Below are 57,671 nucleotides of genomic sequence, written 5' to 3' on the forward strand. Positions count from 1 at the left end.
GTGGGCGAGCAGGTCCACCGGATGCACCCCGGCCAGGGCGCCGCCGGGCTTGCCTTTGCCGATCGGGGTGCGTACGGCCTCCACGATGACGGCGCGGCCGGGCGCTGGAAGCCCCCGTTCGTGTCGGGGCCTTCCAGCTCGCGTTCTCGTACGCCCCGGCCCGGTCAGCAGTCCGTGCGGGGCAGCGTGGCGTCGCGGCGGACCTGGGTGTGCGGCAGCAGGCGTACGTCGAACGAGGCCGTCCTGTGGCCGTCGGCGCTCACCTGGACCTCCTGCTTCAGCAGGCCGTCCGGCAGCCACAGGCGGTAACGGCCCTGCGCGTCGGTGGTCGCCGTCCACGAGTCGCGGCCCCGCCGCAGCGTCACCGTCGCGCCCGGCAGCGGGCTCACCTTGCCGTCGCACGCCTTCGAGCCCACCTCGCCGGACAGCCGGGCCCAGTGCCAGGGCGCCTCCGCCTTGAGGGTCACGCCGATGGCCGGCGCGGGATACGGGGTGTCCTCGTTGACCGTCAGCCGTGCCTCGTACGTTCCCGGCTCGGCGAGCTCGCGGGCGTCGAGAGTGAGGGTGACGCGGACGCTGCGACCGGGCGCGAGGGTGCCGTGCCCGGGTCCGCGCTCAGCCAGGGCGCGGCCGTGCCCGCCGGATCGCAGTCGTCCAGAGTGGGCAGGACCTCGCCGAACGGAGTCACGCGCGGGCCGTTCGCACCACCGATCTTGTACAGGCCGCAGGCGGCGGCGCCGCGGTAGAGGGCGTTGCGGGAGTTCGGCAGCCTGGTCCAGGCGTCGGTGTCCGGGGCGTAGACGAGGGTACGGGCGGCGGGCGTGCCGTCCTGGCCCCAGCCGGTGACCACGTAGAACTTGCCGTCCACGAACGCCGAGGCGGGCTTCTGCCTGGCGTCCGGCATGTCGGCCAGCCGGGTCCAGGTCTTGGCGGCCGGGTCGTAGACGTAGGAGGCGGGGGTGCCGCCCTCGCCGCGCAGGGAGCCGCCGAAGGAGTAGACGCGGCCGTCGTGGTACCCAACGGCGTTGTCCCTGATCGTGGTCGGATAATCCGATATATCCACCCAAGGCGCCGCCGCCGGCACTCCACCTTCGGTTGCCTGCGTCCCGCCGTCCGGCGCGGATGTGGTGTCGTCCGCAGTGGCGGCGGGCTCGGGCCTCGTGCCGGCCGTCGCGGCGGTGGTCGATGCGGGTGCTGCGCCGTCGCCGGGCCGCTGAACACCTCGCGCTCGCCCTCCCGCTACGCCACCACCCGCCCCGAGCCCGTCGCGGTCTCTTGACCCGCCTCCGAGCGTCCGCCCCGGTCCCGTAGTCCGAGCCCGTCCCGAGCCCGTCCCGAGCCCGTCCCGAGCCCCGTCCCGAGCCCCGTCCCGGCCCCGTGGCCCGGTCTCGGCAGGCACGCCTCCCTGTGTCGTATATTTCCTACATTGTCTGTAGGATTACCATTCAATTGCTGCGTGGACGCTCCGAAAGGGACCTGCCGTGACATCCACAACGACGGTCGCCACCCCGCGCGACGACCCGGCCCCCGACGGCCCGCTGCTGCTCGTCGACCAGGTGGCGATCGGCTACCAGCGGCAGGGCCGCCACGTGCCCGCCGTCGAGGAGGCGACCTTCGAGGTGGCGTACGGGGAGAAGGTCATGCTGCTCGGCCCGTCGGGGTCGGGCAAGTCGACCATCCTCAAGGCCGTCGGCGGGTTCCTGCGTCCCACGTCCGGCCGCGTCGTCGTCGGGGGCAGGGAGGCGCCGGAGCCGGGCCCCGACCGGGCGTTCGTGTTCCAGGAGTTCGACCAGCTGTTCCCGTGGCGCACCATCCTGGGCAACGTCAGCTACCCGCTCAAGGTGACCGGCGCCGACCGGGCCGGGGCGCGGCGCCGGGCCATCGAACACCTGGAGCTCATGGGCCTGCACGACGTCCTCGACAGCTATCCGCACCAGCTGTCCGGCGGGATGAAGCAGCGGGTCGCCATCGCGCGGGCGCTCGCGATCGACCCGCTCATGCTGCTCATGGACGAGCCCTTCGGCGCCCTGGACGCCCAGACGCGCGGACGGCTCCAGCGCGAGCTGGCCGACATCGTCGCGCGCACCCGGGTGGCGCTGCTGTTCGTCACCCACAGCATCGACGAGGCGGTGCTCCTCGGGGACAAGGTGGTCGTGCTCGGCGGCCGTCCCTCGCGGGTCAGGGAGATCGTGGACGTGTCCGGCCTGGACGGCCCCGACGCGCCCGGCTTCGCCGACGCCCGGCACCGGCTCCGCGCCCTGCTCGCCGAGGAAGGGGAGGACCTCGACGGTGCCGTCTTCGAATAGCGCATCCCCTCCAGCTTCCGCAGTCGCGCGTGTGGCGGGGCCCGCCGCAGCCGGCCGGCCGTCCGGCTCGTGGACGCGCCTGCCCACCTGGTCGCGGCGCGCGATCATCCTCGTCGTCCTGATCGGGATCTGGCAGGCGTACGCGTCCCTGTCCGGGGTGAGCCCGTTCGTCTTCGCCGGCCCCTGGGACGTGGCCGTGGCCTGGGCCGGCGGCTGGGCCGACGGCGAGATGGCCGTCTCCACCCTGACCACCCTGCGCCTGCTGGGCACCGGCATGGCCATCGGCATCGTGCTCACGGTGGTGCTCACCGTGCTGGCCGCCACCACCACGATCGGGAACGACGCCCTGCAGCTGGTGTCGTCCATGATCAACCCGCTGCCGTCGGTGGCCATCCTGCCCCTCGCGATGCTCTGGTTCGGGCTCACCGACACGGCGCTGATCTTCGTCACGGCCAACGCCGTCCTGTGGCCGATGACCGTCAACGTCAGCATGGGCCTGCGCACCACGCCGGCCACCCTCGTCATGGTCGGCCGCAACCTGGGCCTGCGCGGCTGGCGGCTGACCCGTGACGTGATGATGCCCGCCGCGCTGCCGCACGCCATCTCCGGGCTGAAGACCGGCTGGGCGTTCGGCTGGCGCACGATCATCGCCGCCGAGCTGGTCTTCGGCACCGCCGGGACCGACGGCGGGCTCGGCTTCTTCATCAACAACGCCCGCTACTACGCGCGCACGCCCGACGTGTTCGCCGGCCTGGTGACGATCGCTCTCATCGGCATCGCGCTCGACCTGGTCTTCGGCCTGGTCGAACGACACACGGTGACGCGGTGGGGCATGAAGGAAGGAACCTGATGACATTCTCCCGCGCCGCCGGTGACCGCCGGGCCGCCGCCGGTGACCGGCTGAGCGCCGCCGTGGGGCGGAGCTCGTACAGCCGCAGGGACGCGCTGCGCCTCGGCGTCACCGGCGCCGGCCTGCTGGCGCTGACCGCCGCGTGCGGCGGAGGCGGGTCCGGTGGCTCAGGCGGTACGGGTGGCTCCGGTGGCTCCGGTGGGGAGATCAACATCTCCCAGGGGTCGGGCATCAGCTACGCCGCGCTCATCATCATCCAGGCCAAGGGCTGGCTGGAACAGGACCTGCCCGGCCGTACGATCAACTGGAAGACCGTCAGCGGCGGCGCCGCGACCAGGGACGGGATCGTCTCGGGCAGCCTCCAGCTCGGGGTCAGCGGCTACGGCCCCTACCTCATCGGCTGGGACGCCGGCGTTCCCTGGAAGATCGTCTGCTCGCTCAACGACATGCCGCTGTGGCTGGTGGCCAAGGACCCGAAGTTCCGCAGCCTGAAGGACTTCGGCCCGGCCGACCAGATCGCCGCCGTCTCGCCCGGCTCGATCCAGTCGGTGATGTTGCAGCGGGCGGCCCAGCAGCAGCTCGGCGACGCGCACGCGCTCGACAGGAACATCGTGGCCATGGCCCACCCCGAGGCGCTGCAGGCCCTGGTCGCCGGGCAGCTCGCGGGCGCCTACACCTCGCCGCCGTTCCAGTTCCAGGCCGTGGAGCAGGGGGCGCGCAAGCTGGTCGACAGCTACGAGCTCTTCGGCCCGCACGGCTTCAACGCGGTGGTGACCAGCGAGGAGTACGCGGCCGCCAACCCCGACGTGCTCGCCTCCTTCTACAAGAACATCACCCGCGCCAACGAGCTCATCACCAAGTCGCCCGCCGAGGCCGCGAAGATCCTCTCGGAGGCGGAGAAGGGGAAGATCTCGCCGGAGAAGTACCAGGAGTACCTGACCTACAGCGGCATCGAGTTCACCACGGCCCCGCACGGCGTGCTCAAGCTCAGCGCCTTCATGAAGGAGGTCGGCGTCATCAAGAAGACCCCGGCCGACTGGCGCGACATCGTCTTCGACCAGGCCAAGAAGGAGAACGGCTCGTAGGCCCGCACGCCGGCGGAGGACAGGCCCACGCGACCCTGCGGTGGTTCACCGCGACGTCGTTGTCGGCGGCGTCGTTCACCCCGCGCCGGAGTTGAGCTTGTCGGCGACGGCCTTGGCCACCTCCAGCGCGCCCCGGGTCAGCCTGCCCTCCGGGTCCTCGGTGACGCGGCGGTCGTACGTCACCTCGATCACCGCGTTGCTCACGCGGACCCCCACGACCGCCGTCGTCGGCCCCTTGCCGGTGTCGCCCGGCAGGGTCCAGCCGGTGACGAAGGAGTCGTCCCCGATGACCGGGTCGGGCTTGGTGTAACCCTTGGGGATCAGCGCGGACTCGGCCCTGCGGGCGACGAACTGCTCATGCGCCTCGGCCACGCCGCCGGTGAACACCTTCGTGTAGACCTTGAGCTTGTGGTACATGTTGTCGGGAATCCCGGGGCCGAACTTGGGCAGGGTCCCCCACTCGCACTCCTCCTTGTAGATCTTCGTCTCCTTGGGGAAGAGCACGAGCTTGACCCGCAGGTCCTCACCGACGAGCTTGCACGGGTCGACCTCCTTGGTGAACTTCGCCTCCCCCGTCGGCACCGGCTCGCTGGTCGAGGGCTGCGCGCTGGGCTCACTGGTGGGTTCGGTCGTGGGCCCGGTCGTAGGCTCAGTGCCCTCGGACGTCCGCGCGGCGACGGGCGTGGTGACGGGCGCGGGCGGCGGCTGCCTCGTGGCCAGGAAGACGATGGTGAAGACCATCAGCACGAGCACCGCCATCGCCCCGCTGAGCAGGCCTGGCGTCATCCGAAGACCGGGTCGCTTGACGGGGGCCGTGTTCGGGTAGTCGTTCATCTCGTTCGTGGCGGGGCGGCCGCCACGTCTCCTCTCCGCGAGTCTGGGGGAACTGCTGCCCGCATCAGCCGGTGTCCTGGGGCGAGGTGTTCCTGAGGGTGTCCGCCGCCGCGCCGGCGAGCTTGCGCGCCCAGTTCTGGTGCTTGGCCTGGGGCTTGGCCACGTCGAACGTGGCCGCGTCGATCTGGACGACGACGTTGCTGACCCGCAGCCACACGATGCTGTGGGTCTGGGTGAACGTCGTCGCCCACCAGTTCTGGCCGAACGCGCCGTCCCCGACGCCGGGGAGATCGCGTACGGCCTCGTACGTCGAACCGCCGCTGCTGCCCGCCTTGGAGGCCTGGGCGTCCTTCCTGCCGCCGAAGACCTTGCGTGCCGCCGCCACCGTGGCCGAGCGCGTGACCTTGACCGTGATCACGTCCTCCCCGCCGGTCCAGGTGCACTCGGCGGGGTCCATCCCGCCCTGCCGCCTGCCCAGACCGGGAATGATCTTCGCGGCCTGGTCCTCTGACACCAGGCCGCAGGCGTTGGGTGGGGTGGCGAACTTGCCGTCGCCCGGTGGACGCGGGGACGCGGTCGTGGTGGCCGCCGGGCTCGGCGGAGGGCTGGAGGGCGGCTCACCGGACGGCCCGTTCGACGGCCCGTCGGACGGCTGGGCGATCGTACGGGTTTCCGGGGGCGGCGTCGTCCCGGTGGAGGCGTTGACCAGGAGCACCGCGCTGACCGTGAGGGCCGTGGCGGCCGTCAGGCCGGCCAGCACCAAGGGCAGCCTGCTCTTGTCGCGGGGCATCGGCATCGTGGCGATACCGCTAGAGGGGCCGCTGGACGGGCCGGTGGCGGGATCCGTGGGGTGGCGCGCGGGGGCGGCGGGACCCGTGACCGGGCGGCGGGCGGGCAGGGGGGCCGCGATCGGGCCGAGCACGTCCTTGATCACGGAGAGCGGCGGGCGCGCGGCCGGGTTCTTGTCCAGCAGCGCCATGAGCAGGCCGCCGATCGGCCCCGCGTGGGCGGCGGGCAACGGAGGCTGGGTGAGCACCGCCGCCACCATCGCCATGGGGGTGTCGCGCCGGAACGGGCTCTGCCCCTCCACCGCCGTGTAGAGGGTGGCGGCCAGTGACCAGTGGTCGGAGGCCGGGCCCGTGGGCTCGCCGCGCAGCCGCTCCGGCGCGACGTAGCCGGGCGTGCCCGACTGCTCGGCCGCCGCGAGCGCCGAGGCGGCGCCTGGGCCGCCGCCGGTCCACGCGCCGCTGCGCGGATCGGCCTGCGCGCCGTATCCTGGCCCGTTCTGCGGCCCCGGCCCGCTCTGAGGCCCGCTCTGAGGCCCGCTCTGAGGCCCGCTCTGCGGCCCGCTCTGCGGCCCGTTCTGCGGGTCGATCTGGGCGGCGATGCCGAAGTCGGTGAGGATGGCCTCACCCGCGTCCGTGATGATCACGTTGCCCGGCTTCACGTCACGGTGCAGGATCCCGCGCCGGTGGGCCGCGTCGAGCGCGTCGAGCACCCGCAGCCCGATGGTGGCCACCTGACCTGGCGGAAGCCGTCCGGATTCCTTGATCAGATCGGCCAGCGACCGCCCCGCGAGCAGGTCCATGACGATCCACGGCTGGCCCTGCTCGGCGATGACGTCGTGCACGGTGATGATCGCGGGATGGTTCAGCGCGGCGGCGGCGCGGGCCTCGCGCAGGGTGTCCTCGAGTGCCTTGTCCCTGCGGGCCGGGTCGGACGGCAGGCGTACCTGCTTGACCGCGACCTCGCGGCGCAGCACCGCGTCCTGCGCCCGCCAGACCGTGCCGGCGCCGCCCGCCCCCAGCGGTGCGACCAGGTGATATCGCCCGGCGACTACGTGCATGCGTCAGCCCTTGGCGTCGAGGTTCTCGGCGAGGTACTTGATCGCCTTCGGGATCTTCTGCCGCAGCGTGGGGTCCTCCTTGACGTCACGGGTGTAGCGGACCTCGCCCACGATGTTGCCGGTCTTGAACACCGAGTAGACCGTGACCTTCTTGGTGCTGAACGTCGTCTCCTTCACCTCCCAGGCGACCGCCTGGTCACCGGCGCCGGGGATCTCGAAGACCTCGCCGTGCTCGCCGCCGCTGCCGCCCCTGCCGGCCTCCGACTCGGCCTTCGCCTTGGCGCCCTGCACGTGCTCCTCGGCGAGCTTGGTCTCGTAACCGTCGCCCTGCTGGGTGTAGAGGTAGAACGTGGCGTAGATGGCGAGGTCCGCGCTGTCGCCCAGCGAGCCCCAGCCGCACCTGACGGTGGGCTCGGTGCTGGAGGTCACGAATCGGCCCACCAGCTCGGTGGCCTGCTGCCGGGTGAGCAGCTGGCACGGCCTGGGGACGGCGGTGAACTTGCCGGGGGTGCGCGCGACCGGCGAGCCGGTGGGCGCCGCGGTGGTGGAGGGCTCGGGGGTGCCGGCCGGCGTGGTGGTGTCGGGGGTTGGAGCAGGCCGGTCGGTGCTCGACGTGGTCTTCGGGGCGGCGACCGGGGTGGTGACCGGGGCGGCGGGCGCGGACGAGGTGGCCAGGATGAGCACGACCGCCGCGACGAAGGCGACCGCCACGGCCGCCGCGGAGCCGTACACGGGGATCCGGGGGAGCGTCCAGGACGCCGGTTGCGCCGACGCGACGGTCGCGGCGGTGTGGCCGGTCAGGTGCTGCAGCGACTCTCTGAGCGCCACCGTGTCGGGGCGCTGCGCCGGGTTCTTCTCCAGCAGCCGCATGAGCACGGGCGTGAGGGCGCCGGCCCGCTGCGGCGGCCTGGGCGGCTCGGTCATCACCGCGCCGTGCGTGGCCATGGCGGTCGGACGCGAGAACGGCGGTACGCCCTCGACGGCCGTGTAGAGCGTCGCCCCGAGCGACCACAGGTCGGCGGCGGGCCCGGCGGCCCGGCCAGGCTCCTCGGTGAGCGTCTCGGGAGCGGTGAACCCGGGCGTGCCCATGGGCGCCCCGCCCGGCTGCCCGCCGCCGGTCCGCGTGGCGATGCCGAAGTCGGACAGCAGGATGCGGCCGTCGTCGGCCAGCAGCACGTTGCCCGGCTTGACGTCACGGTGCAGCAGGCCGCGCGCGTGCGCGGCGGCCAGCGCCGACAGCACGAACAGGCCGATCGAGGCGGCCCATTCCGGCGCCATCGGCCCGCCCGACTTCACGACCTGGTCGAGGGAGCGCCCGTTGACCAGCTCCATGACGATCCACGGCTCGCCCCCGTCCTCGACCACGTCGTGGATCGCGACCACGGCGGGGTGTCTGACCTCGGCGGCGGTCCGCGCCTCGTGCAGGGTCCGCATGCGCAGCCGCGCCTGGTCGTCCGGGGACAGGTTGGGCGGCAGGTGCACCTGCTTGATCGCCACCTCGCGCCCGATCCCGGTGTCGAGGGCCCGCCACACGACACCCATACCGCCGCGGCCGATGGGCGCGAGCAACTGGTAACGCCCGCCCACGAGTCGTGGCTGGTTCATTGCATCACTCCTGGCGTCCTAGCGCCGCCGCGATCCATCGGGCGGCGTCACGCGCGCCTTTGCGCATGGCCTCATCGTCGCCGATCTTCCCGGCGTCGATGTACTTGATCTCCATCACGACATTGCTCACCCTGAAGACGACGTCGTGCCGCTCCACCTGGCCCTTCGGGTTGACCAGCTCGTAGCTGAACGCCTCGTCCCCGATCCCGTTGACCTCCTCGTACGACCTGCGCTTCTGGGTGATCAGCTTGTCCAGGCCGATGCCCGGCCAGTTCCAGGAGAGCTCGGCTCCCGACTCGGCGACGTTGAGCGTGTTGACGAACTTCTCCGACGCCTCGTCCACGCTGCGGCCCCAGGCGCTCTCCAGCTGTACAGGGCGCAGCGGGACCACCGCGACGCCCTTGCCGCGGGTCACCCACTCGCAGCCCTCGTCCTGCTGCTTGCCCTTGGCGGGTGCCGCCGGGACCAGCCGCCGCACCTGGGCCGGCGTCAGGAGCGTACACGGGCTCACCGGGACGTCGAACTTCGCCTCCGCCACGGAGGGCTTCGCGGTGACCGGCTCGGACGGCTCGGGGGTGGAAGACGCAGACGTGGCGGGCGGCGCGGCGGTGCCCGGGGTGGACGGACGAGGGGTCGGCTCCGGCTTGAGCAGCGTGGCGCCGGCCACGGCCGCCACCGTGACGACCGCGGCCGCCGCGGTCGCCGCCGCCCCGATGAGGAGCGGCCGCCGCCCGCTCTTGCGCGGGGGCGCGGGCAGCGGCGCCATCGGCTCCTGGCCCTCCGCCACCCGCTGCAGCAGGTACGCCGCCGAACGCGGATCGGGACGTTCGTGCGGCTCGCGGGCCAGCATGCGCATGAGCACCGGCCCCAGGCTCCCGGCACGGACCGGCGGCCGGGGCGGCAGGGTCAGCGCGTCACGCAGCACGGCCATGGGGGAGGTGCCGACGTAGGGGGCCTGGCCCTCGACGGCGGAGTACAGGGTGGCGGCCAGCGACCACAGGTCGGAGGCCGGGCCGCCGCGCTCGCCGCGCAGCCGTTCGGGAGCGATGTAGCCGGGAGAGCCGATGAGCAGGCCCGACTCGGTGATCGTGGCCAGATCCTCCAGCCGGGCGATGCCGAAGTCGGTCAGCACCACCCTGCCGTCGTCGGACAGGAACACGTTGGCCGGCTTCACGTCGCGGTGCTGGATGCCGTGGGCGTGCGCGGTGGACAGCGCGTCCAGCACCCGTAGCCCGAGCGCCGCCACCCGCTCCGGCGCCCAGGGGCCCTCGGCGGCCACCGCGTCCTTCAGGTCGCGGCCCTTCAGCAGCTCCATGACGATCCAGGGCATGCCGTCGTGGGTGAGCACGTCGTGGATCTTGATGATCTCCGGATGGCGCAGCTGGGCGGCGGCCTGGGCCTCGCGGGTCGAGCGTTGCAGCGCCTCCTCGCGCTCGGCGGGGGAGAGCGAGTCGGGGAGCCGTACTTCCTTGATCGCGACCTCGCGGTCGAGGAGTTCGTCGTGGGCGTGCCAGATGGTCCCCATGCCTCCTTGACCGAGCGCTCCGAGCACGCGGTAGCGGGAGGCGATTCTCTCTTCCGGAAGTCCAGGCACAATGGCAACAGTATTGAGACCCCCTTTCGCTTCGCTATATTTCGCCCCAATCCCTGTGACGACCGACCCACGGAGCGAATATGACCACAGGACCTCCCGTGCCTCCCGCGTCGTACTGGCCGGACGGGGGCAGCACGCGGCCGGCGACGTCGAAGCCGCCGGGCTGGGCGGTGGGCATCATGTCCGCGTCCGCGGTGGTGGCGCTGATCGGCGGCGTGGTCCTCGCCACGCGCGACGCGGGTACCGGCACGCCCATCGCGGAGCCTCCCGCCAAGGTGGACCTTCCCGTCACCCCGCCCACCGACCGGCCGTCCCCTGGGCCTTCGCTGGATCCCCCGTCCTCCGCCCCGGAGCAGACCGCCGAGGCATCCCCCTCCGCGACCGCCACCTCCACCTTCGCGCCGGTCGCGGACGTGCCCGAGGTGTGCGACCTGCTGCCGGAGAGCCTGACGTCGCGGCTGGCGCCCAAGAGCGCGTCGGCGCCCGGCGTCGCCAAGGACGGCTACGGCGCCAAGCGGAAGGACTGCCGGTGGGACCAGAAGGGGTACCACATGGTAGGCGGCTACAACCTGTCGCGGTCGATCAACGTCAAGGTCAACGCCTTCCAGGATCATGACAACGCCCTGGAGGACGCCGACTTCATGTGGGACTCGATGCGCGACTTCTCCGGGCAGACGCGCGAAGATCCGTACAACACGAAATATGGGGAGATCAAGGAAGTCTCCGGGCTGGGCGACAAGGCGTACATGATCTACAGCGAGCACACCGTCCGGCGCACCGCGAACGCCTGGATCTACGTCGTCCGGGGGAACGCCACGCTCGACATCAGGTTCACCGGCGTCGACAACAAGGGCCGCGAGATCCTCTCCAACGAGAACAGCCGGCCGGTGCCCGAGGAGGAGATGCTCAAAGGCGTGGAGGAGATCGCCAAGGAGGTCCTCAAGGGCCTGTCCTGACCGAACCCCCTGGCCGATCGGGCCGCTTCTCACGACCGGTGCACGGTACGTCGCCGGGCGGCGGGATAGCATGACATTGCCTTCCTGATCCACCGCACGATCGCGGGGATGTGTTCATGCCCTCAGGAGCACACGACGGCCCCGAGACGGTCCGTCCTACGCCCGAGTCCGACCTGGGTGTGTTGTTACGCGCCTGGCGGGAGCGGGCGCTGCTGACCCAGGATCAGCTTGCCGCGCGGGCGGGGCTCAACGTCCGCACGGTGCGCCGGCTGGAGACCGGCGAGCTGCGCCGCCCGCGTAGCGCCTCGGTGCGCCTGCTGGCGGAGGCGCTCGACCTGGGCGAGGCGGACCTGGCGACACTGAAACGCCTCGCGACCGGCGATCCGCGCACCCCGCGCGGGGCCTGGACGCCGCCGCACCAACTGCCCGCCGACGCGGCCGCCTTCGTCGGCCGCACCCGCGAACTGGCCCTCGTCAGCGCGACGCATCACCCCACAGATCGTGCGGAGACGGCGGGCACGGCTGACCACGCGGCCATGGCGGGCGCGGCGGACCCCGCGCATCCTGCGGACCCTGTGGGCGTCGGGAACCCTGTGGGCAGGGTGGGGATGGCGATGGTCGTCGCCATCGACGGCATGGCGGGCGTCGGGAAGACCGCGCTCGCCGTGCACGCCGCCCACCGCGTGGCCGCTCACTTCCCCGACGGTGACCTGTTCATGGACCTGCACGGTCACACCCAGGGTGTGCCGGCGGCCGATCCGGCGCAGACGCTGGCCCGTTTGCTGGAGGCGCTGGGCGTCCCGGGGGAGGCGATCCCGCAGGACGCCGGCGACCGGGCCGCCCTCTACCGCAGCATCCTGGCCGACAGGAAGATGCTGATCGTGCTGGACAACGCCGCCGACGAGGCCCAGGTCCGGCCGCTGCTGCCGGGCGCGGGGGGCTCGCTGGTGCTGATCACGAGCAGGCGGCGGCTGGTCGGCCTGGACGAGGCCCGTACGATCTCGGTGGACGTCCTGCCGGTCACGGAGGCGATCGCGCTGTTCACCGGCACCGCGGGCGAGGAACGGGTGGCGGGCGCGTCGCGGGAGGTGCTGGCCGAGGTCGTACGGCGGTGCGGCCTGCTGCCGCTGGCGATCCGGCTGGCCGCGGCCCGGCTGAAGGCCCATCCCGCCTGGAGCGTGCGGCATCTGCTCGAACGCCTGGAGGAGCACCAGCGGCTGCTGAGCGAGCTGCACGCGGGCCGGCGCAGCATCGCCGCCGCGCTCGACCTGTCGTACCGGGAGCTCAGCGGCGCCGAGCAGCGCGCGTACCGGCTGCTGGCCCTGCACCCTGGCGCCGACATCGCGGCCGAAGCCGCCGCCGCGCTGCTGGCCGTCCCCGCCGCCCGCGCCACCGCGACCCTCGACCGGCTGCTGGAGGCGCACCTCCTGCAAGAGCCCAATCCCGGCCGCCACCGCTTCCACGACCTGGTCCGCGCCCACGGCGCCGAGCGGGTGGCCGGCGAGCCGGAGACCGATCGGCGCGCCGCCATGACCAGGCTGCTCGACCACTACGGCCGGGCCGCGTCGGCCGCGATGGACCTGCTCTACCCCTACGACCCCGCCCCGCCCCCGCCCCGTCCCTCCGCCACGACGCAGTCAGGCGCGGCCATGCCCGACGCGGGCGCGGCCACCGCGTGGCTGGACGCCGAGCTGCCCAATCTGCTCGCCCTAGCCCAGCACGCCGCCGACCACGACTTCCCCGGCCACCTCCAGCATCTGTCGGCCACCCTGCACCGGTGCCTGCGCGGCCGGGGCCGTAACGCCGAGGCCGAGTCCCTGCACGCGCGGGCCCTGTCCGCCGCTCGCGACCTGGGCGACAGCGCGGGGGAGATGGAGGCACTCCTGCGGCTGGGCGAGATCAGGAGCGTGTCCAGCCGGTACGAGGCCGCCGTCGCCGACACCACGGACGCCCTGCGGATCGCCCGCGCCATCGGCGACGAGGCCGGCGAGCTGCGGGCCCTGTACGGCCTGGGCGTCAGCACCGGCTCCCGGGGCCGGTTCCCCGAGGCCGTGGCGTACTACACCCGTGCCCTGGAGATCGCCCGGACCATCGGGCACCGTACCGGCGAGCTGGACGCGCTGATCGGCTTCGGCAACGCGCACCGGGCGATGGGGGAGCCCGAGCAGGCGGCCCGCGCGCTGACCCTGGCGCTGGAGATCGCCCGCGTCACCGGCCACCGCATCGGCGAGCTGCGCGCGCTGAACGGTCTCGGCCGCATCCACCTCGCGGCCGGCGACCACGGGGCCGCAGCCGCCTGCCTGGGCCGGGCCCTCGACCTGGCCCGCGCCACCGGCCACCGGCTGGGCGAGCTGAGCGGCCTGACGGCGCTCGGCCTCCTGCACCGCGGCCAGGGACGGCTTGAGGCGGCCGTGGACTGCTACCGGCGGGTCCTTGAGATCGCGCGTGAGATCGGCAATCGCAACTGGCAGTTCGAGGCCATCCACGGCCTCGGCCGGCTGCACCACGACCTCGGTCGCCCGGGTGAGGCGCTGGAGAGCCACCGTACGGCCCTGGCGCTGGCCTCCGACCTGGGCCAGCGTGGCGACCAGGCCCGCGCCCACGACGGCCTGGCCTGCGCCGGCGCCGCGCTCGGCCGCCCCGACCTGGCCCGCCACCACTGGTCCCAGGCCCTGGCCATCCTGACCGGCCTCGGCGCCGACCGCGCCGAGGAGAGCGGCGTCGACGCGGAGAGCATCCGCGCCCGCCTGGCCGAAGTGGCGCCGAAGGTCACTCCACGTACTGGAAGATGAACGGTGCCACCAGCCCGATGAGGGCGAGCGCCTCGGTGAGGACCCCGGCCCTATCGCGGCCAAGCCGTGACCGATGGCTGTGACGTTGCCGGAGGAAGTGAAATGCGCTTGATGACAGTCGATCTCGGGGAGGCGTCGGCGGCGTCACCGAGTACTGCGGAAAGGCAGTCCCTAGGGGTGATTCCCGAGGCCTGGGGTGGTACGCGCGACCCCCGGCGTACATGCGAGGACGTAGGCCGACTGTCTCCCTCAGCCTGACGTTTCCCGGCGCCGGTTTCGCGACGCTGAACGCAGACGAAATCGACGACCTCGACGAAGGAGCCCGGGATGAACGCCGCCATCGACACCATGATCTCCAAGCTGGCCGCCTGGCTGAGCCGGCACAGCATCGACGTCCTGCGCGTCAGCCTCGGGCTGGTCTTCGTGGCCTTCGGCACGCTCAAGTTCTTCCCAGGAGTCAGCCCGGCGGAGGCGCTGTCCGTGGCCACGCTGGAGAAGTTGTCCCTGGGCCTGCTGACGGGCTACGCGGCGCAGGCCGTGATCGCCGCCATGGAGGTCTTCATCGGCCTCACGCTGGTGACCGGCAAGCTGCTCAAGACCGGCCTCGTGGTGCTGACCGGCGCGCTGGCGGGGTTCTTCGCCCCGTACGCGCTGTTCTTCACCGACCTGTTCCCCGGCGCCCCGACGCTGGAGGCGCAGTACATCTTCAAGGACATCGTCCTGGCCGCTGCGGCGATGGTGATCGCGGCCCGCGCGCTGGGCGCCCGCCTGGTCCCGGTCCGCGAGCCCCAGGAGCGGGTTCACGACCTGCGCCGGCGGGCAGCGGCCTAGGCGACAGGACGCGGCGGTGCCTTCCGGACCTGGTCCGGGGAGCGCCGCCGCGTTCTCATGGGGTCAGCACGACCTTGCCGGCCACGGTGCCGGACTCCGCCATCCGCATGGCCTCGGCGACGTGGGTGAGCGGGAACCGCGCGGCGATCTGGGGGGTCACGTCGCCACGCCGCAGTGCCGCGAAGACCTGGGTGAGGTCGGCGCGCAGCCGGGCGCGGAACCGGTCCTTCGACAGAGCCCGCCCGGCCCAGATGTTGTAGAAGCAGGCGCGGCGGCGGTTGGGCAGCGCGTTCCACAGCCACACCCGCAGCAGCAGCTTGACCACGGGCCACTGCTTGGAGCCCTGATCGTCCCTGGTGGAGGCGGTGCCGTAGGCGACGAGCGTGCCGCCGGGCGCCAGCAGCCGCCAGGAGTCCACGATGCCGGGCCCGCCGACGTGGTCGAAGACGGCGTCCACGCCGCCCGGAGCCACCTCGCGGACGCGTGCGGCGACGTCGCCCGCGCGGTAGTCGATCGGGACGACGCCGCGCTCGCGCAGCGTGTCGTGATGGCGGGCGGACGCGGTGCCGATCACCTTCACGCCGGCGGCCTGGGCCAGTTGGACCAGGACCGAGCCGACGCCGCCGTTGGCGCCGTGCACCAAAATGGTCTGGCCCGCGCGGACGCGCGCCTCGCGGTGCAGCATCTGCCAGGCGGTGATGCCGTTGACCACGACGGTCTCCGCCTCCGCCGCGCCGATCCCCTCGGGGACGGCCACCACGTCCGCCGCGTCCACGACGACGTGACTGGCCCAGCCGCCGACCTTGACCAGCGCGGCCACGAGGGTGCCGGCCAGGCCGGGCGGCACGCCCGCGCCGGTCGCGACGACGGTGCCGACCAGGTCGTAGCCGGGCACGAAGGGGAACGGCGGCTGGTCGTAGTAGCGGCCCCGGCGCATCTGCTGCTCGGCGAACGAGACGCCGGTCGCCTCCATCCTGATCACGACCTGGCCGGGGCCGGCGCCGGGGACCGCTCCGCGCCGGACCTGTAGCTCCTCCGGCTCCACCTTGCCCGGCAGGACGACCTCGACGAGCTCTTCGGTGTTCATGACGACCCTCCTGAGTTACTAATACTTGCTTCAGTTATAGGCTATAACTCATGAATGAGACTGTCAATCACGCCAGTGATAGGCTCTAACCAATGTGAGGAGCTGATGAGATGGCCGAGCCGGCGACTCCGCGCGGGCGCTACCGCGCCCAGGTGCGGGCCGAGATCAAGGAATGCGCGTGGGAGCAGATCGCCACGGCCGGGGCCTCGGCGCTCTCACTGAACGCGATCGCCAGGCAGGTGGGCTTGAGCGGCCCCGCGCTCTACCGGTACTTCGCCGGCCGCGACGAGCTCATCACCGAGCTGGTCAAGGACGCGTACCGGAGCCTGGGCGCCGCCTTCGGAGCGGCGGGCCCGGGGGCGGGGGTGGCCGAGCTGGCGCACGTCCTGCGCGGTTGGGCGCTCGACGATCCGCAGCGGTATTTCCTCGTCTTCGGCACCCCCGTGCCCGGCTACCACGCGCCGGGCGACGTCACCACGATCGCGTCCGAGATCATGACGACCCTGCTCGACGCCTGCACCGCCCCACTTCCCGACGGCCCCGAACCATCGCACGCCGCCCCACTTCCCGGCGGCCCGGCGCCACCGCACGCCGCCCCGCCGGCCGCCCTGCGCCGGGCGCTGACGTTCTGGACCCGGCTGCACGGGGTCCTGTCGCTGGAGCTCGCCGGGCACTTCACCGGGATGGACTTCGACCCCGCGCTGCTCTACGCCGCCGAGCTGGACGCCTTGACCTGCGCGGATGACGGGCGCGACGAGCCCTTGACCCACAGGTAGCTGCCGGGACGGCGACGCTCCAGCCGCAGCGACCCCACCGTGAACCGGCACACCAGCTCCTTCACCCAGGCGGCCACCTGGCCGCTCAGGATCCACTCCACCGGCGAGTCGTCGGCCCTGACGAACTGGATCAGGCCGTCGCGCCGCCCCAGGCTGACGCACTGGATCAGGTACCGGAACCGGAACGGCCGCGCGGCCCGACCGGCGGCCCTGGCGTTGACGACGTCGGCCGCGTGGGCCGCGATCGGCATCCCGGCCGCGCACGACATCCGGGACGTCCCGCCGGGCACACGCACGGCCGCCGCGTCGCCGACCACGTACACCTCGGGATGCGACACCGACCGGAGCGTCTCGTCCACCAGCGCCCGCCCGCGCGAATCCACGGCCAGCCCCGCCTCGGCGGCCAGCGGCGGCACCACGAACGACGCCGCCCAGACCACCACGTCGGCCGCCACGTCGCCCCGATCCGTCCTGACCACGCCGGGGCCGGCTCCCGTCGCCCGCGTCCCCGCGTGCGTGCGGACGCCGAGCCGGGTCAGGGTGCGGGCCAGGTGCCGCCTGCCCTTCCCCGACAGCCCGGCACCCGGCTCGCCGCCGGTGACCAGCGCCACCTGCCACGACGGATAACTCTCGGCCAGCTCCGCGGCCATCTCGACGCCGGTCAGCCCGCCGCCGACCACGGCCACCCGGCCGCCGCTCCCTTCGAGCCGGGTGCGCAGCTCGGCGGCCGTCTCGGCGGTATAGGCGTGCTCGGCGACGCCGGGGGCGCTCACGTCGGTCCCGCTGCCCAGGGCGTACACGAGCGTGTCGTACGGGAAGACGCGCCCGTCGTCGGTGCGCACCCGCCGCGCCTGAAGATCGATGCCGCTCACCCGCGCCTGGACCGTGGCGATGCCGGTGCCTCTGGTCAGCTCGGCCAGCGGGATCGTCACGCCGGGCCGTCCCGCCGCCAGCTCGTGCATCCTGATCCGCTGCCTGAACGACGAGTCCGCGCTGATCAGGGTGATCCGGTGGGTGCGGTCCAGCCGCAGCGCCGTCGTGAGACCCGCGTAGCCCGCTCCGATGACCAGGATGTCCATGTCCGCCTCCTTGAGAATCTCAGCTGCGGGACAGACGGCACGGCGGAGCGGAACGTGAGCGTGAGACGCGTCACACCCAGTGAGGAGGCCAGGTCACAACCCAGGGAGCCGGCCGGGTCACACCCCGGCCAGCTTGGCCGGGTTCCGCACGTGGCACACCTCGGTGATGCGCCCGTCGGCGACGGTGAAGGCCAGCACGGAGTCCACCGTGCCGTCCGCGTTCCTGACCACCACGCCGGGAGCGCCGTTGACCTCGACCAGCTCGGAGGTCATGCCCGCGTACCAGCGCTCGATCACGCCCTGCACCAGCCTGGCCACCCGCCGCGCCCCCACCACCGGCACCAGCGCCGCGCCGACCACGCCGCCGCCGTCGGCCCGCCACACCACGTCGGGGTCGAGCACCGCGACCAGCCCGCGCAGGTCGCCGGTGACCGCGGCGGCGGTGAACGCCGCCACCGCCTTGCGGTGGGTCACCCGGTCGCCGGAGCGGCGCGGCGCGTACTCGCGCACCCGGCCGCGCGCCCGCGAGGCGAGCTGCCGCACCGCCTCGTCACTGCGCCCGAGCACACGGGCGATCTCGTCGAACGGCACCGCGAACACGTCGTGCAGCACGAACGCGACCCGCTCGGCCGCCGACAGCCGCTCCAGCACGGCCAGCAGGGCCAGGCTGACCGATTCGTCCATGGTGGCCCGGTCTTCCGGACCCGGCTCCCGCACCACCGGCTCGGGCAGCCACTCCCCGACGTACGACTCGCGCCGTGCCCGGGCGGAGGTGAGCGCGTCGTAGCAGATCCGGCTCACAATCGTGGTCAGATAGGCGCGCACGTCCTCGACGACGCCGGGATCCGCCCGCTGCCAGCGCAGCCACGCCTCCTGGAGCGCGTCGTCGGCGTCGGTGCGGGTGCCCATGATCCGGTACGCCACTCCCCACAGGTGGGAGCGGTGGGCCTCGAACGCCGCCAGCCGTGCGGCTTCACCATCCTGCACGAGGCCCACCCTGCGTCCGGACACCGGAGCACGTCAACTCGCGCCTCATGAGCCGAAGGCACGCCGGTAGGCGGCGGGGCTGACGCCGGTCGTCTTCTTGAACCGGTCGCGGAAGGCGGTCGGCGAGCCGAAGCCGACCTGGGCGCCGATGCGCTCGACGGGATGGCGGGTGCTCTCCAGCAGGTGCTGGGCCTGCCTGATGCGGGCGCGGTGCAGCCACTGCAGCGGGGTCGTGCCGGTCTGCTCGCGGAAGCGGCGGATCAGCGTGCGGGTGCTCATCCGGGCCTCGGCGGAGATGTCGTCCAGCGTGAGGGGGCGGGCGAGGTTGTCCTGGAGCCAGGTGAGCAGCGGCTCCAGCTCGGCGCCCCGGGGCGTGACCTGGTGGTCGTGCGCGATGAACTGGGCCTGCCCGCCCTCGCGTTCCAGCGGCATGACCGACAGCCGGGCGGCGTCGGCGGCCACGGCCGAGCCGTAGTCGCGGCGGATCAGGTGCAGGCACAGGTCCAGCCCGGCGGCGGCGCCGGCCGAGGTGAGGAACTGGCCGTGGTCGACGTACAGGACGTCGGGGGCGACCTCAAGCCGCGGGTGGTCGGCGGCCAGCCGGTCGGCCAGGATCCAGTGGGTGGTCACCCGCAGGCCGTCCAGGAGCCCGGTCGAGGCCAGGGGGAACGCGCCGGAGCAGATGGAGGCCATGCGGGTGCCGTCCGCGGCGGCCGCGCGCAGCGCGTCGCGGACGGCGCCGGGCAGCGGATCGAACGGCGTCGCCGTGCCCGGCACGATGATCGTGTCCGCGGCCTTGAGCCCGTCCAGGCCCCAGGGCGCGCGCAGCGTGAACGCCCCGGCGTCGATCTCCGGCCGCTGCGCGCACACCCGGATCCGGTAGCCGGGCCGGCCGTCGGGCAGCCGCGCCCGGCTGAAGGTCTCGATCGGGGTGGACAGGTCGAACGGGATCACCTGGTCGAGCGCGAGGACCGCGACGGTGTGCATGGCGCGAACCTACCTCCGCGCACCGCCGGTCCCGCGCCCGCCCCAGACGGTGACCTGGCCGGAAGGGCCTGGCGCTTTTCCGTCGACAGCCCTCGTTGATGCCGGGGCCGGTCGAGGCGTCAAGCGCCTCCAGCGCCAGGCTCGGTGCTCAGCGGCCGATCGGGTGCCAGACCGTCTTGATCTCCAGGAACGGGCGGATCCGCGACAGCCCGGGATCGGCGTCGGCCCAGTCGTCCCGGCCCGGCCGCAGCACCCGCTTGAGCGTGCCGGCCGCCAGCTCCTCCAGCTCGGCCGCGAGAGCGCCGGCGCCGGTCAGGTCCAGGGCGTTCACGTCGGCGTGCCCGGCCAGCGGCGGGGCCAGCTCGGCGACCCGGCCGGTCAGGATGTTCGCCACGCCGGGCGGCAGGTCGGAGGTGGCCAGCGCCTCGGCCAGCGTCACGGCCGGCAGCGGGACGCGTTCGCCCGCCACCAGGACGGCCGTGTTGCCCGAGGTGATCACCGGCGCGAGCACCGACACGAGCCCGAGCAGCGAGGAGGAGGCGGGGGCGAGCACGCCCACGACGCCGGTCGGCTCGGGATCCGAGACGTTGAAGTAGGGGCCGGACACCGGGTTCGCGCCGCCGAGCACCTGACCGATCTTGTCGGCCCACCCGGCGTAGTAGACCCAGCGGTCCACCGCCGCAGACACCAGCGTCTGCGCCCGCCCCGCCTTCACGCCCTCGGCCGCGGCCACCTCGGCGGCGAACTGGTCGCGCCGCCCCTCCATCATCTCGGCGATCCGGTAGAGGATCTGCCCCCGGTTGTACGCGGTCCGCCCCGACCAGCCCGGGAACGCCTTCCGCGCCGCCACCACGGCGTCCCGCACGTCCTTGCGTGAGGCCAGGGCCGCGTTGGCGAGGTGATCTCCGGCCGCGGACGTCACGGGATACGACCTCCCTGATTCCGAGCGCGGGAACGCGCCACCGATGTAGAGCTTGTACGTCCTGCGCACGCCGACCCGCGCCGCCGCCGTCGTCTCACCCACGGAGATACGCCTCCAACCCGATCAGTCCGCCCTCGCGGCCGTATCCCGACTCCTTGTAGCCGCCGAACGGGCTGGCCGGGTCGAACACGTTGAACGTGTTGGACCACACCACCCCGGCCCGCAGCCGGGCCGCGGTCCACAACATCAGCGAGCCCTTCTCCGTCCACACCCCCGCCGACAGCCCGTACGGCGTGTTGTTCGCCTTGGCCACGGCCTCCTCCGGCGTGCGGAAGGTGAGCACCGACAGCACCGGCCCGAAGATCTCCTCGCGGGCGATCCGGTGCGCCTGCGTGACGCCGGTGAACACGGTGGGCGGGAACCAGTAGCCCCGCTCGGGCAGCGAGCAGGCCGGCGACCAGCTCGTGGCGCCCTCGGCCTCCCCCGCGGCGGACAGCTCGCGGATCCTGGCGAGCTGGGCGGCCGAGTTGATCGCCCCGATGTCGGTGTTCTTGTCCAGCGGGTCGCCGAGCCGCAGCTGCCCGATCCTGGCGCGCAGCCGGGCCAGCAGCTCCTCGGCGATCGACTCCTGCACCAGCAGCCGCGAGCCCGCGCAGCACACGTGGCCCTGGTTGAAGAAGATGCCGGTGACGATGCCCTCGACGGCCTGGTCGAGTGCGGCGTCGTCGTAGACGATGTTGGCGCCCTTGCCGCCCAGTTCGAGGGTGAGCCGCTTGTCCGTGCCCGCCACGGCGCGGGCGATCTGCCGGCCCACCTCGGTCGAGCCGGTGAAGGCCACCTTGTCGGCGTCCGGGTGGGAGACCACGGCCCGGCCGGTGTCGCCGGCGCCGGTCACGATGTTGACCACGCCGGGCGGCAGCTCCGCCTCCTGGCAGATCTCGGCGAAGGCCAGCGCCGTCAGTGGCGTGGTCTCGGCCGGTTTGAGCACGACCGTGTTCCCGGTGGCCAGCGCGGGCGCGACCTTCCACGCCAGCATCAGCAGCGGGAAGTTCCACGGGATGACCTGCGCGGCCACGCCCAGCGGCCGGGCGCCGCCGAGCCCCGCGTGGGCCAGCTTGTCCGCCCAGCCGGCGTAGTAGAAGAAGTGGGCCGCGACCAGGGGCAGGTCGACGTCCCTGGTCTCCTTGATCGGTTTGCCGTTGTCCAGCGACTCCAGCACGGCCAGCTCGCGGGCACGTTCCTGGATGATGCGGGCGATGCGGAACAGATACTTGCCGCGCTCGGCGCCCGGCAGCTGCGACCACACGCGCTCGTACGCCCGCCGCGCCGCGGCGAACGCCCGCTCCACGTCGGCCTCGCCGGCGGCGGCCACCTCGGAGAGCGGCTCCTCGTCGGCCGGGTTGACGGTGACGATGCGCTCGTCGCTCTTGGCCTCGACGAACTCCCCGTCGATGAACAGGTCGTACGACGGCCGGACGGACACGATGGAACGTGACTCCGGCGCGGGCGCGTACTCGAAGATCTCCACGCCTCTCCCTAGTCGATGGTGTAGTAGTCGGGCCCGGAGTAGTGCCCGGTGGCGAGCTTGGTGCGCTGCATGAGCAGGTCGTTCAGCAGCGTGGACGCGCCGAGCCGGAACCAGGCGGGGTCCAGCCAGTCGTCCCCGGCGATCTCCTTGACCAGCACCAGGTAGCGGGTCGCGTCCTTGGTGGTACGGATGCCGCCGGCCGGCTTCACCCCGGCCTGCCGTCCGGTCGCGGCCCGGTAGTCCCTGACCGCCTCCAGCATGATCAGCGTGACCGGCAGCGTGGCGGCGGGGGAGACCTTGCCCGTCGAGGTCTTGATGAAGTCGGCCCCGGCGTGCAGCGCCAGCCAGGACGCCCGGCGCACGTTGTCGTAGGTGACCAGCTCGCCGGTCTCCAGGATGACCTTCAGATGCGCCTGGCCGCACTGCTCCTTGACGGCGGTGATCTCGTCGAAGACCTTGCCGTAGTCGCCCGCCAGGAACGCCCCGCGGTCGATGACCATGTCGATCTCGGTGGCTCCCGCGGCCACCGCCGCGCGGGTGTCGGCCAGCTTGACCTCCAGCGACGTACGCCCGGCGGGGAAACCGGTGGCGACCGAGGCGAGCCCGACGCCGGTGCCCGCCAGCGCCTGCGCGGCCGTGGCGATCATGTCGGGGTAGACGCAGAGCGCGGCCACCGAGGGCGCGGTGGGGTCGGCGGGATCGGGCCGCACGGCCTTGGCCGCCAGCGCGCGTACCTTGCCGGGGGTGTCCGAGCCTTCCAGCGTGGTCAGGTCGACCATCCGGATGGCCAGGTCGATCGCCTGCCGCTTCGCGGTCGTCTTGATCGACCGGGTGGACAGGTCGGCGGCTCTGCGGGCCACTCCGACCTCGTCCACACCGGGCAGTCCGTGCAGATAACCCCGAAGCGAGCCGGGCAGGGTGTCAGGCACGGGCGCCACGCCTTTCGATGAGCAGGTTGAGCACGAGGGCGACCAGCAGGATGAGACCGGTCACCACCATCTGGAAGAAGGAGCCGAGGCCGAGCAGGTTGCACAGGTTCCGCAGCACCGACAGCAGCAGCACCGCCACGAACGTGCCGAACACGCCGCCCCGCCCGCCGAACAGGTTCGTGCCGCCGAGCACCACGGCCGCGATGGCGTCCAGTTCCAGCCCGTTGAACGCGGTGGGCTGGCCCACCGTCAGGCGGGAGGTGAGCAGCACCCCGGCCAGCGCGGCCAGCCCGCCCGACACGGCGAACACGGTCGTGATCACCCCGCGCACCGGCAGCCCGGACAGCCGGGCCGCCTCCTTGTTGCTGCCGACCGCGTAGACGTACTCGCCGAACGTGGTGCCGCGCAGGATCCCGGCGGCGAGCAGGGTGACCACCACGAAGATGATCCCGACGATCGGGACGTAGCCGATGAACCCGCCGCCGAGCAGCTGGAACGCCTCAGACCCGCCGGCCTCGGCAGGCTTGCCGTCGGTCAGCAGGAACGTGAGCCCGCGCACGGCGGTGAGCCCGGCCAGCGTGGTCATGAACGACGGCAGCGTCAGGTACGCCGACATCCCGCCCATGAACGCGCCGAACGCCGCCCCGGCGACCACGCTGAGCAGGATCGCCGGCAGGACCGGCACGCCCGAGGTCATGAGCAGCGCGACCGTCATCCCGCCGAAGGCCGCCACGCTGCCCACGGACAGGTCGATGCCCGCCGTCAGCACCACCATGGTCATGCCGATGGCGACGATCCCGGTCAGCGACGACTGCTGCAGCAGGTTGGCGATGTTGCGGCCGGTGAGGAACTGCGGCGCCAGCAGCGAGGCGACCACGCACAGCCCGAGGAAGACCAGCAGCAGATTGGACTTGACGATCAGGTCGGCGCCGCGGCGCGAGCGCGTGCCGCGTTCCCCCGTGGCCGTGGTCACCGAGGATCCGATGGATGCGGTCATGGTGTCGCTCCTGTGATGACGGTGTGCGCGATGACGTTCTCGGCGCTGACCCGGGGATCGAAGCGCGCGACGTTGCGGCCCTCGTACAGGACCTGGATCCGGTCGGCGTTGGCGGTCAGCTCGTTGAGCTCGCTGCTGGCGAGCAGGACGGCCACGCCCTGGTCGGCCAGGTGGCGCACCTGGCGGTAGAGGTCGGCCTTGGCGCCCACGTCGAGCCCGCGCGTGGGCTCGTCAAGCAGCAGGACCCTGATCCCGCCGCGGGTGATCCACTTGGCCAGCACCACCTTCTGCTGGTTGCCGCCGGAGAGCTGGCCGACGAGCTGCCCCGGCCCCGCTGACCTGACGCCGAGGTCGGCCAGGGCGGGCGCGGTCAGGCGCCGCCCGAGCCGGCCGGGCAGCAGCCACGGCGCCTTGCCGAGCGCGCCGACGGCGGCGTTGCGGCTCACCGACAGGCCCAGCATCAGCCCCTGCTCCTTGCGGCTCTCCGGCACCAGCGCGAGCCCGGCCCGCACGGCCGCGGCCGGGCTGCCCACCTTGAGCGGACGGCCGTCCAGGCGGGCCGAGACCTGGGCCTTGACGTCGCCGAACAGCGCCCGCAGGAGCGTCGTGCGGCCGGCGCCGCCGAGCCCGGCGAGCCCGACGACCTCGCCCGGCCGCACCTCGATGCCGCGCACGTCGAGCAGGCCCGGTACGTGCACGCGTTCGACGCTCAGCAGCGGCTCGCCCTCGGGCGCGGGCCTGTCGGTGGCGCCCACGAGCTCCCCGGCCTCGCCGATCATGGCCGCGACGATCTCGTCCGCGCCGGTGACGGCCAGGTCGTAGACGCCGACCGCGCGGCCGTCACGCAGCACGGTCGCGCGGTCGCCGATCTCCATCACCTCGTCCATCCGGTGCGAGATGAAGATCACCGACCGTCCCTCCGCGACGAGGGACCTGATGACCTCGAACACGGCGAGCAGTTCGCTCTCGCCGAGCGTGGCGGACGGCTCGTCCATGACGATCACCCGCGCGTCCGCGGTCAGGGCCTTGGCGATGGCCGTGAGCTGCTGGGACGCGATCGGCAGGTCCCTGACCCGCGCGGTCACCGGGAAGCGGGCGCCGACCCGGTCCAGCGCCAGGCGGGCCAGCCGCGCCCGTTCTCCCCTGCGGACGAAGGGCCCCAGCCTGGGCGTGCGGCCCAGCAGCAGGTTCTGCGCCACGGTGAGGTCCGGCAGCAGGTCCAGCTCCTGGTAGATCACCGCGACGCCGGCGGCCAGTCCCGCGTGCGGGGTGGCGGGCGTGTACGGCTCCCCGTCCAGCAGGATCGACCCCTCGTCCGGCCGGTACGAGCCCGACAGGATCTTCATCAGCGTGCTCTTGCCCGCCCCGTTCTCGCCCAGCAGGCAGTGCACCTCGCCGGGACGCACGCCCAGCTCGACGCCGTCCAGGGCGACGGTGCCGGGGAAACGTTTGACGATCCCGGTCATGCGCAGGCGTTCCGTGCTCATGCGGCCTCCAGGAGATGGCGGGCGTTGTGGTCGTCGGTGATCAGCACGTCGCACAGGCCACTGGAGACGACGGCCCGGCACACGGCGCGCTTGGCCGCGCCGCTGACCAGCGCGACGGAGGTGGTGGCCGAGCGCAGCACGTCCAGGGAGAGCCCGAGCGTGCGCCCGTCCAGGGCGGGATCGACGATCCTGCCCTCGGCGTCGATGAAGCGCCCCAGCACGTCGCCGACCGCGCCCGCCCCGGCCAGCCTGGCCAGGTGGGCGGCGTCGATCTGGCCCGAGTCCACCAGCACCGAGTCGCTGTCCATGCCGCCTGGGCTGAACAGGAACAGGTCGGCCCGGGCGGCCAGGGCCAGCACGTCGGCGATGGCCCGGTCGCTCTCCAGCACCGCGCGGGTGCTCTCCTGCTCCAGGATCGCCGGGGCGGCCAGCAGCGTCGCGGTGCCGCCGCCGTGGTGGGCCATCAGGCTGGCCATGCTGTGCGCGCTGGTGGGGTGGCGCGACCGGCTGAGCGCGCCGTTGATCTGCACCACGTTGACGCCGGTGGCCCAGCCGGGGGTCAGCCCGCCGGCCAGCCGGTCGAGTGTGCGGCCCCAGGAGACGCCGATCAGGCTCGGCGCGGGCCGCATCTCCATCAGGTGCTCGGCGCCCGCCGCGGCCACGCGGTCGCGCATCTGCTCGGCGTCGTCGCCGCCGACCGCGGCGACCACGACGGCGTCCCGCAGGCCGAAGCGCTCCCTGAGCGAACGTTCCAGCGTGCGGACGCGGGAGCGCGGGTGCAGCACCTCGATGCGGACGATGCCGACCTCGCGTGCCTCGGCCAGCATGCGTCCCACCTTCCAGCGGGTGAGGTGCAGCGCGGTGGCGATCTGCTCCTGGGTCTCGCCGGCCTCGTAGTAGCGGACGGCCACCTGGTAGAGCTGGTCGTCGTCGCTCATCCGGTCACCCTCCTGCGATCGTCGCGGCTCATGCGCCCGGCCTCCTCCCACTGAGGCGGTGGGAGATGCCGGTCGTGGCGGCGGTGGCGGCGCGGTAGTCGGCGTAGCCGTGCCGGTAGGCCGCCACGTTCCCGGCGACCGGCTCGACCGTGCGCACCTTGGGCGCGTAATGCGCCGCCGCCTCCGCCAGCGAGCCGTGCCGGCCCGAGCCGGCCGCGGCCAGCACCGAGCAGGCCCGCAGCGTGAGGTTGTCGCCGCTGACCAGGTGGACCGGCCTCCCGAGCACGTCGGCGGTGGTCTGCAGCCACAGCTCGTTGTGCTGGATGCCGCCCGACAGGAAGATCTCGTCCACCGCGATCCCGCCGTCGGTGAAGGAGTCGACGACCTGGCGGGTGCCGTACGCGACGCCTTCCACCGCCGCCCGGTAGACCTGCTCGGGCGTGCTGGCCAGGGTCAGGCCGAGCACCGCGCCGCGCAGGTGCGGGTCGCGCAGCGGCGTGCGGTTGCCCATGAAGTAGTCCAGGACGATCAGCCCGTGCTCCACCGGCGGCAGCTCCGCCGCCGCCTTGATCAGCCCGCCGATCTCCGCGCGTGGCCGGCCGATGAGCCCCTCGCCCGTCCACGCCAGGACGGAGCCCGCGCTCACCTGGCCGCCCTCGACGAGCCAGCGGCCCGTGCGCAGCGCGTCCGGGTACGGCCCCCACACGGTGGCGGGGAAGACCGGCTCGGCGACCTCCGTGACGAAGGCGTTGGACGTGCCGCACACGATCGACACCTGCCCTTCGTGCCCGCCGCCGACGGCCAGCAGTGACAGGTGCGCGTCGATCCCGCCGGACACGACGGTGGCCGGCCCCGTGATGCCGAGCTCCGCGCGGGCCCGCGCGCCCAACGGCCCCACAGGGTCGCCTACGGGCACGATCTCGTCGGGCAGCTTGGCGGCCAGGTCGCCGATGCCGAGCGCCTCGTACAGATCGTGCGGATGACCGGCGCCGCGCGGGTCGTAGTTGCTCTTGCAGACCGCGTTCATCCGCGAGCCCGCCCACCGCCCGGTGAGCCGCCAGACCATGTAGTCCACCGCCTCGACGATGCGGGCGGCGGCACGGTAGGTGGCGGGCTCGTGCCGTGCCAGCCACATGGCCTTGGGCACCAGCCACTCGACCGCGTCGCGGCCGCCGGAGTAGCGCAGGACCGGATGGTCGGTGCCGGCGGTGAGCTCGGACTCCTCACCGGCCCTGCCGTCCATCCAGAGCAGGGCCGGCCGCAGCGGGCGGCCGTCCCGGTCGAGCACGGCCACCGTCGAGGCCGTGGTCGCCACCGCGACCCCGTCGATCTCCGGGCCGCCGGCCTCGGCGAGCGCCTGCCTGACGGCGTGCGCGCCCGCCCGCCACCAGTCGTCCGGATCCTGCTCGGCCCAGCCGGGCCGGGGGAACCGGGTCGGGTACGAATCCGCGCCCGACCCCATGAGCGTGCCGTCGACGCCGTAGACCGCCGCGCGGGCGCCTTCGGTCCCCAGGTCGAGGGCGAGGAAGGCAGCCATCGTCACTCCTCGTTCGGCAGGAAGAGGACCTTGGAGCTGAAGATCGAGCGGTCGCCGAGGCTCGCGATCGTCTCGGGCAGCGCGTCCAGCCCCAGTTCGTGCGTGATCATGAACTTCCAGGCCAGGTCGCCCGAGGCCAGCGACCGCGCCGCCACCCGCCACTCGTCGCCGGGGAAGGGCGCGGAGAAGGAGTTCCAGGCCCCGTGCAGGGTGACCTCGCGGCGCAGGAACGAGCTGAACGTGGCCTTGGGCAGCACCACGGGCTCGTGCGGGATGCCGATGAACACGGCCTCGCCGTGCCTGGCGGCCAGCGCCACGGCCTGGTCGACGGTGGCGGGCACGCCCGCGGACTCGATGACCACGTCGTAGCCGTCACCGGCCGTCTCCGCCGCGGCCTGGGCGCTGGTCGCGGTGTGCGTGGCGCCCGCCTCCGTGGCCATGGCCGCCTTCTGCTCGTTCAGTTCGACGACCAGCACCTCAGCGGCCCCGGCGAGCCTGGCCCACTGCACGGCGAACAGCCCGATGGGGCCCGCGCCCACCACCGCGACCCGCTTGCCGCCGCGCATCTTCGTCCGCCACAGGGCGTGCAGCGCGATCGCGGCCGGGTCCAGCATGGCCGCCGCGCGCGGGTCGAGGTCCGCGGGCAGCACCATCAGGTTCTCGTCCGGGACGGTGACGTACTGCGCGTACGCCCCGTCCCGGCGGCTGCCGAAGTAGCCGTAGTTCTTGCACAGGCTGAAGTGGCCCTGGCTGCAGGGTTCGCAGGCGTGACAGGGGATCAGCGGGGGAACCGTGACCAGGTCGCCCTCGCGGACGCGGCCGGTGGCGGCCAGGTCCGCGCCGAGCCGTACGACGTGGCCGGAGAACTCGTGGCCGCAGATGATCGGGAAGTGGTACGCCCCCGCGTGCAGCATGCGGGGGACGTCCGAGCCGCAGACCCCGCAGGCCGCGACGCGGACGAGCGCCTCGCCGGGCCCCGGCTCCGGCACGGGCACCTGCTCGACCCTGATGTCGCCGGGGGCGTGGAGCACCGCGGCCTGCATGGTTTCCGACATCCTTGCGCCTTTCTTACTGGGTTGCCTGGCCTGGGTTGCCGGGCTTTGGTGGGTTGCCGGGCTTTACTTGGTCGCCTGGGCGAACTCGCCGGAGCCCGCGTACTCGGCCGCGTTGTCCGTGTCGATCAGCGCCGTGCCGGCATCGATGTTCGGCTCGACCTGCTCGCCCTTCTGGACCTTGAGCACCGTCTCGACGGCCTTGGAGCCGAGGGAGATGGGGTCGTTGAGCGCGGTGGCCACGTACTGGCCCTGGGGGATCTGCTTGACCGCCTCCATGAGGCCGTCGACCCCGGCGACCAGGACCTTGTCCTTGCCGTTCTCCTTCAGCACCTGGAGCGCGCCGAGCGCCATGTCGTCGTTGTGCGCGTACACGGCGGCGACGTCGGGGTGGACCTGGAGCAGGTCCTGCATCGCGGTGACGGCCTTGGAGCGCACGTAGTCCGAGTACGGTCCCTCGACGATCTTGATCTTGGGGTTGCCCGCCACGGCCTCGTGGAAGCCGGCGCTGCGGTCCCGCGCGACCGCGCCGCCCGCGTCACCGCGGATCTCGATCACGGTGCCGCCCTTGTCGCCGAGCTGCTCGCTCAGCCGCTTGCCGACGAGCGCGCCCATCGCCTTGTTGTCCCGCCCGACGTGCGCGACCGCGCCTTCGGGCACCGGCCGGTCCACGGTCACGACCGGGATGCCGGCCGCCTTGGCCGCGGCGATGCCGGGCTGGACGCCCTTGGGGTCGACCGGGTTGATCAGCAGGACGTCCACCTGGCGGGTGATGAGGTCCTGGATGTCGTTGTTCTGCTTGGTGACGTCGCCGCCCGAGTCGGCGAAATAGAGCGTTCCACCAGCCTTCTTGGCGGCGGCCTCGGCGCCCTCGCGCAGCTGTACGTAGAAGGGGGACTGCTGGGTCGCCTGGCTGAAGCCGATGGCGACGGGGCCGTCGTCCTTCTGCCCGGAGGCTCCGGTGGAGCTATCGGTTGAGCCACCGGGGGAGGTGGACACCGAGCACGCGGTCAAGGCGGTGACCAGGAGCAGGGCAGGGATTGAGAACGACCGGAATGCACTCATAGGGGCCTCCGTATGTGACGTAGGTAACGCACCGTAAGTCGGCTTTTAAACTGATCGCAACACTTGAGCCACATTTTGCTCATATGAGCACGGGTGCGAAGGTCGCTCTGGCCGGCGGTAAAAGCGGAGGCCCCGGAGGTCACCGGCGGCGTACGTTACTTCCGTACGCCTATAGGACGATCTTTGGAGATGAGTGATGTTCGCGGTGTCCCTGGGTGACGACGGCGCCGAGCTGCGCCCGCTCGAACCGTGGCAGGCCGGGGAGTTCCTGGCCCACATCGAGCGCGGGCGCGAGTTCATCGGCCGGCACGTCGGGCTGCCCGACCGGATCCAGGACCTGGAGTCGGCGCGGGACTTCCTGCGGGATTACGCGCTCAAGGCCGTGGACGACACCGCCCGCATCTACGGCATCTGGGCCGACGCCAAACTCGTCGGCGGAGTCATCTTCCGCACCATGGACGTCCCGCGGGGCAACGCGGAGGCGGGCTGCTGGCTGGAGCCGTCGGCGGCGGGCAAGGGGCTGGTGACCAGGGCCGTACGCGTGATCATCGACTGGGCCGTCGAGGAGCGCGGCATCCACCGCGTGGAGTGGATGGTCTCGGCGGCCAACGGGCCCAGCATCGCCGTGGCCCGGCGGCTCGGCATGACCAGGGACGGGGTGCTGCGCGAGAGCTATCCGCACCGGGGCGTACGGGCGGACGTGGAGATCTGGTCGGTCCTCGCGCCCGAGTGGCGGGCCCGCCGCTGACCCGCCGGACGGATTCGTGGGACAGGATTTCATCTCGGCGAAACCTACGGTGAGGTGACGCTGGGTAGAGTCCCCGCATCCTGGACAACGTTGACCCCTTCATCGGCACAGCGGCCACCGACCTGCCACGCGCCCGCGGTCTGGCCGCCACCTGGTGGTGGCCGAAACCGCAGGTGGGAAACACCCACCCCGGCGCCACGTCGCCGCTCGGCATGGTGTCGGCCTGCGCCTACTCGGGGGCCTACCCCACCGGCTACGGCCGCTACGCCAAGAACACCGAGGGCGTGCCCGAGGAGATGTACGAGCGGCTGCAGGCGTCCGGCTTCACCCACTTCCAGCAGTCCGGCACCGGCGCGATCCGCAAGTACTACAACTACGTCCGGGTCACCCCGATGGTGCAGGCACTCGACGTGCTCGGCCAGGCGTGGCCGCTGCGCGACGAGGTGGCGGAGGCGGGCTACTACGCGGCCACCCTGGACACCGGGATCCGCTGCGAACTGACCGTCGGCGCCAAGGTGGCCGTCCATCGCTACACCTTCCCCGAGCACGGCAGCGCCCGCGTCGTCGTCGACCTGTCCTGCGGCGGCCTCGACATCGAACTCGGCCGCACCGTGCCGCTGCGGGCGCAGGTCGAGAGCGTGGGGCACGGCCGGGCCCAGGCCACGGTGGTGATGGAGGGCGTCCCGCTGTCGGTCTGCGTCGACGTCGACAGCCCGGGCTGGCGGCAGATGCTCTGGTACGACCGGCGCCTCATCGACGGCGGCACCCGCCTCGACTTCGACAGCATCCGGCACACCACCCTGCGGCCCTTCGGCCTGCTCTTCATGGGCCCGGCCACGGCGGGACAGACCATCGAGGTGCGGCTCGGATTCTCGCTGCGCGGGTGCGACCAGGCCCGGCGGAACCTGGAACGCGAGTGCGGGGCCGCCCAGCCCGCCTTCGACGCCGTACGCGGGCGTACCAGGGCACGCTGGGCCGACCACCTCGGCCGGGTCCAGGTCGAAGGCGGTACCCCGGCCCGGCGTACCGTGATGGCGACCGCGCTCTACCACGCGCTCGTCAAGCCGTGCATCGCCGACGACGAGAGCCCGTTCTGGCCGGCCTCGGGGCCGTTCGCGTTCGACGTCTGCACCATGTGGGACATCTACAAGACGCAGCTCCCCCTGCTCGCCGCCATCGTCCCCGGCCGGGCCGCCGACCTGCTCGAATCGCTGATCAGGGTGTGCGAGGAGGAGGGCAACTTCCCCATCGGCTACCGCATGGCCCGCGGCGCCGACCGGTTCTTCCGGCAGGCCAGCGCGCTCGTGCACACCGCGCTGGCCGACGCCCACGCGCTCGGCCGGGAGAGCTTCGACTGGAACTGGGCGCTCGTGCACATGGTCGGCGACCTGCGCCGGATGTACGGCGAGGACTTCTTCGAGCACGGCCTGGTGCACCCGATCACGCACACCCTCGACCTGGCCTACGCCTACCACTGCACGGCGCAGGTCGCCAGAGCGCTCAACGACCGCGGCCTGGCCGACGATCTGGAAGACCGCGCCCGCCGGTGGTCCAACGCCTTCGACCCCGGCACCGGGCTGCTGCGCGACTCGGAGTTCTACGAGGGCGGCAAGTGGAACTACTCCTTCCGGCTGCTGCACGACATGGCGGCGCGGATCGCCCTGGCCGGCGGCGACGAGGCGTTCGCCGGCAAACTCGACCGCTTCTTCGGGTTCGGCGCCCCGCCGGTGCGGCAGCCGGGCCGGCGCCCCCTTCCCGCGGAGATGCTGGCCGGCTACGCGCTCAACCGGTTCGAGGGGCTGAACAACGAGCCCGACATGGAGGCGCCGTGGGCCTACCACTACGCGGGCCGGCCCGAGCGCACGGCCCAGGTGGTGCAGGCGGCGCTGACCTGGCAGTTCGGCACCGGGCCCGGCGGGCTGCCGGGCAACGACGACTCGGGCGGCCTGAGCTCCTGGTACGTCTGGGCGTCACTGGGGCTCTTCCCCGTCGCCGGGCAGAACCTGTTCCTCGTCAACGCGCCCGCGTTCGACCGGGCCGTGCTCAGGGCCGGTGACAACGAGTTCGTCATCGAGACCAGCGGGCACCGCGAGACGCCGATCGGCGCCGACGGCCTCGACCGCGACCCGCCGGCGCAGTACGTCCAGGCGGCGACGCTCAACGGCGAGCCCCTGCACGCGACTCACCTGAGCGCCACCACGCTGCATCGCGGCGGCCGGCTGCACCTGCGGCTGGGGCCGGAGCCGTCGGCGTGGGGGCGCGACGTCCGCCCGCCCTCCCTCTCCCATCCGCCCGCGACACCGGAGGAAACGCGATGACCCACCCCCCTCGCCGTCTCGTCATCGTGGTCAGGGCCGATCCGGTCATCTGCGGCCACTCCGGCGAGGCGCGCAATCTCGCCGAGGTGGCCCTTACCCGCGGGTTCACCGACGTACGACTGCTGACCTGGCCGATTCCCGCGCTCCAGGCGGCCGGGTTACCGCTCAAGCCGCTGGACCGGCTGCTGCCGTACAGCGCCGGGATCACCGTCGAGCGGCCGGACGCGGTCGGCGACTACCGGGTTCCCGACGGACGCCACCAGGCCGGGCTCACCGGCCGGCTCGTCGAGCTGCTCGCCGAGCCGGTGCCCACGGTCTGCCTGTCCATGTACCTCGCGCCGCACACCGCGGTCGTCGTGGACGCGGTGGCGGCGGCACGCGCGGCCGGGTTCGCGCCCGACGTGCGGACCGTGGCCAAGGCGGTCGGCTCCGACGTGACGAACGTGATCCGGTCATGCCTGCGGGAGGGCCGGTTCGGGGCGGCGACCGTGCTGTTCACCACGTTCCTGGCCAACGACGAGGTCGTCGCCGTCTCCGAATACACCCGGCAGGAGATCATCGCCTCCGCCGAGCAGGTGGACGCCCGATGCGGCACCACGTTCGCCGAGCAGTGCCGGCGCCGCGTCAGCGTCAGCTACCCGCCGATCGACTCCTCCGCCTTCCTCGGCCTGGACGACCCCGCGCGGCTGGACGGCGCGCTCGAACGACGCGGCCTCTCACGTGACGGATACGTGCTCTTCCTGTCCCGGGTGACCCGGGCCAAGGGTGTCCACGACCTGATCGCCGCCTTCACGAGGACGCGCTGCCGGTCGCGGGTCAAGCTCGTCGTCGCCGGCACCGGGCCCGATCTGGAGCAGGTACGCGCGATGGCCGCGGGCGACGAGCGGGTGGTCTTCATGACCGACGTCGACGACCAGGAGAAGGCGCTGCTCATGCGCGGCTGCGCGGCCTACGTCCTGCCGACCAAGCCCGTGCCCGAGTTCGTGGAGACGTTCGGGATCGCGCTGGCCGAGAAGATGCTGGCCGGCGGCGGGCCGATCATCACCACCATGACGGGCGGAACCCTGGAGGCGGTCGGCGACACCGCCGTCATCGTCGCGCCCGAGGACGTCACCGGCCTGGCCGCGGCCCTCGACCGGGTGGTCCTGGACATGTCCCCGGCCGAGCGGGACGACCTCGAACGGCGCGCCCGTGCCCGCGCGATGCGCTTCGACCGGGCGGCGGTCTTCGACGACCTGTTCCCGCGGCCGCAACCCGCCGTCGAAGTCGCCTGAGCCGCGTCCGTCGAGCCGGTGGCCGGACGGTCGCCGTCGCCCGTCTGGTCATGCGCCGGGCGGCTCGGTGTGGTGGGGGAGGCGCAGTGCGGCTTCGGCTCGGGAGAGCGCGCCGACGGCGTGCGGGAAGTCGGTGAGACGGGCGGCCAGCGACTCCAGCATCGACCGCAGCAGGGCGGGGGAGACGCCACGCGCCTCGTGCGTGTCGGCCATCCAGCGCACGAAGGACGAGAGGATCTCGGGGTCCTCGACGTACAGGGCGGCCCGCAGGAAGTCGACGATGTGGGCGACCTCCTCGGCGGTCTGCTCGAACCACCGCCCGCCCTGCCCGGGCGTCGGCCGGTGCTCCGCCGGCTGCTCAGCTCGTGGTTCGGTCTGCTGCGCGGCCTGCTGTTCCGTTCGCGGTTCGGTCTGCTGCTCGTTCCTGGACGCGGTCTCGGGGAGTCGCCGGGTCAGGTCGTCCAGGACGGCTCGCACCAGGTCGGGGGCGGATCGGGTCACGTGGCTGTACTCGCGGCCGTCCAGGTGCGGCAGGTCGTCCTGGACGGTACGGCCGCGGAGGGGCAGCGGCCCTGCGGCCAGGAGGTCGGCCGCGGCCCGCGCGTCGGGCGCCCAGGCGTCGGCCCCGAGCAGGCGGGCGTAGCAGCCGTCCGCCCCGAACGCGGGACCCCCGGCCAGCACCGGCATGCCCGCCGCCCGGCACGCGGTGATCGCCATGTGCGCGGCGGGCAGCCGGACGGCCAGCGAGCTGGACAGGGCCACCACGTCGGGGTTCGTCCGGTGCAGGTGCGCGACCAACTGCGGTGTGGACACCTGCGCGCCCAGGTAGTCCACGTCCCATCCCCGGGTCCGCAGCACCTCGGTCAGCAGCCGGGCGGGGAACGCGTGCCACTCACCGTCGATGCACGCCACCGCCACCCGCCCCAACCCCGCCGCCTGGTCGGCGATGCGTTCGGTGGTGCGGTCGGCGAGGGCGGTGAGCACGCGTTCGTTGACGGCGGTCGTGGTGTGCTCCTGGGCCACCGTGATCCGGTTGGCCGCCCATTCGTGGCCGACGCGCGACTGCACCGCCGCGACGATGTCCAGCAGCAACGTCTCCATGGGGACGCCGGCGTCGAGGGCGGCCATCGCCACACCGGTGGCGGCGTACTCGTCGCCGGCCGTAGCCGCCGCCCACAACGCCTCGGCCCGCTCCTCGATGTCGTCCTTCACCGCGTTCCTCCCGCCGACGCCCCCTGCGCTGACGTGTTCTGCGCTGACGTCTTCTGCGTTGACCTCTTCTGGGGCGGCCCGTTGTCCGGGGCGTCGCGGGGAGCGGTGATGGCGACGACGGCCATGTCGTCGTGCTCGCCACCGCCGACCCACTGCGAGGCCAGCATCTGGACGCGTTCCGCCAGCGCCTCCGGCGGCATGCCCGCGCACATGTGCAACCGCTCGCACAGTCGTTCCTCGCCGAAGAACTCCTGGCCGAGCGGGCCGCCCCTGGCCTCGATGATGCCGTCGCTGTAGAGCAGGCACGTCTCTCCCGGCTCCAGCACGACGGGCGTGGTGACGCAGGAGACCTCCTCGATCGCGCCGATCAGCGTGCCCTCGGCGGGGACCGTCTCGACGCGGCCGTCGTTCCTGATGATCAGTGGTGGCGGATGGCCGGCGCTGGTCACCCGCAGCGCGACCCGCCGGCCGTGCCGCTCGAACGAGACCAGTACGAGGGTGACGTAACGGGTCGGATCACCATCGTTGACCAGCACGCTGTTCAGCCGTTCCAGCACGCACCGGTGATCGTCGGCCAGGGGCAGCAGCGCGCGCAGGGTGTTGCGGATGCGGCCGGTGAGCACGGCGGCCTCCAGCCCCTTGCCGGCCACGTCCCCGAGGACCACCAGCGACTCGCCTCCCGTGCCGGTGACGGCGTGCACGTCGTAGAAGTCGCCCCCGACCCGCTCGGCCGGTCCCGCCGGCCGGTAGAGCGCCGCCAGCTCCACCCCCTGCAGCCGTGGCGTCGGCGGTGGCAGCAACTCGGCCATGAGGACCTCGGTGATGGTCACCTGCTCGGTGTAGAGGCGGGCGGCCGAGATCGCCGACCCGGCCAGTGCGGTGAACAGCCGCACGAACGCCTGCTCACCGGCCGCGAACCCGGCCGGGCGTCCGTGGCGCAGCAGCACCAGCGCGCCCACGGGCAGCCCGTGGCCGGGCAGCGTGGTCACCGCCACGGACCCCTCGCCGGGCAGGGCGGTCACCGCTTCGGCCCCCTGCTCGCCGGGCCGGTGGGGGAGCAGCCAGGCGGGCAGCTCGGCCGGGTCGATCCAGTGGACGGACTCCGGCGGAAGGGACTGCAGGGCCTCCGCGAGCCCCGGCGCCGTCCGCGGGTCGGCGCTCACGCTCTCGCGCCGCACGCCGCGGTCCGGCTCGTACCAGGTGAGCAGCTGTTTACGGCCGGACAGCGGCAGCACGACCAACGCGGCGTCGGCCAGGTACCGGACGGCCAGCCGGGCGACGGAGTCCAGGCAACGATCGAGGTTCAGCGACGGCAGCAGCTCGTTCGCGGCCTCCACCATGCACGCGCCCCACTCCCGCTCGGCCGGTCGCGCCGCGACCTCCGGCCGCTGCTCGGTGACGTCCACGAGCCACCAGACGACGTGGTCGCCGTCGGAGTGGACGGGGTGGGCCTGGAAGGTGCGCCCGCCGATCTCGCCCTCGACCGCGCGCGGCCCGTCGTGGGGCCCGTCGTGGGACCCGCCGTGGGCGCGGGTGAGCCAGTCGGGTGCGGTCCGTGGCATCCGCTCACCGTCCGTCGTGCCGGTGAGCAGCAGCCGGGCAGCCTCGTTAGCCTGCGCGACGACACCCGTGGCGTCGATCGTCAGCATGGGGTACGGCGAGTCCTCCCACATCATCCGGCCCCTGCTCTGCCCCCGACAAACCTGGGTAGTCGCCACATTACAGGCGGTTAGCCATTGCTTGTCTCTCCGTTGTGCATCTTCGCCGTCCCTTTCCCGGCTGCGGGTACCCGCCGTGCTCGTGGCGGCCGGGCCGCCTGTGCGCATACTTCCGGCATACCGCCGCCGGATACGGTCTCCCAGCAGGTGATCGGCACAGGGCGCGCCGATCCCGGGAGGATGGGATGGCGGCTCTTCTCTGAGGGGGAGGGGAGCCGCCATCACAGCCCGAGTCGCCGCAACCGGGCAGAGCGCCGTGATCGGGCAGGGCGCCGCAACCCAGGGCGCCGCTGCCCGGCAGAGCGTCGTTTACCGGACGCTGCGGTACTCGGCGGTCGCCGTGTCACCGCCGGTGCGACGGAGGCCGGCCTTCTCCAGTACGCGGACCGAGGCGGGGTTGGTCAGCTCGACCGTGGCCCGCACGACGGAGACCTCCGGCGCGGTCAGGGCGAACTCGACCAGCGCCTGGGTGGCCTCCGACGCGTAGCCGAGGCCGCGCCGCGAGGGCACGACCCCGTACCCGAGCTCCACGACACCGTCGCTCGGCGGCCAGAACAGGCCGATGGAGCCGATCACCAGCCCGCTCTCGCGTTCGACGATCTGACGGTGGCCGTACGCGCCGACCAGATCGGACTGCCCGTGGATGACGCCCGCGATCACGCGGTCGCCCTCGGCGGGGAAGTCGTCCGCCCAAAAGGCGGAGCGGCTGCCGTCCAGGACCGCGGTGAGGTCACCGGCGGGCCATGGACGCAGCACGAGGCGGTCGGTGGTCAGATCCGCACCGGTTATGAAAAAAGTGGACACGTGACACTCCTGGTCGTTGTCGAATGACGACCGGGACGCTGCCGGCGAGCCGCTTCTCAGACTCGCGCGACCCGGTCAAGGGCATGCCGACGAAGCTCTCGGCGAGCCATATTCATCAACCTCCCCTGCCGACGCGGTCACGTGCCGGGGCAGCCTATCGCACGGGCGGCGTCCGCCCGGATTCTGGAGGGCCGGCTCACGGAGGGCCGGCTCACGGAGGGCCGGATTCTGGAGGGGCGGTGCGGTTCAGTTCGGCGAGGGTGATGAGGCCGTCGTCGAGCGCGCGGCCGACCAGCTCACTCTTGGTACGGGCACTCCGCCCCACATCGGCGTACTTCACCCGGACGCGGGTGATGTAGGTGTCCACGGTCTTGACGGTGATGTTGAGCTTGGCGGCGACGAGCTCCTTGGACGAGGACACGAACCACGCCCGCAGCACCTCGGTCTCCCGCTGCGACAGGCGCGGCCGGTCGGGGGAGTCGTCGGTGATGAGCGCCCCTGACAGCGACGGCGCCGTGTACGACTCGCTCCGCGCGGCGGCCCGGATCGCGGGCACCAGGTGCTCGGGGCCCTCGCGCTTGGTCAGGTAGGCGAGCGCGCCCAGGTCGATGCACTTGATCGCGGTCGCGTCGTCGGTGTGCTGGGAGTAGACGATCACCCGCCGGCCGCTGTCGACCAGCCTGCGCAGCTCGCCGAAGTCGGGCCGGTGCGGCACCAGCTCCAGATCGAAGATCACCACGTCGGCGTCGGCCCCCGGGCCGGTCCAGACGTCGGCCAGGCGGTCGCGCGCGTCGACGAGCTCGATCGGCGGCACCGCCTGCGCACACCAGAACCGGACCCCGGCGGCGATGGCCGCGTGATCGTCGACGATGACCGCGGTGATCGTCCCGTCGTTCACAGGGGTCGGAGACTGTGCCGCGCGACCGGTCCCCCCGTCGGTTCCATGCTCGGTTGCCATCGGACCTCCAGCCATACGATGTCGTCGTTGTGCAACGCCTCGACGAGGACGCCTGGAGTCGCCGGGCCGGGCAGCTCCACCTCGCCGCTGTCCGCGACGACGCTGACCGACACCAGCTCCGGGCCGGCCACCACGGTGACCCGCGCGTGGGAGACGGCGGTGGCGAGCACGGTGAGCACCGCCTCGGTCAGATCGCGACGGACGGCCACGGGCAGCGGCGGGCACTGCCCGCGTGCTTCCAGCTCCACCACCACGCCCTTGCGGTCGGCCACGTCGGCGCAGTGGCGCAGCTCGTGCATGAGGGGTTCGGCGACGGCGTCGGTCTCGGCGAACAGCCGCCGCATCCTGGCCGCCTCGATCGCGCAGCGCCGCTGGACCGCCGCGTCCTCGGGGCGGAGCGAGCCGTCGGCCAGCCCTTCCAGCAGCGGGATCGCGGACGTGGACAGTTCGGCGAGCCGCTGCCGCCTGCGCCGGTGGGATTCGGCCGCGACGGCCTCGGCGACGCGTACCCGCTCGGCCTCCTGCTGGGAGGCCGCGGCCGCCGCGCTGAGGCCGTGCAGGGCGGCGGCCGACACGGCGACGCACAGCGGAAAGCCGATCACGGTCACCGAGCCGGTCGCGAACCGGGCCAGCGCACCCCGGCTGGGGCCGTCGAGCAGGAGCAGGTGCAGCAGCGCGAGGAACTCGTGGGCGGCCAGGAAGGCCCCGGCGATCCGCAGCGGACGGTCGAGCAGCACGACCAGGCCCACCCAGTTGGCGGCGCCGAAGATCCAGTCCACGCCCGTCGCGGTGCGATCGTCCGGCTGCGTCGCGTACGACAGCGCCGACGCGGCGAGCACCAGGGCGACGGCGGCCCGGCGCGTCCGGCCCCACGGGCGCCGCCGGACCAGGAGCAGGATCTCGCCCGCGAGCGGCACGCCCAGCATCGCGAGCGCGGCCCACTGGGTGAACGCGGGCTCGTAGGAGTCCAGGTGGCGCAGCAGGTTGGACAGACCGAGTCCGAACACGATCGCCACGGCCACGGTCGCGGTGGCGATCCGCAGGCCGTGGCCGAGCTGGTTCCTGGTCTGCTCCTCGGTGGCGTCAGTCATGCCGCGCCTGCCATTCCAGCCGGACCAGGGTGCCTTCGCCGGGAGCGGAGACGATGTCCGCCGAGCCGCCGACGCGGGTCATCCGGCCGCGTACGGACTCCCTGACGCCGTGCCGGGTGAGCGGCACGTCCCGCACGCGGAACCCCTTTCCCTCGTCGGCGATGTCGAGCCGCAGCCGCCCGCCGTCGCCGCTCAGCCGTACGGTCGCCCTGGTCGTGCCCGAGTGGCGGCGGACGTTGGCGAGGGCCTCCCGCGCCGCGCCGGCGACGGCCGCGGCGACGCCGGGCGGGAGCGGCAGCCGCGCGGGCGCCTCGAACTCCACGCTCAGCCGCACCACCTCCAGGTCAGCGCGTAGCATCCCGACCAGATCCATGAGCTCGCCGGCGACCGCCTCCCCGGAGGCCGGGCCGGAGCCTCCGGAGGTCGGGCCGGAGTGCCCGGGGGTGAGCGTCTCGCCGGGAGGCGGGTCGGCGGGGCCGGGGTGCGTGGGGGCCCAGGCGCTGCCCGTACGCAGGCTGTCCAGGTCACGGCGGGCCTGCGGGGCGAGCCAGCCGGCGTCCGAGCGCACCTGCCCGATGCCGACCATCAGCAGGGTCGTCGCCGCCGTGTCGTGCAGGGAGTTGGCGAGCTCGCGTTCCTCGGCGCGGACGGCCGCGGCGACCAGCGACCGAGCGCGGGCCCGCGCGGCCTCGTCCGCCATCCGGTCGGCCCGTGCGGCGGCGCGCCGGACCAGCGTCCAGACCGCCCTGGACAGCCCTGCCGCGGGCACCGCCCACATCGTCCCCGTGACCAGGGTCGGGTCGGGATCCTCCGTCGCCGCCGAGGCGGCGGCCAGGACGGCCACCGCTCCGCCGCCGGCCACGAGCGCCGCCACGCCGCCCACCAGCGGCGTGGTGTGCCACTGGCACGTCACGCAGAAGAAGGTGACCAGCAGCCGCAGCCAGCCGGTGTTGGTGTCCGCGACGGCGTCCGTCCAGAAGACTCCGCCGAACAGCCCGAGCTGCACCAGGACGTCGAGCGCCACCGGCAGGCTGCCCCGCCCCGCGCGCAGCCACCACGCGTAGCCGCACGTCCAGACGAACGCGACGGCGACCATGACCCCGGTGGCCGCGAAGTGCTCGGGCGGCGCACGAAACAGGGCGATCCCGCAGATCGGGACAAGCGTCGCCAGCCGCACGGCGGCCGCGTACCGGCGGCCGAAGCGCGTCAGCAGCCGCGCCGCCTCCTCCGCCACCTCGTCCTCCGCCCGATCGCCGTCTCCCGCAGGAACGCAGCCTAGCCAAATCAAGATCTCCCGAAGCCGGACGAACGCCACATTCGTCGCAGAGGCCTTCCCGAGTGACCAGGTCACGATTCGGTGGAATCGATCCCGATCATCACGCTTAACTGCTTGCCTTTGCCGGTGAGCGAACCCGAGCTGTGGCTGTCGGTGCTGGGCCCTGTACGCGCCCGCCGGAACGGGGCCGAGGTCGATCTCGGCTCGCCCCAGCAGCGGCTGGTCCTGGCGGCGCTGCTGCTGGCCCGTGGCCGGGTGGTCGGCCACGACCTGCTGCTCGACGCCGTCTGGGGCGACCGGCGTCCGCGCACCGCCCTCAGCACCCTGCGTACCTACGTCTCCCGCCTGCGCGCCGCACTCGGCGCCGACGCGATCGTCTCCGCCGGGCACGGGTACGCCCTCGACTCCGCCACGTCCGACCTGGCAGCGATGGAGCGGCTGGCGCAGGAGGGCAGGTACGGCGAGGCCCTCGCGCTCTGGCAGGGCGAGCCGCTGGCCGGCCTGGAGGGCGCCTACGCCCAGGCGCAGCGGGCCCACCTGGCCGAGCGGCGGCTCACCCTGCTGGAGCGCAGGATCTGCGAGGACGTCGAGCAGGGCAGGCACGCCGAGGCCGTGGCCGAGCTGACCCCGCTCTGCGCCGAACACCCCACCAGGGAACGGCTGGCCGGCCTGCTGATGCTGGCGTTGTACCGCTCGGGCAGGCAGGCGGAGGCGATCGGGGTGTTCACCGACACCCGCGAGTTGCTGGCCGGGGAGCTCGGCCTCGACCCGTCCGCCGACCTGGTGCGGCTGCACCAGCGGATCATCACCGCGGATCCGGAGCTCGGGGCCGGGCCCCAGGACGACAGGGCGCCCGCCACGCCGGTGCCGCGCCAGTTGCCCGCCGACACCGCGGACTTCACCGGCAGGCAGGCGCACATCGAGCAGGTGACCAGGACCCTGCTCGCGGCCGACGGGTCCGCGCTCGTCGTCGCGGCCGTGGCGGGCGCGGGCGGCATGGGCAAGACCGCCCTGGCCGTGCACGTCGCGCACGGGCTGGCCGACGCCTACCCCGACGGCCGGCTCTTCATGGACCTCCAGGGCGCCGGGCCGCGTCCGCTGGCGCCCGAGGCCGTGCTGGGGGCATTCCTGCGCGCGCTGGGCGTGGACTCCGCGTCGCTGCCCGACGACCCCGGCGAGCGGGCCGCGCTCTACCGCTCGACCCTCGCCGAGCGGCGGGTGCTGGTGGTGCTGGACAACGCGGCGAGCACGGCCCAGGTGCGCCCGCTGCTTCCCGGCGCGGCGGGCTGCGCGGTGCTGGTGACCAGCAGGGCCAGGCTGACCGGTCTGTCCGGCGCCCACCACGTCGATCTGGAGGTCATGCCTCCGGACGAGGCGATGGAGCTGCTGGTCAAGGTGGTCGGCGAGCCCAGGGTGGCGGCGGAGCGCGAGGCCGCGTACGACCTCATGCGGGCTTGCGGGCACCTGCCGCTGGCGATCAGGATCGTGGCCTCCCGGCTCGCGGCGCGGCCCGGATGGAGCCTGGCCAGGATGCGCGACAGGATGGCCGACGAACGCCGCCGGCTGGCCGAGCTGCGGGTGGACGACCTGGCCGTGGAGGCCACGTTCGCGCTCGGCTACGACCAGCTCGACGAGGCGCACGCGTCCGCGTTCCGGCTGCTGGCCGCGCCGAACGGGCCCGACCTGCCGGTGGCGGTGGCCGCGGCCGTGCTCGACATGGACGAGGCGGAGGCCGAGGAGCTCTGCGAGGCCCTGGTGAACGTGAGCCTGCTGGAGTCGCCCGCCCCCGGCCGCTATCGTCACCACGACCTGCTCAAGATCTTCGCCCGCTGCCGGCTGGACGAGGAGTCGCGGCGGGTGGCGATGGACCGGATGCTCGGCTACTTCCTCACCAACATGGCGGAGATCTTCGGGATGATGTACCCCGGCGCGCCGCTGCTCGACACGGTCAGGGTGACCGGCAAGGGCCCGGCGTTCGCGGACCTGGAGGCGGGTCTCGAATGGGGGACGGCCGAGGAGTACGGCATGCTCTGCTGCCTCAACCAGATCGCCGAGACGCCGGGATCGGCCCTGTACGACGCCGTCTCGCTGATCGACATGATGACCGACGTCTTCGACTTCGAGTCCGACACGACCGTCTACGAGCGGGTCGTGGGCCGGATCATCGAGGCGGCGTCCGCCCGTGGTGACCTGGCCGCCGAGGTGTACGCCCGGCGCAAGCGCGGCGAGATCCTGCACGCCCGCAGGGCGATCGAGGCGGCGGTCGAGGAGGGCATGGCCGTACGCGTGGCCGGCCGGGCCGGCGGGCTGGCCCTGCACCACGCCTACGCGGTCAACCTGCTGGCCATGATCGCGCACGAGCGGCGGGAGTACGACGAGGCGGCCGCGATGTACCACGAGTCGATCGAGGTCTGGCGCTCGCTCGGCCACCGCTCGGAAGAGGCCGTCGTGCTCGGCAACCTGGCGCTCGTGCTCAGCGAGGCAGGCTCACACGAGGAGGCGGTCGAGGTCGCGGAGACGGCTGTCGGCATCTCGCGTGACCTGGGGGAGGGCCGGCCGCATCCGCAGATCGTCTACCAGTACGGCGTGGCACTCGGCGCGGCTGGCCGCCACGACGACGCGCTCGACCGCTTCGAGGAGTGCCTGGCGGAGTTCCGCCGGCTCAAGCAGCACACGTGGGTGGGGCTGGCGCTGCGCCGGATCGCGGAGATCCACCTCCGCGCGGGCCTGCCTGACAGCGCTGTCGAACGCGCGGAGGAGGCCCTGGCCATGCTGTCGGAGGTGGCTCAGGTGTGGGCCAGGGGTCGGGTGCTCGCCCTGCTCGGCCGGGCGCTGATCGAGCTGGGCCGGGCCGCGAGGGGCCGGGCCTGCCTGTCGGAGGCGCTGGAGATCCTGGAGCGGCAGCGCCTCCCCGACGCGGACGACGTACGCGCCCTGCTGGCCGAACTCCCGCCCTCGGGCGCCTGATCCTCAGAGATCTTCAGGGATCTTCAGGCGCCCGATCCTCGGGCGGCTGATCCTAGGATTCGGCCGCCCGGCTGCCGCTCAGGTGGCTACTCTTCCTTCTCGGCCAGCGCGCCGCAGGTGAAGCCCTTCTCCCGCTCCGGGTCGAGCTGGATGTCGGACAGGTTGGTCGTCTCGATGGGACGGCGCATGGTCTCCAGCTTGTCGCAGTCGAAGAAGACGTACGTGCCCTCGCTCTCGCCCAGCAGCATCATCCAGCGGCCGTCGTAGAGCGGCTTGTCGTCCTCCGCGTTCTTGATCACCGTCCACTGGTCCTGGAAGCCGACGTAGCTGAGCAGTTCGGGAGCCTGGCCGGTCTCCTGCACCTCGACCGCGCCCTGCACCATCGCGAGGATCAGCAGGAAGCCCAGCCCGAGACCGGTCAGGGCGCCGACGAGCACCTTCGTGGCGGCCCGCCCGACCGGCTTCCTGCGCATCAGCCGGAACGGCACCACGAACGTGACCACGCCGAGCCCGACCGCGATGATCACCATGACGGCGAGGTCGAGGTTGCCGAAGAGGTTGAACAGACCCCAGTAGGTCGCGCCGCACCACAAGGCGGCGATCAGCGCGGCGATCCACGGCCGCCGCCGGATCCCGGTGATCATCTTGCTGAACAGGCCCAGGGTCACCTTGTCGATGAGCCAGCAGAGCCCGACGACGAGGCCGATCGTGGGCAGCAGGATCAGCAGCATCAGGATCAGGGTGCCCATCAGCCGGCCCAGGAGCACGGACTGGTCGATGCCCGCCTGCTGAGGGGTGATGCCGAAGATGCCGTACATCTGCTCGACCCCGAGGTAGAGCACCGCGTAGAGCGTCACGCCGATGGGGACGATGACCGAGCTGATGCTCTCCAGCACTCCGAGAACGCTGCTGCTGCCCTCTTCCCCGGCGGAGGTGTCGGGCGCGGGAGGCTGGGGTATATCGGTGCGGTCATGGACCGCGACCTGGTGATGGGACATGGCGCTCGAAGATAGACCTTTCACATATACGACTTGTTGACGAAAGGTAAACGGGTGGACACCTTAGCGCCCACCCGTTGGTTTGCTGTGCGCCGGGGCCCTACGCGCCGGCGCGGTGCACGGCGATCTCGGTCAGGGTTGGGCTGTAGACCTCCGACGGCAGCAGGCCGGTGAGCGCCACCCGCAGCTTCGCGGTGGTGACGTCACCGAAACCGGTCACCGACCGGTCGTGGCCGACGCCGTCCGAGCCGCTCGCGAAGGTGACCCAGGCGCCGCTCGCGGCGTCCCAGCGTTGCAGGTCGAAGGTGCGCACGCGCGGGTTGGTGCCCGAGTCGGTGTACTCGTCGAGATACACCTCGTCGAACGTCGTGTCCGCGCCGAAGTCGACGTCCAGCGTGATCGGGTACGCCGCGTCGTCGGCTGCCGCCCAGCGGGTCGCCGGGTCGCCGTCGGTCAGGTTCGCGGCCACCAGGGTGCCGTTCGCGCCGGGATGGGTCGAGCTCGCGGTGACCGGCTTGCCGAGGGCCAGGTTGGCGCGGCCGCCCTGCTCGTCCTCGATGGGGTGCTCGTCCACCGGGTTGCGCACCTTCTTGCCGATCCGGCTCTCCGCCATGCCGATGTCGGGCGCGTCCCCGTAGTAGATGTGGGTGCCGAGGAAGTCCTCGGTGCCGAGGTGGGGGTTGTAGCGGCCGGCGTCGATGAGCGGCGAGTCCTTGCGCAGCTTGAAGTGGGCCGCCGCCGTGCGGATGCGGTCGACGCCCGCCCCGGTCACGTACTTCGCCGGGTCGCCGGCGAACTTCGGATCGGTGCGCACGCCCGCCTGGTCGGCCGGCTCCTGGGTGGAGTGGGTGCCGCCGGCCTCGTAGAAGGCGTTGTTGGAGAACACCGCCTGGCGCAGGGCGCCGGTGCGGCGGTACCACGGCGTGGCCTCCGCCTTGGAGGTGTTGTAGAAGATGTTGTTCAGGAAGTAGACCTTGCTCAGGAACGTCTCGTCGTGGACGTAGTCGAGGTCGGCGCCGTCGTAGACGAAGGTGTTGTTCGTGAAGTACGTCGGCGAGTAGTTCGTCGAGAGCATGTTCTTCACGAGCACGCCGTTGTCGTTGACGCTCAGGTTGTAGCGGGCGACCGAGTTGGAGCTGTTGCCCATGTAGGCCATCCAGCCCGCCGCGTTGTCGTGCGAGTAGTTGAACTGGTAGGTGACGTTGAAGTTGGTGTACTCCAGGTCCCACGGGGTGCCGTCGTACTCGTTGTCGGGGCCGCCGTACACCTCGTTGAACTGCATCACCGAGTCGGCGCCGGCCCACAGGTAGAGCCCGCACGAGACCGCGTCGTAGCGCTTCAGGAACCCGTTGACCTCGTTGTACTCGGCCGTCATGTTCTTGCTGTTGGCGAACTGGAACGCGCCCTGGCCGATGCTCTCGGCGTAGTTGTGGCTGATGGAGACGTCCCGGCTGTAGAGGTCGCGGGTGCGCACCCAGAGCTGCTCCCAGCCCTCGTGGAACTTGCCGGCCTCGTCGTACTCGCCGGCGTCCCTGCCGTCGGCGGCGAACCAGTTGAACGCGAACTGCACGGCGTGCAGCTCGACGTTCTCGAACGTGTTGTCCTCGATCTTGACGTCCTTGAAGTGGTGGCCGCCGGTGCCGTACTCCTTGTAGCTCTTGGCGCCGAAGACCTGGAAGTTGACGCCGCCGTAGTGGATCTTCTGCCAGGTGCTGGGGCCGTCGAGGTCGTGGACGTACACGTCGGTGACGCGGAAGTGGTCCATGACGCTGTCCGCGCCGGCCGGGAGCAGGTCGGCGTTGATGGAGACCGCGATGCCGTCCCTGACGTACGTGCCGGTGGTGATGTTCGTGGCGAAGTCGTCGTCGTTGGACAGCTCGACGTGGTCGATCTCGAAGTACTGCTGGTTGCGCAGCACGATGGCGCCGGTCAGGCCGACCGTCTCCGGGTTCTTCGTGCCGTCCGCCTTGAACGGGTTCGGCACCTTGCCGTTCGCCGCGATGTACGGGCGGCGGGCGCGCGGGTCGCCGTACGCCGAGATGGTGATCGGCTTGCCGGCGCTGCCGGAGCCCTTGGGCCACAGCTGCTCGTCGTGCCATTCCTCGCCGGCCTTGAGCAGGATGCGGTCGCCGGGCCGGAACGTGGTCGCGTTCGCCTGGGCAAGGGTGCGCCAGGCGGTCTTGCGCGAGGTGCCGGGCGCCTCGTCGCGGCCGTTCGTGGCGTCGATGTAGTAGTCCGTGCCGCCGGTCCTGTTCGGGGTGTTGCCGGGCAGGGCGCGCTCGGTGGCGGGGGAGGGGCGGCCAGGGGCCTGCGCTGCCGACGCGGCCACGGGGGCGAGCGAGCCCGCGACGAGCGTGGCGAGCAGGGCGGTCAGGCCCGCGCGCAGCGCCCGCGCCACAGGCCGGCGGCGCGCCGGCTCGGGGGGTGCGGTACCGACAGTTTTCACTGTTGCACATCCTCTGCGTTGATGGCGTCCACCGCCGCCGCGTCGATCTCGGCCTCGCCGGCGTCGACACGGTCGCGGATGAACTGGTCGAACTTCTCCTCGACGAGCGACTGCCTGATCCGCCGGGCGTATTCGGCGAACGCCGCGTCCTCGTCGACGGTCTTGTCGTCGAGCTCGTAGTAGGTGATGTGGCCGGCGCCGGGGACCGGGGCGGAGATCTGGCCCTTCTCAAGGGAGCCGAGCACCGCCATGAGGTCCTGGTCGTGCACGGCCGAGCCGCCGCCGCGCTGGGTGGCGGTCGTGAGCTCGGCGCCGGGCTCGCGCTTCGCGAGCCGCGCCAGGCCGTCGGCGGCGGCCACCCGCCGCCGCAGCCCTTCCGCGTAGTCGCCGGACGCGCCCTTCGGCACGGGGACCACGAGCTTGGCGTACGTGTACGTGGTCGCGTTGGCGCTCCACGCGTCCCTGTCCTGCTCGAACGCCTTGCGGACGTCGGCGTCCGTGACGTGCAGCGGGCCGTCCTGGCCGGCGCTGAGCCGCTGCTTCAGTGCCGTGGTCAGCTCGGTGAGCCGGTGGGAGTAGAACTCCTCGGGGGAGAACTCGGCCAGGCCGTACACGACCTCGCCCTTGGCGATGGCGGCCGCGCGGCGTTCGTTCTCGGCGGCCAGTTCGTCCAGGAAGCCCGCGTGGTCGCCGGCCGCGGGCAGGCCCTGCTCCCTGGCCAGGGCGAGCACCGTCCTGTCGTGCTCGATCTGGTCGAGCGCGCGGGCGGCGAGGCGCTGCAGCGCGGTGCGGTCGCCGGCCTGCGCGTTCCAGTCGGTGGGGGTCTTGAGGTGGTAGGTGTTGCGTAACTCGTTCTGCACCCGGGGGGCGAGCATGCGCATGTGGAAGAGCAGCTCGTCGCGAGTCACCGGCTGACCGGCGACGGTGGCGACCCGGTCGGTGCGCTGGCCGAGCACGACCGCGCCGGTGACCAGCAGGGCGACCAGCGCGGCCAGCGCGCCCGCCACCACCAGGACCCGCCGCGACGGGCGGCGGCTCGATGGGTGGTGGAGTTGCTCGCTCCGGTGCGCGCGGCTTTTCGTTGCTGTGGTCTTCATGAGGCGGCCGTCTCTATCGCGGCGACCCGGGCGATGACGGGTGTGTCTCTGGTGCGGGTGATCTCGACCTGGACGGCGTCCACCTCCGCCGGAGGGAAGGTCAGGATGCGCTGGTAGCCCACCGCATTCGCCTCGGCCAGCGTCGTCCATCGGCCGCCGGCGCGACCTCGTACGAGCACGTGCTCGACGCGCTGCCCCTCCGCGATGTGCTCGCCCACGACGACCGCCTCGACCGGCCGGGGCCGGTCGAAGGCCAGCGTGAGTCCGGGGCGCGGGTCGGCGCCGTCCGGCCGCCACGGCGTCCGCGCCTGGCCTGGCCAGGCGGTCGCGGCGTCGCCGGGAGCACCGGACGTCACCGTCACGGAGGCCTCGATCCGCCGGGCGCGGAAGTCCTCGATCCGCCGTCCCAGCTCCGTCAGCACCGCCACGTCGGCCTCGCGCACCAGCCCGTCGCGGGCCGGGGGGACGTTGAGCAGGAAGGTCGCGTTGCCGCCGACCGAACGCAGGTAGATCTCGAACAGCTCGCCGGCGGAGCGGACCTGACCGTCCTCGGCGGGATGGTGGAACCAGCCGGGCCGGATCGAGGTGTTCACCTCGGCCGGATACCAGACCAGGTCGTCCTCGTGCCCCGCCAGGGCGGCCCGGCTGCCCAGGTCGCGCTCGTCGCTGCGGACGAGCCGGGCGAACGTGCCGTCGTCCGCCTGCTGCGAGCGGTCCGCGATCCGTTCGGCGTTCTGCAACGCGCGCGGGACCACGCTCCACTCGTCGGGGCGGGTGGCGCCGGCCTCGTTGCCGCACCAGCGCACGTCCGGGCCGCACACGTTGATGACCGCGTCCGGCTGCAGGTCGCGGACCACCGCGTAGTAGCGCTCCCAGTCGTAGACCTGCCGCTTGCCGTTCGGGCCCTCGCCGTTCGCGCCGTCCAGCCACACCGTGAACACCGGCCCGTAGCGGGTCAGCAACTCGGTGAGCTGGGCGACGTAGAAGTCGTCGTACGCGCTCCCGGCCCCGTACGACGCCTCGGTGCGGTCCCACGGCGACAGGTAGACGCCGAACTTCAGCCCGTGCCGCCGCGCCGCCCGCGCGACCTCGTCCACCACGTCGCCCCGGCCGCCCCGCCACGGCGACGACGCCACCGTGTACGTCGTGACGTCGCTCGGCCACAGGCAGAACCCGTCGTGGTGCTTGCAGGTCAGGATCACCCCGGTCATCCCGGCCGCCTTGAGCGCCCTGACCCACTGGTCGGCGTCCAGACCGGAGGGGTCGAAGCCGACCGGGTCGTCGTGACCCTCGCCCCACTCCCTGTCGGTCATCGTGTTCATGCCGAAGTGGATGAACCCGTAGAACTCCATCTCCTGCCAGGCGAGCTGGCGGGCGCTCGGCCGCACCGTGGCCAGCTTCGGGGCCAGCTTCGGGGCCGGCTTCGGGGCCGGCTTCGGGGCCGGCTTCGGGGCCGGCTTCGGGGCCGGTGTCACCGGAACCGCCGGTTGTAGGAGGCCAGCACGCCCAGCAGCACCGCCAGCGCGACGAGCATGATCGCCAGGCTGCCCCATCCGACGGTGCTGCGGGCGACGACGACCGCCGCCACACAGACGGCCGCGATGATCGTCCGGGTGGTGACGAGCAGCACGCCGCGCGTCGAATCCTTCATGAATGTCTCCTTCTAGCCCTTCACGCCGCCGGCGGCCATGCCCTCGATGAGCCGGCGCTGGATGAGCGCGTACAGGATGAGGACGGGGACGATGACGATGACCATGCCGGCGTACAGGCGCCCGTAGTCGGCCGCCGCCTTCTGCGCGGTCATCAGGTTGAGCAGCCCGACCTGCAGGGTCTTGCCCTCGCCCGGCAGCAGGGTGAGCGCGATGATGAAGTCATTCCAGTAGGCCAGGAAGTTGAACAGGATCACGGTCGTGAGCGCCGGCCGCGCCATCGGCAGCATGACCCTGGTCATGACCTGGAAGCGCGAGGCCCCGTCCAGGGCCGCCGCCTCCTCGTAGTCGGCGGGGATCGAGCGGAAGTACGCGGTCAGCAGGTAGATGCTGAACGGGATCGACGTGGCCGCGTACACGAGCGACAGGACCCCGGGGTTGTCGATGAAGAAGCCGCCGGGCAGGAGGTCCACGAGCGCGCGGTCCCAGTCGACGAGCATGAGGAAGATCGGCACCACGATGTAGTTGACGTTGACGAACAACCCCGCCAGCAGCGCGACCTCGACCAGGCTCCGGCCGCGGAACTCGTAGCGGGCGATGACGTACGCGGCCGGCACCGACACCGCCACGACGAACACCAGCCCGAGCACGGTGACCAGCAGCGAGGTGAAGAAGTACTGGCCCATGCGGGCGCCCACGAACGCGTCGACGTAGTTCTGCAGGTGCAGGCCCTCGGGCAGCGCCCACGGGCTGCCGTAGAACTCGCCCTTGCGCTTGACCGAGGCGAACAGCACCCAGGCGACCGGCACCGCGATGGCCAGCGCGATCGCCGTGACGAGGACGTAGGTGAGCGCGCGGCCCGTCCTGGCCTTGGTGAAAGTGGTCATGTGTCCTCTAGAACTGAAGGGGCTCACGCCGCGTCGCGCGGCTCACCAGCAGCGACACGAGGAACGAGAAGGCGAAGATGACGACGCCGATGGCCATGCCGTAGCCGTACGACGAGTTCGTGTACGCCTGCTTGTACATGTAGCTCAGCAGCACCTCGGAGGAGCCGTCAGGCCCGCCGCCGGTCATCGCGCGGACGAGGACGAAGCTGAGGTTGACCGCGCTCATCACGAAGAACGTCAGCGTCGTGCGCAGGTTCTGCCAGATGAGCGGCAGCGTGATGGCGAAGAACTGGCGGCCGGCCGAGGCGCCGTCGAGCGCGGACGCCTCGTAGACCTCCTCGGGGATGCTCGCCATGCCGGACATGTAGAGCACCATGTAGTAGCCGAGCGACTGCCAGACCATGGCGATGGCCAGCGACCAGAGCACGATGTCCTGGTCGCCGAGCCAGACCTGCCGCAGGCCGTCCAGCGACAGCAGCCGCAGGGTGCCGTTGATCAGGCCGTTCTCCTGGTCGAAGAGGGCGGAGAAGATCGCCGCGATCACGACCACGGACAGCACGCTCGGGACGTAGAGGACGAACCGGTAGAAAGTCCGGCCCCGCAGCCGCTGCCGCGTCATGATCGCCGCCAGGAACAGGCCCAGGCCCATCGTCACGACGGTCACGACGACCAGGAGCGCCACGGTGTTCTGGAACGCCCGCACGAACTGGGTGTCGTCGAGCAGGCGGACGAAGTTGTCGAGCCCCACGAAGCGCATGTCCGGGGAGAAGCCGCTCCACGTGTAGAACGACATCCGGAACACGTTCACGGTCGGGACGATCATGAACAGCACGAACAGCACGAGCGCGGGCAGGAGGCAGGCGAGCACGAACAGGCCGCTGCCCCGCCTGCGAACTGCGGGACCGGCCACCTCAGTTACCCGCCTGGCGCAGCTTCTCGCTGGCGTCGTTCAGCGCGGCCTGCCACTGCTCCTGCGTCTTGTCGCCGCTGATGATGCTGTTGGCGGTGTCGAAGAGCGTGCCCTTGATGTCGACGCCCTCGACGGGCGCGGTGCCGGCGAAGCCGCCGACGAGCGCGGAGACCGAGGGGTCCTCGTAGACCTTGTAGAACTCGGCGTTCTCCCCGGACAGGCTGCTCACGATGCCGTCGATCGGCTGGATCGCGTTCGACTTCGCGAAGATCGCGGCCGCCGCGTCGGAGTAGAGGTAGGCGACGAACTCCTTCGCCGCGTCCTTGTTCTTGGCCGCGGCGGGCACCCAGACCGACTCGACCGAGGTGGTGATGTAGCGCTTGCCGCCCTCGGTGACCGCCGGCAGCGGCGTCAGGCCCCAGGCGAAGCCGTCGGCGCGCGGGGCGTCGGCCATCTCGCCGACGATCCAGGTGCCGTTCGGCATGAACAGGGCCTTGTCGTCCAGGATGGACTGCTGGTTCTTGGTGAAGTCCTGCTCGTTGGCGTAGCCGACCGTGGTCGGCGCGGCGTACTTCAGCAGCCGGGTGGTGAGGTCGAGCACCTGCTTGGCCTGCGGCGTCTGCCACACGCCCTGCTTGTACGTCATGACGTCGGTGTAGAACTGCTCCCCGCCGACGTCGGCCAGCAGCGCGAAGAAGTAGGAGTCGAGGTAGCCCGCGGTCGGGTAGGTGAACAGCGAGATCTTGTCCTTCTTGGCCGTCTCGCCGAGCGCGAACATCTCGTCCCAGGTGGCCGGGACCTTCCAGCCCTTCTTCTCGAACAGGCCCTTGTTGTAGAACAGGCCGGTCGGCGCGTAGTACATCGGCATCGTGTACGTCTTGCCGTCGCCGTACGGGTTGGTGTTGAGGTTGCCCACGATGCCGTCGATCAGCTTGTCGCCGACGGTCTTGTCCTCGCCCGGCACCTTCGCCTGGAGCACGGGCGTGAGGTCTTCGAGCGCCTTGTCCTTGATCAGGGTCTCGGTGAGCGCGGCCTTGCGGCCCTGGCCCAGCACCACCACGTCGGGGAAGCGCCCGGCCTTCATGTTCGGCGAGATCTCGTCCTCGATGCTCTTCGAGATCTGCAGCTGCACGTCCACGTTCGGGTGGGCGCTCTCGTAGGCCTGGATGACCTGGGTGTACATGTCGCGGCCGTAGCCGCCTTCGAGGGCGGCGACGTTGAGGGTCGTCTTGCCGTCCGAGCCGCCGGTGTTCGAGCCGTTCCCTCCGGCCGCGCAGCCGGTGAGCAGTCCGAGCGTCGCGACCGCGGCGGTCGCGAGGACGAGTGATCTCCTCATGGTTCTGGGATCCTTCCGTGGGCACTCAGCCCACCTGACTGGGGGCGGAGGAACGAGTCCGGAGCCGGACGTTGTTACAGTGGCATCGATAACATGGATGGCGCAAGTGGCACTTCGCGAAGTGCCGCTCACCCGGGGTTCAGTGGGCGCGTGGCGGCGCCGTGGAAGCGCGTACCGAGAGTGTGGCGGTGACCAGGGATTCCTCCGACTCCGCGCCGTCCTCGCGCAGCAACAGGGCGACGGCCGCCTCGCCGGAACGGTAGAAGTCCTGCCGCACGGTGGTCAGCGGCGGCGAGCAGTAGGCGGCCAGCTCGATGTCGTCCACGCTGACGATGGAGACGTCCTCCGGCACGCTCCTGCCGCGCTCGCGCAGGGCGCGGATCACGCCGAAGGCCATCTCGTCGCTGGCGGCGAAGACGGCGGTCACGTCGGGGATCATCGCCAGCACCTGCCCCTGCCGGTAGCCGGAGTCGGGCGACCAGTCGCCCTCCAGCGGGGGCGGCGCCGTGACGCCGGCCGCGGCCAGGCACTCCTGCCAGCCCTGGCGCCGCTGGCGGGCCTCGATCCACTCGTCGGGGCCCGCGACGTGCCACACCTGGCGGTGACCCAGGTCGAGCAGGTGCTGGGTGGCCAGGCGGCCCGCCTCCTTCTGGTCGATCCCGAGCACCCTGGCGCTGGCCGTACGTGAGCCGTCGAGCGTGACCGTGGGGATGTCGCGGGTGATGTCCTCCATCTTCTGCGTCACGGAGATGAGCGGTACGGCGATGACGATGCCGTCGACGCCCTGGTCGGCCAGCTTGGACAGGGAGCGCTCCATCAGGCCGGTGTCGAGCCTGGCGATGGTCGCGATGCTCACCGCGTAGCCCGCCTCGCCCGCGGCCGCCTCGACGCCGGCGGTGACCGCCGAGCGCGAGTAGTAGCCGCCGGACTGCAGCAGCACGAGCCCGATCGTGTGGCTGCGGCCCGAGGACAGCACCCTCGCGGCGTTGTTGAAGCGGTAGCCCAGCTGCTCCACGGCGGCCAGCACGCGTTTCCTGGTCTCCGGGTTGACGTTGGGGGAATCGCGCAGGGCGCGCGAGACCGTCTGCGCCGACACCCCGGCGGTCCTGGCCACGTCAGCCATGCTGGGCTGCCTCGTCGGCCGCTCGGTGGCTTTGGTCACGGCGCTCCTCTCTCGCGGCTTCATCAGGGGGATCCTACCGCGCTTGTTACATATGGCATCGATAACATAGGGTCTCCCCTCGTGATCGAGCTCCCTGCGACGCCAAACCCCACGACCTCCGCGGCACCTACGACCTCCGCGGCACCTACGGCCTCTGCGGCGTTCACGGCGTCCGAGGCGTCTGCCGGAACGGCGACGAGCGCGCTCACCTGGTCCGGAGGCCGCCTGCGCCGGCACGGCGTGCCCCATCGCATCCTGTCCGGAGGGTTGCACTACTTCCGCGTCCACCCCGAGCTCTGGCGGGACCGCATCCGCCGCCTGGCCGACCTCGGGCTCAACACGATCGACACCTACGTCGCGTGGAACTTCCACCAGCCCCGCGAGGACGAGGCGCCCCGCTTCGACGGCTGGCGTGACGTCGAGCGGTTCATCCGCCTGGTGGGGGAGGAGGGGCTCGACGTCGTCGTGCGGCCGGGGCCGTACATCTGCGCCGAATGGTCGAACGGCGGCCTGCCGAGCTGGCTCACCGCCCGCGACGTCGCCCTGCGCAGCTCCGACCCCGCGTTCACCGCCGCCGTCGGCCGCTGGTTCGACGAGCTGATCCCGCGCCTGGCCGCGCTCCAGGCCGGCGCGGGCGGGCCGATCGTTGCAGTGCAGGTCGAGAACGAGTTCGGCAGCTACGGCGACGACCAGGCGTACCTGCGCTGGAACCGCGAGGCGCTGACCTCGCGCGGCATCGGGGAGCTGCTGTTCACCGCCGACGGCCCCACCGAGCTGATGCTGGACGGCGGCACCCTGCCCGGCACCCTGGCCGCCGTCACCCTGGGCTCCAAACCCGCCGCCGCCCGGCGGCTGCAGGCGGCGCGGCGGCCGGACGAGCCGTTCGTCGTCGCCGAGTTCTGGAACGGCTGGTTCGACCACTGGGGCGAACAGCATCACGTGCGCGGAGTGGACAGCGCCGTGCGCACGCTCGAAGGGATCATCGCCGACGGCGGCAGCGTGAGCGTCTACATGGCCCACGGCGGCACCAACTTCGGGCTCTGGGCCGGCGCCAACGAGCACGAGGGCCGGCTGCAGCCCACCGTGACCAGCTACGACTCCGATGCGCCGGTGGCCGAGGACGGCAGCCTCACGCCCAAGTTCCACGCCATGCGCGCGGCTCTCGGCGCCCGGGGGCCGCTGCGGGTGCCCGAACGGCTGCCGGTGCTGCCGCCGGCGCGGGTGCCGCTCGTCCGCCGCGCCGGACTGCTGCCCGGCCTGCGCGCCGTGCCCGCGCCCGCCACGGTCGAGCCGCGACCGGCCTCGTTCGAACGGCTCGGGCTCGACGCCGGAATGGTCCTGCACACCGCGCACCCGCGCGTCCCCGAAGGTGAGCACCGGCTCACGCTCACCGACGTACGCGACCGGGCCATGGTCTTCTGCGACGGCACGGTCCTGGGCGTGGCCGGTCCCGGCCTGCCTGAGCTGTCCGTACGCGGGAGCGGGGCCGTCGTACGGCTGGAGATCCTGGCCGAGAGCCTCGGCCGGGTGAACTACGGGCCCGGCCTCGGCCGGCACAAGGGGCTGCTCGGGCCGGTGCTCATCGACCGGCGGATCGTGCAGGGCTGGGAGAGCAGGCCGATCGCCCTCCAGGAGTGGACCACCACCGACCTCGCCACCGCGACCTCAGCCGGCGATTCTGCGGCTGCCGGGGGATTCGCAGGCGCCGCGCCGGTCGGCGCCGGGTTCGCCGAGGCGATCGTGCGCGTCGGGACGCCCGCCGACACCTTCCTCGCCCTGCCGGGATCGGGTCGCGGGCTGGTCTGGGTCAACGGGTTCCTGCTCGGCCGCTACTGGGACATCGGCCCCCAGGTCACGCTGTACTGCCCCGCGCCGCTGCTGCGCGAGGGGGACAACGTCGTGACCGTGCTGGAACTCGAACGTTGCGGCGACGTTCTCGAACTGCGCGACCGGCCGGAGCTCGGGCCGCCGGAGGAGTACGTCGAGGAGTTCGACTGAGTCCACGACTGTCTGCCCGCCCGCCGCCGGCCGCCCGCCGTTCGCCCGCTGTCCGCCCCCGCCTGCCGTCCATCCGCCGTCCGGTGCCGTCCACCTCGACCAGCGCCCGGCTGGTGAAATTCGGTGGACATCGTGCACCCGGATGACCATGGTGAGCGGATGCGACAGCAGGAGATCTGGAACGACGACGTCGCCAGGGGCTACGACACGCCGGGCACCGGAATGTTCGCGCCCGAGGTGCTGGGCCCCGCCGTGGACCGCCTGGCCGAGCTCGCGGAAGGCGGGCGAGCGCTGGAGTTCGCCATCGGCACGGGACGGGTGGCCGTGCCACTGGCCGAGCGCGGAGTGCCCGTCACCGGCGTCGAGCTGGCGCCCGCGATGATCGCGCAACTGCGGACCAAGGTGAGCGAAGCCGTCATCCCGGTGGTCGAGGGCGACATGGCGACCGTCGTGGCGCCGGGCGACTACACGCTCGTCTACCTCGTCTACAACACGATCTCCAACCTGCTCACCCAGGCCGAGCAGGTCGAGTGCTTCCGCAACGCCGCCCGTCACCTCGCGCCGGGCGGACGCTTCGTGATCGAGCTCTGGGTGCCCGACCTGCGCAAGCTGCCCCCTGGCCAGCGGGCGGTCGTGTTCGCGTCCGAGCCGGGGTACATCGGCCTCGACACCGTCGACGTGCTGCGCCAGCACGTCGTCTCCCACCACTTCAGGTTCGACGACAGCGGGCGGGCCGAGCTGTTCCGCAGCCC

The 57,671-nt window shown here is 72.3% G+C and carries 47 protein-coding genes (1 of these 47 running past the window's edge); 13 read left to right on the top strand and 34 right to left on the bottom strand.

Annotated elements, in window-relative coordinates; translation table 11 throughout:
• Nucleotides 1-164: 164 nt before the first annotated feature.
• Nucleotides 165-467 carry a carboxypeptidase-like regulatory domain-containing protein gene (locus AB0C27_RS39690; RefSeq protein WP_357855561.1) on the bottom strand — a complete coding sequence of 101 codons (303 nt, stop codon included), beginning with the start codon at nt 465-467 and terminating at the stop codon, nt 165-167.
• A 41-nt stretch (nt 468-508) separates the two neighbouring features.
• Nucleotides 509-1,063 carry a kelch repeat-containing protein gene (locus AB0C27_RS39695; RefSeq protein ID WP_357855564.1) on the bottom strand — a complete coding sequence of 185 codons (555 nt, stop codon included), beginning with the start codon at nt 1,061-1,063 and terminating at the stop codon, nt 509-511.
• Nucleotides 1,064-1,481: 418 nt separating this feature from the next.
• Here AB0C27_RS39695 and AB0C27_RS39700 point away from each other — a divergent pair, with 418 nt between their 5' ends.
• From AB0C27_RS39700 to AB0C27_RS39710, 3 genes are read left to right on the top strand one after another with little or no spacing between them, the layout of a single operon-like run.
• Entirely contained in the window at nt 1,482-2,306 is an 825-nt protein-coding gene (locus AB0C27_RS39700) for an ABC transporter ATP-binding protein (protein ID WP_357855567.1), read from the top strand.
• 31 nt (nt 2,307-2,337) lie between these two features.
• The gene (locus AB0C27_RS39705) at nt 2,338-3,156 is read left to right on the top strand and encodes an ABC transporter permease (RefSeq protein WP_357855569.1); all 819 of its coding nucleotides are present in this window, start codon (nt 2,338-2,340) and stop codon (nt 3,154-3,156) included.
• Entirely contained in the window at nt 3,156-4,241 is a 1,086-nt protein-coding gene (locus tag AB0C27_RS39710; RefSeq protein WP_357855572.1) for an ABC transporter substrate-binding protein, read from the top strand. Before AB0C27_RS39705 ends, AB0C27_RS39710 begins: the two co-directional genes overlap by 1 nt.
• A gap of 75 nt (nt 4,242-4,316) precedes the next feature.
• On the opposite strand, the gene AB0C27_RS39715 is transcribed toward AB0C27_RS39710, so the two are convergent.
• From AB0C27_RS39715 to AB0C27_RS39730, 4 genes are all read right to left on the bottom strand, one after another.
• Nucleotides 4,317-5,027, bottom strand: coding sequence for a hypothetical protein (locus AB0C27_RS39715; RefSeq protein ID WP_357855575.1), 711 nt, complete (start codon nt 5,025-5,027; stop codon nt 4,317-4,319).
• A gap of 112 nt (nt 5,028-5,139) precedes the next feature.
• The gene (locus AB0C27_RS39720) at nt 5,140-6,921 is read right to left on the bottom strand and encodes a protein kinase (RefSeq protein WP_357855578.1); all 1,782 of its coding nucleotides are present in this window, start codon (nt 6,919-6,921) and stop codon (nt 5,140-5,142) included.
• A 3-nt stretch (nt 6,922-6,924) separates the two neighbouring features.
• A complete protein-coding gene (locus AB0C27_RS39725) occupies nt 6,925-8,526 on the bottom strand; it encodes a serine/threonine-protein kinase (RefSeq protein ID WP_357855581.1) in 1,602 nt (533 codons plus the stop codon).
• Nucleotides 8,527-8,530: 4 nt separating this feature from the next.
• On the bottom strand, nt 8,531-10,120 hold the full coding sequence (locus AB0C27_RS39730) for a protein kinase (RefSeq protein WP_357855584.1): 1,590 nt from the start codon (nt 10,118-10,120) through the stop codon (nt 8,531-8,533).
• 80 nt (nt 10,121-10,200) lie between these two features.
• On the opposite strand from AB0C27_RS39730, the gene AB0C27_RS39735 reads away from it, so the two are divergent.
• The 3 genes from AB0C27_RS39735 to AB0C27_RS39745 all read left to right on the top strand — a co-directional run bounded on the left by AB0C27_RS39735 (nt 10,201) and on the right by AB0C27_RS39745 (nt 14,699).
• Nucleotides 10,201-11,076 carry a hypothetical protein gene (locus AB0C27_RS39735; protein WP_357855587.1) on the top strand — a complete coding sequence of 292 codons (876 nt, stop codon included), beginning with the start codon at nt 10,201-10,203 and terminating at the stop codon, nt 11,074-11,076.
• A 116-nt stretch (nt 11,077-11,192) separates the two neighbouring features.
• Nucleotides 11,193-13,868, top strand: coding sequence for a tetratricopeptide repeat protein (locus tag AB0C27_RS39740; RefSeq protein ID WP_357855590.1), 2,676 nt, complete (start codon nt 11,193-11,195; stop codon nt 13,866-13,868).
• A gap of 327 nt (nt 13,869-14,195) precedes the next feature.
• Nucleotides 14,196-14,699, top strand: coding sequence for a DoxX family protein (locus AB0C27_RS39745; RefSeq protein ID WP_357855592.1), 504 nt, complete (start codon nt 14,196-14,198; stop codon nt 14,697-14,699).
• A 55-nt stretch (nt 14,700-14,754) separates the two neighbouring features.
• Here AB0C27_RS39745 and AB0C27_RS39750 read toward each other — a convergent pair whose 3' ends face one another.
• Nucleotides 14,755-15,786: a medium chain dehydrogenase/reductase family protein gene (locus tag AB0C27_RS39750; protein ID WP_357855595.1), complete on the bottom strand. Its 1,032-nt coding sequence runs from the start codon at nt 15,784-15,786 to the stop codon at nt 14,755-14,757.
• Between the two features lie 110 nt (nt 15,787-15,896).
• Between AB0C27_RS39750 and AB0C27_RS39755 the strand changes: the two genes are divergently transcribed.
• On the top strand, nt 15,897-16,562 hold the full coding sequence (locus AB0C27_RS39755; RefSeq protein WP_357855598.1) for a TetR/AcrR family transcriptional regulator: 666 nt from the start codon (nt 15,897-15,899) through the stop codon (nt 16,560-16,562).
• Here AB0C27_RS39755 and AB0C27_RS39760 read toward each other — a convergent pair.
• From AB0C27_RS39760 to AB0C27_RS39815, 12 genes are all read right to left on the bottom strand, one after another.
• On the bottom strand, nt 16,493-17,641 hold the full coding sequence (locus AB0C27_RS39760) for an FAD-dependent oxidoreductase (protein ID WP_357855601.1): 1,149 nt from the start codon (nt 17,639-17,641) through the stop codon (nt 16,493-16,495). The genes AB0C27_RS39755 and AB0C27_RS39760 overlap by 70 nt on opposite strands.
• Before the next feature lie 117 nt (nt 17,642-17,758).
• Nucleotides 17,759-18,628 (bottom strand): RNA polymerase sigma factor SigJ, encoded by an 870-nt coding sequence (gene sigJ, locus AB0C27_RS39765; RefSeq protein WP_357855604.1) that lies wholly within the window; start codon nt 18,626-18,628, stop codon nt 17,759-17,761.
• 45 nt (nt 18,629-18,673) lie between these two features.
• Entirely contained in the window at nt 18,674-19,615 is a 942-nt protein-coding gene (locus AB0C27_RS39770) for a helix-turn-helix domain-containing protein (protein ID WP_357855607.1), read from the bottom strand.
• 148 nt (nt 19,616-19,763) lie between these two features.
• Nucleotides 19,764-20,639, bottom strand: coding sequence for an aldehyde dehydrogenase family protein (locus AB0C27_RS39775; RefSeq protein ID WP_357855610.1), 876 nt, complete (start codon nt 20,637-20,639; stop codon nt 19,764-19,766).
• Nucleotides 20,632-22,059 carry an aldehyde dehydrogenase family protein gene (locus AB0C27_RS39780; protein ID WP_357856369.1) on the bottom strand — a complete coding sequence of 476 codons (1,428 nt, stop codon included), beginning with the start codon at nt 22,057-22,059 and terminating at the stop codon, nt 20,632-20,634. Before AB0C27_RS39780 ends, AB0C27_RS39775 begins: the two co-directional genes overlap by 8 nt.
• A 14-nt stretch (nt 22,060-22,073) precedes the next feature.
• On the bottom strand, nt 22,074-22,994 hold the full coding sequence (deoC, locus tag AB0C27_RS39785; protein ID WP_357855613.1) for a deoxyribose-phosphate aldolase: 921 nt from the start codon (nt 22,992-22,994) through the stop codon (nt 22,074-22,076).
• Nucleotides 22,987-23,991 (bottom strand): ABC transporter permease, encoded by a 1,005-nt coding sequence (locus AB0C27_RS39790; RefSeq protein WP_357855615.1) that lies wholly within the window; start codon nt 23,989-23,991, stop codon nt 22,987-22,989. Before AB0C27_RS39790 ends, deoC begins: the two co-directional genes overlap by 8 nt.
• On the bottom strand, nt 23,988-25,478 hold the full coding sequence (locus AB0C27_RS39795; protein WP_357855618.1) for a sugar ABC transporter ATP-binding protein: 1,491 nt from the start codon (nt 25,476-25,478) through the stop codon (nt 23,988-23,990). The genes AB0C27_RS39790 and AB0C27_RS39795 overlap by 4 nt, the downstream gene beginning before the upstream one ends.
• Nucleotides 25,475-26,416, bottom strand: a complete 942-nt coding sequence (locus AB0C27_RS39800) for a sugar-binding transcriptional regulator (protein WP_357855621.1) — start codon at nt 26,414-26,416, stop codon at nt 25,475-25,477. The genes AB0C27_RS39795 and AB0C27_RS39800 overlap by 4 nt, the downstream gene beginning before the upstream one ends.
• 28 nt (nt 26,417-26,444) lie before the next feature.
• Nucleotides 26,445-27,953: an FGGY-family carbohydrate kinase gene (locus AB0C27_RS39805; protein ID WP_357855624.1), complete on the bottom strand. Its 1,509-nt coding sequence runs from the start codon at nt 27,951-27,953 to the stop codon at nt 26,445-26,447.
• Nucleotides 27,954-27,955: 2 nt separating this feature from the next.
• Nucleotides 27,956-29,008, bottom strand: coding sequence for a galactitol-1-phosphate 5-dehydrogenase (locus AB0C27_RS39810; protein WP_357855627.1), 1,053 nt, complete (start codon nt 29,006-29,008; stop codon nt 27,956-27,958).
• Nucleotides 29,009-29,071: 63 nt separating this feature from the next.
• Complete coding sequence (locus AB0C27_RS39815) at nt 29,072-30,070, bottom strand: substrate-binding domain-containing protein (protein ID WP_357855630.1); 999 nt, start codon at nt 30,068-30,070, stop codon at nt 29,072-29,074.
• A gap of 196 nt (nt 30,071-30,266) precedes the next feature.
• Here AB0C27_RS39815 and AB0C27_RS39820 point away from each other — a divergent pair, with 196 nt between their 5' ends.
• The 3 genes from AB0C27_RS39820 (at nt 30,267) to AB0C27_RS39830 (ending at nt 34,410) form a co-directional block, all read left to right on the top strand.
• Nucleotides 30,267-30,818 carry a GNAT family protein gene (locus AB0C27_RS39820; protein ID WP_357855633.1) on the top strand — a complete coding sequence of 184 codons (552 nt, stop codon included), beginning with the start codon at nt 30,267-30,269 and terminating at the stop codon, nt 30,816-30,818.
• A gap of 101 nt (nt 30,819-30,919) precedes the next feature.
• Nucleotides 30,920-33,136: a glycoside hydrolase domain-containing protein gene (locus AB0C27_RS39825; RefSeq protein ID WP_357856372.1), complete on the top strand. Its 2,217-nt coding sequence runs from the start codon at nt 30,920-30,922 to the stop codon at nt 33,134-33,136.
• A complete protein-coding gene (locus AB0C27_RS39830; protein WP_357855636.1) occupies nt 33,133-34,410 on the top strand; it encodes a glycosyltransferase in 1,278 nt (425 codons plus the stop codon). Before AB0C27_RS39825 ends, AB0C27_RS39830 begins: the two co-directional genes overlap by 4 nt.
• Nucleotides 34,411-34,458: 48 nt before the next feature.
• On the opposite strand, the gene AB0C27_RS39835 is transcribed toward AB0C27_RS39830, so the two are convergent.
• From AB0C27_RS39835 to AB0C27_RS39860, 6 genes are all read right to left on the bottom strand, one after another.
• Nucleotides 34,459-35,622: a cobalamin B12-binding domain-containing protein gene (locus AB0C27_RS39835; protein WP_357855639.1), complete on the bottom strand. Its 1,164-nt coding sequence runs from the start codon at nt 35,620-35,622 to the stop codon at nt 34,459-34,461.
• Nucleotides 35,619-37,298, bottom strand: a complete 1,680-nt coding sequence (locus AB0C27_RS39840) for a SpoIIE family protein phosphatase (protein ID WP_357855642.1) — start codon at nt 37,296-37,298, stop codon at nt 35,619-35,621. The genes AB0C27_RS39835 and AB0C27_RS39840 overlap by 4 nt, the downstream gene beginning before the upstream one ends.
• A 351-nt stretch (nt 37,299-37,649) precedes the next feature.
• Nucleotides 37,650-38,144 carry a GNAT family N-acetyltransferase gene (locus tag AB0C27_RS39845; protein WP_357855645.1) on the bottom strand — a complete coding sequence of 165 codons (495 nt, stop codon included), beginning with the start codon at nt 38,142-38,144 and terminating at the stop codon, nt 37,650-37,652.
• A 211-nt stretch (nt 38,145-38,355) separates the two neighbouring features.
• A complete protein-coding gene (locus AB0C27_RS39850; RefSeq protein WP_357855647.1) occupies nt 38,356-39,042 on the bottom strand; it encodes a response regulator transcription factor in 687 nt (228 codons plus the stop codon).
• Nucleotides 39,039-40,193, bottom strand: coding sequence for a hypothetical protein (locus AB0C27_RS39855; protein WP_357855650.1), 1,155 nt, complete (start codon nt 40,191-40,193; stop codon nt 39,039-39,041). The genes AB0C27_RS39850 and AB0C27_RS39855 overlap by 4 nt, the downstream gene beginning before the upstream one ends.
• Nucleotides 40,186-41,427, bottom strand: a complete 1,242-nt coding sequence (locus tag AB0C27_RS39860; RefSeq protein WP_357855652.1) for an ATP-binding protein — start codon at nt 41,425-41,427, stop codon at nt 40,186-40,188. Before AB0C27_RS39860 ends, AB0C27_RS39855 begins: the two co-directional genes overlap by 8 nt.
• A 168-nt stretch (nt 41,428-41,595) precedes the next feature.
• Between AB0C27_RS39860 and AB0C27_RS39865 the strand changes: the two genes are divergently transcribed.
• On the top strand, nt 41,596-44,436 hold the full coding sequence (locus AB0C27_RS39865) for a BTAD domain-containing putative transcriptional regulator (RefSeq protein WP_357855655.1): 2,841 nt from the start codon (nt 41,596-41,598) through the stop codon (nt 44,434-44,436).
• A gap of 86 nt (nt 44,437-44,522) precedes the next feature.
• Here the strand turns inward: AB0C27_RS39865 and AB0C27_RS39870 are convergent, their stop codons facing one another.
• The 9 genes from AB0C27_RS39870 to AB0C27_RS39910 form a co-directional block, all read right to left on the bottom strand.
• A complete protein-coding gene (locus tag AB0C27_RS39870) occupies nt 44,523-45,434 on the bottom strand; it encodes a hypothetical protein (protein ID WP_357855658.1) in 912 nt (303 codons plus the stop codon).
• 100 nt (nt 45,435-45,534) lie between these two features.
• On the bottom strand, nt 45,535-47,880 hold the full coding sequence (locus AB0C27_RS39875) for a discoidin domain-containing protein (RefSeq protein ID WP_357855661.1): 2,346 nt from the start codon (nt 47,878-47,880) through the stop codon (nt 45,535-45,537).
• Nucleotides 47,877-48,977, bottom strand: coding sequence for a hypothetical protein (locus tag AB0C27_RS39880; RefSeq protein ID WP_357855664.1), 1,101 nt, complete (start codon nt 48,975-48,977; stop codon nt 47,877-47,879). The genes AB0C27_RS39875 and AB0C27_RS39880 overlap by 4 nt, the downstream gene beginning before the upstream one ends.
• Nucleotides 48,974-50,365 (bottom strand): alpha-L-fucosidase, encoded by a 1,392-nt coding sequence (locus AB0C27_RS39885; protein WP_357855667.1) that lies wholly within the window; start codon nt 50,363-50,365, stop codon nt 48,974-48,976. The genes AB0C27_RS39880 and AB0C27_RS39885 overlap by 4 nt, the downstream gene beginning before the upstream one ends.
• An 83-nt stretch (nt 50,366-50,448) precedes the next feature.
• Nucleotides 50,449-50,628, bottom strand: coding sequence for a hypothetical protein (locus AB0C27_RS39890; RefSeq protein ID WP_357855670.1), 180 nt, complete (start codon nt 50,626-50,628; stop codon nt 50,449-50,451).
• Nucleotides 50,629-50,640: 12 nt separating this feature from the next.
• Nucleotides 50,641-51,513 carry a carbohydrate ABC transporter permease gene (locus AB0C27_RS39895; RefSeq protein WP_346105839.1) on the bottom strand — a complete coding sequence of 291 codons (873 nt, stop codon included), beginning with the start codon at nt 51,511-51,513 and terminating at the stop codon, nt 50,641-50,643.
• 7 nt (nt 51,514-51,520) lie between these two features.
• Complete coding sequence (locus tag AB0C27_RS39900; RefSeq protein WP_357855673.1) at nt 51,521-52,423, bottom strand: sugar ABC transporter permease; 903 nt, start codon at nt 52,421-52,423, stop codon at nt 51,521-51,523.
• Between the two features lies 1 nt (nt 52,424).
• Nucleotides 52,425-53,759 (bottom strand): carbohydrate ABC transporter substrate-binding protein, encoded by a 1,335-nt coding sequence (locus tag AB0C27_RS39905; RefSeq protein WP_357855676.1) that lies wholly within the window; start codon nt 53,757-53,759, stop codon nt 52,425-52,427.
• Between the two features lie 139 nt (nt 53,760-53,898).
• Nucleotides 53,899-54,945 (bottom strand): LacI family DNA-binding transcriptional regulator, encoded by a 1,047-nt coding sequence (locus AB0C27_RS39910; protein WP_357855679.1) that lies wholly within the window; start codon nt 54,943-54,945, stop codon nt 53,899-53,901.
• A gap of 57 nt (nt 54,946-55,002) precedes the next feature.
• Between AB0C27_RS39910 and AB0C27_RS39915 the strand changes: the two genes are divergently transcribed.
• On the top strand, nt 55,003-56,919 hold the full coding sequence (locus tag AB0C27_RS39915; RefSeq protein WP_357855682.1) for a glycoside hydrolase family 35 protein: 1,917 nt from the start codon (nt 55,003-55,005) through the stop codon (nt 56,917-56,919).
• Nucleotides 56,920-57,078: 159 nt separating this feature from the next.
• Nucleotides 57,079-57,671: the 5' portion of a methyltransferase domain-containing protein gene (locus AB0C27_RS39920; protein WP_357855685.1), read on the top strand. It continues 148 nt past the right edge of the window; 593 of the gene's 741 nt are visible here — the first part of the coding sequence; the start codon lies at nt 57,079-57,081; its stop codon lies beyond the right edge, outside the window.

The sequence above is a fragment of the Nonomuraea sp. NPDC048882 genome, from assembly GCF_040649755.1.
In the GTDB taxonomy this organism is placed as follows: Bacteria; Actinomycetota; Actinomycetes; order Streptosporangiales; family Streptosporangiaceae; genus Nonomuraea; species Nonomuraea maheshkhaliensis.

What these genes read in the sequence shown, in the direction of transcription:
- AB0C27_RS39710 (WP_357855572.1), top strand. Translation starts at nt 3,156, where the DNA reads ATGACATTCTCCCGCGCCGCCGGTGACCGCCGGGCCGCCGCCGGTGAC.
- AB0C27_RS39715 (WP_357855575.1), bottom strand. Translation starts at nt 5,027, where the DNA reads ATGACGCCAGGCCTGCTCAGCGGGGCGATGGCGGTGCTCGTGCTGATG.
- AB0C27_RS39720 (WP_357855578.1), bottom strand. Translation starts at nt 6,921, where the DNA reads ATGCACGTAGTCGCCGGGCGATATCACCTGGTCGCACCGCTGGGGGCG.
- AB0C27_RS39725 (WP_357855581.1), bottom strand. Translation starts at nt 8,526, where the DNA reads ATGAACCAGCCACGACTCGTGGGCGGGCGTTACCAGTTGCTCGCGCCC.
- AB0C27_RS39735 (WP_357855587.1), top strand. Translation starts at nt 10,201, where the DNA reads ATGACCACAGGACCTCCCGTGCCTCCCGCGTCGTACTGGCCGGACGGG.
- AB0C27_RS39740 (WP_357855590.1), top strand. Translation starts at nt 11,193, where the DNA reads ATGCCCTCAGGAGCACACGACGGCCCCGAGACGGTCCGTCCTACGCCC.
- AB0C27_RS39745 (WP_357855592.1), top strand. Translation starts at nt 14,196, where the DNA reads ATGAACGCCGCCATCGACACCATGATCTCCAAGCTGGCCGCCTGGCTG.
- AB0C27_RS39750 (WP_357855595.1), bottom strand. Translation starts at nt 15,786, where the DNA reads ATGAACACCGAAGAGCTCGTCGAGGTCGTCCTGCCGGGCAAGGTGGAG.
- AB0C27_RS39755 (WP_357855598.1), top strand. Translation starts at nt 15,897, where the DNA reads ATGGCCGAGCCGGCGACTCCGCGCGGGCGCTACCGCGCCCAGGTGCGG.
- AB0C27_RS39760 (WP_357855601.1), bottom strand. Translation starts at nt 17,641, where the DNA reads ATGGACATCCTGGTCATCGGAGCGGGCTACGCGGGTCTCACGACGGCG.
- AB0C27_RS39770 (WP_357855607.1), bottom strand. Translation starts at nt 19,615, where the DNA reads ATGCACACCGTCGCGGTCCTCGCGCTCGACCAGGTGATCCCGTTCGAC.
- AB0C27_RS39790 (WP_357855615.1), bottom strand. Translation starts at nt 23,991, where the DNA reads ATGACCGCATCCATCGGATCCTCGGTGACCACGGCCACGGGGGAACGC.
- AB0C27_RS39795 (WP_357855618.1), bottom strand. Translation starts at nt 25,478, where the DNA reads ATGAGCACGGAACGCCTGCGCATGACCGGGATCGTCAAACGTTTCCCC.
- AB0C27_RS39800 (WP_357855621.1), bottom strand. Translation starts at nt 26,416, where the DNA reads ATGAGCGACGACGACCAGCTCTACCAGGTGGCCGTCCGCTACTACGAG.
- AB0C27_RS39805 (WP_357855624.1), bottom strand. Translation starts at nt 27,953, where the DNA reads ATGGCTGCCTTCCTCGCCCTCGACCTGGGGACCGAAGGCGCCCGCGCG.
- AB0C27_RS39810 (WP_357855627.1), bottom strand. Translation starts at nt 29,008, where the DNA reads ATGTCGGAAACCATGCAGGCCGCGGTGCTCCACGCCCCCGGCGACATC.
- AB0C27_RS39815 (WP_357855630.1), bottom strand. Translation starts at nt 30,070, where the DNA reads ATGAGTGCATTCCGGTCGTTCTCAATCCCTGCCCTGCTCCTGGTCACC.
- AB0C27_RS39820 (WP_357855633.1), top strand. Translation starts at nt 30,267, where the DNA reads ATGTTCGCGGTGTCCCTGGGTGACGACGGCGCCGAGCTGCGCCCGCTC.
- AB0C27_RS39830 (WP_357855636.1), top strand. Translation starts at nt 33,133, where the DNA reads ATGACCCACCCCCCTCGCCGTCTCGTCATCGTGGTCAGGGCCGATCCG.
- AB0C27_RS39840 (WP_357855642.1), bottom strand. Translation starts at nt 37,298, where the DNA reads ATGATGTGGGAGGACTCGCCGTACCCCATGCTGACGATCGACGCCACG.
- AB0C27_RS39855 (WP_357855650.1), bottom strand. Translation starts at nt 40,193, where the DNA reads ATGACTGACGCCACCGAGGAGCAGACCAGGAACCAGCTCGGCCACGGC.
- AB0C27_RS39870 (WP_357855658.1), bottom strand. Translation starts at nt 45,434, where the DNA reads ATGTCCCATCACCAGGTCGCGGTCCATGACCGCACCGATATACCCCAG.
- AB0C27_RS39880 (WP_357855664.1), bottom strand. Translation starts at nt 48,977, where the DNA reads ATGAAGACCACAGCAACGAAAAGCCGCGCGCACCGGAGCGAGCAACTC.
- AB0C27_RS39890 (WP_357855670.1), bottom strand. Translation starts at nt 50,628, where the DNA reads ATGAAGGATTCGACGCGCGGCGTGCTGCTCGTCACCACCCGGACGATC.
- AB0C27_RS39895 (WP_346105839.1), bottom strand. Translation starts at nt 51,513, where the DNA reads ATGACCACTTTCACCAAGGCCAGGACGGGCCGCGCGCTCACCTACGTC.
- AB0C27_RS39905 (WP_357855676.1), bottom strand. Translation starts at nt 53,759, where the DNA reads ATGAGGAGATCACTCGTCCTCGCGACCGCCGCGGTCGCGACGCTCGGA.
- AB0C27_RS39910 (WP_357855679.1), bottom strand. Translation starts at nt 54,945, where the DNA reads ATGAAGCCGCGAGAGAGGAGCGCCGTGACCAAAGCCACCGAGCGGCCG.